General features: G+C 69.8%; 54 protein-coding genes and 1 pseudogene (1 of these 55 only partly in view). 25 read left to right on the top strand and 30 right to left on the bottom strand.

All coding sequences use genetic code 11. The annotated features are described in order from the left end of the window. The 4 genes in view from V5O40_RS02265 to V5O40_RS02250 are tightly spaced (at most 14 nt apart) and all read right to left on the bottom strand, a layout consistent with a single transcriptional unit that may run on beyond the window. A protein-coding gene (locus tag V5O40_RS02265; RefSeq protein WP_332903877.1) for a hypothetical protein crosses the window boundary here: on the bottom strand, positions 1-948 show its 5' portion. 393 nt of this gene lie to the left of the window's left edge; the window shows 948 of its 1,341 coding nt (coding positions 1-948); it begins with the start codon at positions 946-948; its stop codon lies beyond the left edge, outside the window. Further along, positions 945-1,751 (bottom strand): ABC transporter ATP-binding protein, encoded by an 807-nt coding sequence (locus tag V5O40_RS02260; protein WP_332903876.1) that lies wholly within the window; start codon positions 1,749-1,751, stop codon positions 945-947. The genes V5O40_RS02265 and V5O40_RS02260 overlap by 4 nt, the downstream gene beginning before the upstream one ends. A 14-nt stretch (positions 1,752-1,765) precedes the next feature. After that, positions 1,766-2,572 (bottom strand): zf-HC2 domain-containing protein, encoded by an 807-nt coding sequence (locus tag V5O40_RS02255; protein ID WP_332903875.1) that lies wholly within the window; start codon positions 2,570-2,572, stop codon positions 1,766-1,768. Beyond that, positions 2,569-3,108, bottom strand: a complete 540-nt coding sequence (locus V5O40_RS02250) for an RNA polymerase sigma factor (RefSeq protein WP_332903874.1) — start codon at positions 3,106-3,108, stop codon at positions 2,569-2,571. Before V5O40_RS02250 ends, V5O40_RS02255 begins: the two co-directional genes overlap by 4 nt. Before the next feature lie 342 nt (positions 3,109-3,450). Between V5O40_RS02250 and V5O40_RS02245 the strand changes: the two genes are divergently transcribed. Beyond that, positions 3,451-4,068 carry an alpha/beta hydrolase gene (locus V5O40_RS02245; RefSeq protein ID WP_332903873.1) on the top strand — a complete coding sequence of 206 codons (618 nt, stop codon included), beginning with the start codon at positions 3,451-3,453 and terminating at the stop codon, positions 4,066-4,068. Between the two features lie 137 nt (positions 4,069-4,205). Here V5O40_RS02245 and V5O40_RS02240 read toward each other — a convergent pair whose 3' ends face one another. Then, positions 4,206-4,985: an SDR family NAD(P)-dependent oxidoreductase gene (locus V5O40_RS02240; RefSeq protein WP_332903872.1), complete on the bottom strand. Its 780-nt coding sequence runs from the start codon at positions 4,983-4,985 to the stop codon at positions 4,206-4,208. A gap of 127 nt (positions 4,986-5,112) precedes the next feature. On the opposite strand from V5O40_RS02240, the gene V5O40_RS02235 reads away from it, so the two are divergent. Both V5O40_RS02235 and V5O40_RS02230 read left to right on the top strand, forming a co-directional pair. After that, positions 5,113-5,751 (top strand): TetR/AcrR family transcriptional regulator, encoded by a 639-nt coding sequence (locus V5O40_RS02235; RefSeq protein WP_332903871.1) that lies wholly within the window; start codon positions 5,113-5,115, stop codon positions 5,749-5,751. A 52-nt stretch (positions 5,752-5,803) separates the two neighbouring features. After that, positions 5,804-6,676 (top strand): oxygenase MpaB family protein, encoded by an 873-nt coding sequence (locus V5O40_RS02230; RefSeq protein ID WP_332903870.1) that lies wholly within the window; start codon positions 5,804-5,806, stop codon positions 6,674-6,676. Here the strand turns inward: V5O40_RS02230 and V5O40_RS02225 are convergent. Continuing rightward, positions 6,624-7,808, bottom strand: a complete 1,185-nt coding sequence (locus tag V5O40_RS02225; RefSeq protein WP_332903869.1) for a tetratricopeptide repeat protein — start codon at positions 7,806-7,808, stop codon at positions 6,624-6,626. The genes V5O40_RS02230 and V5O40_RS02225 overlap by 53 nt on opposite strands. Positions 7,809-8,307: 499 nt before the next feature. Between V5O40_RS02225 and V5O40_RS02220 the strand changes: the two genes are divergently transcribed. Next, a complete protein-coding gene (locus V5O40_RS02220; protein ID WP_332903868.1) occupies positions 8,308-9,039 on the top strand; it encodes a hypothetical protein in 732 nt (243 codons plus the stop codon). Between the two features lie 19 nt (positions 9,040-9,058). Further along, positions 9,059-10,003, top strand: coding sequence for a CPBP family intramembrane glutamic endopeptidase (locus V5O40_RS02215; RefSeq protein ID WP_332903867.1), 945 nt, complete (start codon positions 9,059-9,061; stop codon positions 10,001-10,003). 24 nt (positions 10,004-10,027) lie between these two features. Here the strand turns inward: V5O40_RS02215 and V5O40_RS02210 are convergent, their stop codons facing one another. Together V5O40_RS02210 and V5O40_RS02205 are read right to left on the bottom strand one after the other, a co-directional pair. Further along, positions 10,028-11,269 carry a DUF1501 domain-containing protein gene (locus V5O40_RS02210; protein WP_332903866.1) on the bottom strand — a complete coding sequence of 414 codons (1,242 nt, stop codon included), beginning with the start codon at positions 11,267-11,269 and terminating at the stop codon, positions 10,028-10,030. An 11-nt stretch (positions 11,270-11,280) separates the two neighbouring features. Continuing rightward, positions 11,281-12,582, bottom strand: a complete 1,302-nt coding sequence (locus V5O40_RS02205; protein ID WP_332903865.1) for a DUF1800 domain-containing protein — start codon at positions 12,580-12,582, stop codon at positions 11,281-11,283. A 197-nt stretch (positions 12,583-12,779) separates the two neighbouring features. On the opposite strand from V5O40_RS02205, the gene V5O40_RS02200 reads away from it, so the two are divergent. Beyond that, positions 12,780-13,370 (top strand): redoxin domain-containing protein, encoded by a 591-nt coding sequence (locus V5O40_RS02200; RefSeq protein WP_332903864.1) that lies wholly within the window; start codon positions 12,780-12,782, stop codon positions 13,368-13,370. 2 nt (positions 13,371-13,372) lie between these two features. Further along, positions 13,373-14,290 carry a cytochrome c biogenesis CcdA family protein gene (locus V5O40_RS02195; RefSeq protein ID WP_332903863.1) on the top strand — a complete coding sequence of 306 codons (918 nt, stop codon included), beginning with the start codon at positions 13,373-13,375 and terminating at the stop codon, positions 14,288-14,290. A 71-nt stretch (positions 14,291-14,361) separates the two neighbouring features. On the opposite strand, the gene V5O40_RS02190 is transcribed toward V5O40_RS02195, so the two are convergent. The 4 genes from V5O40_RS02190 to V5O40_RS02175 all read right to left on the bottom strand — a co-directional run bounded on the left by V5O40_RS02190 (position 14,362) and on the right by V5O40_RS02175 (position 18,201). Further along, positions 14,362-15,141, bottom strand: a complete 780-nt coding sequence (locus tag V5O40_RS02190) for a 1-acyl-sn-glycerol-3-phosphate acyltransferase (protein WP_332903862.1) — start codon at positions 15,139-15,141, stop codon at positions 14,362-14,364. Beyond that, positions 15,138-16,583, bottom strand: coding sequence for a dihydrolipoyl dehydrogenase family protein (locus tag V5O40_RS02185; protein ID WP_332903861.1), 1,446 nt, complete (start codon positions 16,581-16,583; stop codon positions 15,138-15,140). The genes V5O40_RS02190 and V5O40_RS02185 overlap by 4 nt, the downstream gene beginning before the upstream one ends. Before the next feature lie 99 nt (positions 16,584-16,682). After that, on the bottom strand, positions 16,683-17,297 hold the full coding sequence (locus tag V5O40_RS02180) for a class I SAM-dependent methyltransferase (RefSeq protein WP_332903860.1): 615 nt from the start codon (positions 17,295-17,297) through the stop codon (positions 16,683-16,685). Positions 17,298-17,715: 418 nt separating this feature from the next. After that, positions 17,716-18,201, bottom strand: coding sequence for a hypothetical protein (locus V5O40_RS02175; RefSeq protein WP_332903859.1), 486 nt, complete (start codon positions 18,199-18,201; stop codon positions 17,716-17,718). A gap of 174 nt (positions 18,202-18,375) precedes the next feature. Here V5O40_RS02175 and V5O40_RS02170 point away from each other — a divergent pair, with 174 nt between their 5' ends. After that, entirely contained in the window at positions 18,376-18,774 is a 399-nt protein-coding gene (locus V5O40_RS02170) for a YunG family protein (protein WP_332903858.1), read from the top strand. A gap of 120 nt (positions 18,775-18,894) precedes the next feature. Here the strand turns inward: V5O40_RS02170 and V5O40_RS02165 are convergent, their stop codons facing one another. Continuing rightward, a complete protein-coding gene (locus V5O40_RS02165) occupies positions 18,895-19,383 on the bottom strand; it encodes a DUF1877 family protein (RefSeq protein WP_332903857.1) in 489 nt (162 codons plus the stop codon). A gap of 144 nt (positions 19,384-19,527) precedes the next feature. Beyond that, positions 19,528-19,965, bottom strand: a complete 438-nt coding sequence (locus V5O40_RS02160) for a VOC family protein (RefSeq protein WP_332903856.1) — start codon at positions 19,963-19,965, stop codon at positions 19,528-19,530. A gap of 317 nt (positions 19,966-20,282) precedes the next feature. On the opposite strand from V5O40_RS02160, the gene V5O40_RS02155 reads away from it, so the two are divergent. From V5O40_RS02155 to V5O40_RS02135, 5 genes are all read left to right on the top strand, one after another. Continuing rightward, complete coding sequence (locus V5O40_RS02155) at positions 20,283-23,840, top strand: NACHT N-terminal Helical domain 1-containing protein (protein ID WP_332903855.1); 3,558 nt, start codon at positions 20,283-20,285, stop codon at positions 23,838-23,840. 78 nt (positions 23,841-23,918) lie between these two features. Beyond that, complete coding sequence (locus V5O40_RS02150) at positions 23,919-24,098, top strand: hypothetical protein (RefSeq protein WP_332903854.1); 180 nt, start codon at positions 23,919-23,921, stop codon at positions 24,096-24,098. Positions 24,099-24,125: 27 nt separating this feature from the next. Then, positions 24,126-24,509 (top strand): effector-associated constant component EACC1, encoded by a 384-nt coding sequence (locus V5O40_RS02145; protein WP_332903853.1) that lies wholly within the window; start codon positions 24,126-24,128, stop codon positions 24,507-24,509. Beyond that, the gene (locus V5O40_RS02140; protein ID WP_332903852.1) at positions 24,510-27,188 is read left to right on the top strand and encodes a caspase, EACC1-associated type; all 2,679 of its coding nucleotides are present in this window, start codon (positions 24,510-24,512) and stop codon (positions 27,186-27,188) included. It begins immediately after the preceding gene. A 200-nt stretch (positions 27,189-27,388) separates the two neighbouring features. After that, on the top strand, positions 27,389-27,775 hold the full coding sequence (locus V5O40_RS02135) for a hypothetical protein (protein WP_332903851.1): 387 nt from the start codon (positions 27,389-27,391) through the stop codon (positions 27,773-27,775). A 228-nt stretch (positions 27,776-28,003) separates the two neighbouring features. On the opposite strand, the pseudogene V5O40_RS02130 reads toward V5O40_RS02135, so the two are convergent. Further along, positions 28,004-28,243 (bottom strand): annotated as a pseudogene (locus V5O40_RS02130) (DUF7710 domain-containing protein); the annotation flags it as partial. Positions 28,244-28,544: 301 nt separating this feature from the next. Continuing rightward, positions 28,545-29,624 carry a trypsin-like serine peptidase gene (locus V5O40_RS02125; RefSeq protein WP_332903849.1) on the bottom strand — a complete coding sequence of 360 codons (1,080 nt, stop codon included), beginning with the start codon at positions 29,622-29,624 and terminating at the stop codon, positions 28,545-28,547. A 350-nt stretch (positions 29,625-29,974) separates the two neighbouring features. On the opposite strand from V5O40_RS02125, the gene V5O40_RS02120 reads away from it, so the two are divergent. Next, entirely contained in the window at positions 29,975-30,310 is a 336-nt protein-coding gene (locus V5O40_RS02120) for a hypothetical protein (protein WP_332903848.1), read from the top strand. Positions 30,311-30,864: 554 nt separating this feature from the next. On the opposite strand, the gene V5O40_RS02115 is transcribed toward V5O40_RS02120, so the two are convergent. Beyond that, positions 30,865-31,395 carry a pyridoxamine 5'-phosphate oxidase family protein gene (locus tag V5O40_RS02115; protein WP_332903847.1) on the bottom strand — a complete coding sequence of 177 codons (531 nt, stop codon included), beginning with the start codon at positions 31,393-31,395 and terminating at the stop codon, positions 30,865-30,867. A 224-nt stretch (positions 31,396-31,619) separates the two neighbouring features. Next, entirely contained in the window at positions 31,620-32,183 is a 564-nt protein-coding gene (locus tag V5O40_RS02110) for an NADAR family protein (protein WP_332903979.1), read from the bottom strand. 456 nt (positions 32,184-32,639) lie between these two features. Between V5O40_RS02110 and V5O40_RS02105 the strand changes: the two genes are divergently transcribed. Beyond that, positions 32,640-32,993: a DUF1801 domain-containing protein gene (locus V5O40_RS02105; protein WP_332903846.1), complete on the top strand. Its 354-nt coding sequence runs from the start codon at positions 32,640-32,642 to the stop codon at positions 32,991-32,993. Between the two features lie 198 nt (positions 32,994-33,191). Further along, positions 33,192-33,632, top strand: a complete 441-nt coding sequence (locus V5O40_RS02100) for a hypothetical protein (RefSeq protein WP_332903845.1) — start codon at positions 33,192-33,194, stop codon at positions 33,630-33,632. A gap of 367 nt (positions 33,633-33,999) precedes the next feature. Here the strand turns inward: V5O40_RS02100 and V5O40_RS02095 are convergent, their stop codons facing one another. Continuing rightward, complete coding sequence (locus V5O40_RS02095) at positions 34,000-34,839, bottom strand: SDR family NAD(P)-dependent oxidoreductase (protein WP_332903844.1); 840 nt, start codon at positions 34,837-34,839, stop codon at positions 34,000-34,002. Here V5O40_RS02095 and V5O40_RS02090 point away from each other — a divergent pair. Continuing rightward, entirely contained in the window at positions 34,823-35,299 is a 477-nt protein-coding gene (locus V5O40_RS02090; protein WP_332903843.1) for a winged helix-turn-helix transcriptional regulator, read from the top strand. The genes V5O40_RS02095 and V5O40_RS02090 overlap by 17 nt on opposite strands. Before the next feature lie 101 nt (positions 35,300-35,400). Here V5O40_RS02090 and V5O40_RS02085 read toward each other — a convergent pair whose 3' ends face one another. Further along, a complete protein-coding gene (locus V5O40_RS02085; protein WP_332903842.1) occupies positions 35,401-35,748 on the bottom strand; it encodes a hypothetical protein in 348 nt (115 codons plus the stop codon). 146 nt (positions 35,749-35,894) lie between these two features. On the opposite strand from V5O40_RS02085, the gene V5O40_RS02080 reads away from it, so the two are divergent. The 3 genes from V5O40_RS02080 to V5O40_RS02070 all read left to right on the top strand — a co-directional run bounded on the left by V5O40_RS02080 (position 35,895) and on the right by V5O40_RS02070 (position 37,453). Beyond that, complete coding sequence (locus V5O40_RS02080) at positions 35,895-36,407, top strand: hypothetical protein (protein WP_332903841.1); 513 nt, start codon at positions 35,895-35,897, stop codon at positions 36,405-36,407. Positions 36,408-36,598: 191 nt separating this feature from the next. Next, a complete protein-coding gene (locus tag V5O40_RS02075; protein ID WP_332903840.1) occupies positions 36,599-36,943 on the top strand; it encodes a hypothetical protein in 345 nt (114 codons plus the stop codon). 141 nt (positions 36,944-37,084) lie between these two features. Continuing rightward, entirely contained in the window at positions 37,085-37,453 is a 369-nt protein-coding gene (locus V5O40_RS02070; RefSeq protein WP_332903839.1) for a hypothetical protein, read from the top strand. A 115-nt stretch (positions 37,454-37,568) separates the two neighbouring features. On the opposite strand, the gene V5O40_RS02065 is transcribed toward V5O40_RS02070, so the two are convergent. The 9 genes from V5O40_RS02065 to V5O40_RS02025 all read right to left on the bottom strand — a co-directional run bounded on the left by V5O40_RS02065 (position 37,569) and on the right by V5O40_RS02025 (position 47,768). After that, a complete protein-coding gene (locus tag V5O40_RS02065) occupies positions 37,569-40,565 on the bottom strand; it encodes a helix-turn-helix transcriptional regulator (protein ID WP_332903838.1) in 2,997 nt (998 codons plus the stop codon). 57 nt (positions 40,566-40,622) lie between these two features. Then, positions 40,623-40,991, bottom strand: a complete 369-nt coding sequence (locus V5O40_RS02060) for a holo-ACP synthase (RefSeq protein ID WP_332903837.1) — start codon at positions 40,989-40,991, stop codon at positions 40,623-40,625. Further along, positions 40,975-42,207, bottom strand: a complete 1,233-nt coding sequence (locus V5O40_RS02055) for an acyl-CoA dehydrogenase family protein (RefSeq protein ID WP_332903836.1) — start codon at positions 42,205-42,207, stop codon at positions 40,975-40,977. Before V5O40_RS02055 ends, V5O40_RS02060 begins: the two co-directional genes overlap by 17 nt. Beyond that, positions 42,200-42,802: an acyl-CoA dehydrogenase family protein gene (locus V5O40_RS02050; RefSeq protein WP_332903835.1), complete on the bottom strand. Its 603-nt coding sequence runs from the start codon at positions 42,800-42,802 to the stop codon at positions 42,200-42,202. Before V5O40_RS02050 ends, V5O40_RS02055 begins: the two co-directional genes overlap by 8 nt. Next, entirely contained in the window at positions 42,799-43,647 is an 849-nt protein-coding gene (locus V5O40_RS02045; RefSeq protein ID WP_332903834.1) for a hypothetical protein, read from the bottom strand. Before V5O40_RS02045 ends, V5O40_RS02050 begins: the two co-directional genes overlap by 4 nt. 37 nt (positions 43,648-43,684) lie before the next feature. After that, positions 43,685-43,942 (bottom strand): acyl carrier protein, encoded by a 258-nt coding sequence (locus V5O40_RS02040; protein ID WP_332903833.1) that lies wholly within the window; start codon positions 43,940-43,942, stop codon positions 43,685-43,687. Positions 43,943-44,033: 91 nt separating this feature from the next. Further along, positions 44,034-45,413: an alanine racemase gene (locus V5O40_RS02035; RefSeq protein ID WP_332903832.1), complete on the bottom strand. Its 1,380-nt coding sequence runs from the start codon at positions 45,411-45,413 to the stop codon at positions 44,034-44,036. After that, complete coding sequence (locus tag V5O40_RS02030; protein WP_332903831.1) at positions 45,406-46,797, bottom strand: preATP grasp domain-containing protein; 1,392 nt, start codon at positions 46,795-46,797, stop codon at positions 45,406-45,408. The genes V5O40_RS02035 and V5O40_RS02030 overlap by 8 nt, the downstream gene beginning before the upstream one ends. Positions 46,798-46,808: 11 nt before the next feature. After that, the gene (locus tag V5O40_RS02025; protein WP_332903830.1) at positions 46,809-47,768 is read right to left on the bottom strand and encodes a 3-oxoacyl-[acyl-carrier-protein] synthase III C-terminal domain-containing protein; all 960 of its coding nucleotides are present in this window, start codon (positions 47,766-47,768) and stop codon (positions 46,809-46,811) included. Between the two features lie 331 nt (positions 47,769-48,099). Between V5O40_RS02025 and V5O40_RS02020 the strand changes: the two genes are divergently transcribed. The 5 genes from V5O40_RS02020 (at position 48,100) to V5O40_RS02000 (ending at position 55,027) form a co-directional block, all read left to right on the top strand. Further along, positions 48,100-49,872, top strand: coding sequence for a condensation domain-containing protein (locus V5O40_RS02020; RefSeq protein ID WP_332903829.1), 1,773 nt, complete (start codon positions 48,100-48,102; stop codon positions 49,870-49,872). Further along, complete coding sequence (locus V5O40_RS02015; RefSeq protein ID WP_332903828.1) at positions 49,869-51,608, top strand: condensation domain-containing protein; 1,740 nt, start codon at positions 49,869-49,871, stop codon at positions 51,606-51,608. The genes V5O40_RS02020 and V5O40_RS02015 overlap by 4 nt, the downstream gene beginning before the upstream one ends. 2 nt (positions 51,609-51,610) lie before the next feature. Beyond that, positions 51,611-52,618 carry an ATP-binding cassette domain-containing protein gene (locus V5O40_RS02010; RefSeq protein WP_332903978.1) on the top strand — a complete coding sequence of 336 codons (1,008 nt, stop codon included), beginning with the start codon at positions 51,611-51,613 and terminating at the stop codon, positions 52,616-52,618. After that, positions 52,602-53,363, top strand: a complete 762-nt coding sequence (locus V5O40_RS02005) for an ABC transporter permease (RefSeq protein ID WP_332903827.1) — start codon at positions 52,602-52,604, stop codon at positions 53,361-53,363. Before V5O40_RS02010 ends, V5O40_RS02005 begins: the two co-directional genes overlap by 17 nt. A gap of 203 nt (positions 53,364-53,566) precedes the next feature. After that, on the top strand, positions 53,567-55,027 hold the full coding sequence (locus tag V5O40_RS02000) for an SDR family NAD(P)-dependent oxidoreductase (protein WP_332903826.1): 1,461 nt from the start codon (positions 53,567-53,569) through the stop codon (positions 55,025-55,027). A gap of 183 nt (positions 55,028-55,210) precedes the next feature. On the opposite strand, the gene V5O40_RS01995 is transcribed toward V5O40_RS02000, so the two are convergent. Then, a complete protein-coding gene (locus V5O40_RS01995; protein ID WP_332903825.1) occupies positions 55,211-56,257 on the bottom strand; it encodes a LacI family DNA-binding transcriptional regulator in 1,047 nt (348 codons plus the stop codon). Positions 56,258-56,418: the final 161 nt, after the last annotated feature.

Raw genomic sequence — 56,418 nt, 5'->3', positions numbered from 1 at the left:
TGTTTCGTGAACCGAGGTCGGTGCCTGCGGGAGTTTCGCCGACATCGTCGTGAGCGCCTGCCGCGCCGGATCCCGCAGGTCCGCCAGCGCGCTGGCGTGGACCCGGGTGACACACACCTGCGGCCCTGGTCCGGCGGTGCAGACCAGCGCGGCGGCCGCCGCGTCGGGCACCGGCAGCCGCTGCCGGCCGTCCGGGAGTATCACCAGGGCCACCACGGCCGCCACCACGGCGGGCAGGGCCGCCGCAATCCGGGCGGTCCGGGTGGCGCAGAGGAAGCCGCCGAGCGCGCTCACCGCCAGGCCGACCAGCCACACGGTGTGGGCGACGCTGACGCTGCCCAGCACCGTCACGAAGTCACCCCAGAACCCGAACGGTGACGGAGTCAGCAGATGAACGATCTTGGGCACGTGGGCGTACCCCCGGTCGGTGATGGCGACGAGGGCCACGGTGGCACCGGCGACGGCGGTGGCGGGTGGGGTCAGGCGGAACGGGGCGAGCGCCCCGACGGTCATGCCCAGCCAGACGCCGGAAACCATCCAGAGCACGCCGACCCCGGCTATCACGATGGACTGCCCCGGCAGGTAGCTCGCGTACGCCGCGACCTGGGCCGCGCCGCCGACGTACATCAGGACGTAGCCGGTGGCCCCGGCGAGCGCCATCGCCGTGGCCGCCGGCAGCACCCGCTGCCACCGCGGACGGGCGGTCGCCGCGACCAGTTCCTCGGTGCGGCAGCGGCGGTCGCGGCCGGCCTGCCACGCGCCCAGGCCGAGCGCCATGGGCCAGAGGACGAACAGGTACTCCCGCTGCCAGAGCGCCAACAGCATCCAGCGGCCTCCCCAACCGTTCAGGGCGACGTAGAGCAGCGCGGTGCCGACCAGCGCGGCGCCCAGCGCCAGCCACGGCGCCACCGACCGATGGATCTCGATGCGCAGGATCCGGCCGGTCATACGGGGCGCTCCCCCACCGCGCGATGCCGGCGCAGCAGCTCGGTGTACCCGCGTTCGGCCGAGCTGTCGCCCACCCCCTCGCGGCCCAGTTCCACCAGATCCGCCGGGCCACCGTGGAACACCAGCCGACCCGCATCCATCAGCACCACGTTCGTGCAGGCAGCGACCACGTCCTCCACCAGGTGGGTGGAGACGACGACACAGGTGTGCTCGCCCAGCTCGCGCAGCAGCGAGCGGAAGGCCAACCGCTGCTCGGGATCGAGACCGACCGTGGGCTCGTCCAGCAGCAGGATCTCCGGATCGTTGACGATCGCCTGCGCGATGCCGGCTCGCCGCACCATTCCACCGGACAGCGTCTTCATGCGTGAGTCGCCACGCTCGGCCAGGCCGACGCGTTCCAACGCACGCTGGACCGCGTCCGGGATGTCGTGCGCCGGCACCTCCTTCAGCCAGGCGAGGTATTCGACGAACTCCCGCACCGTGAACCGGCCGTAGAACCCGAATTCCTGGGGAAGGTAGCCGATCGACCGGCGCAACGTCCGCAGGTCGGGTCGTGCGTGCACGGGGTGACCGAGTAGTTCGAGCACGCCGCCGGCCGGGCGCGACACGGTCGCGAGCGCCCGCATCAGCGTCGTCTTGCCGGCACCGTTGGGCCCGAGCAACCCGTGCACGCCGTTGCCCATCGACAGGTCGAGACCGTCGACGGCAAGGCGTCTGCCCGCTCGTACCCGGAGCTCCGCCGCCCGGATCGCCCACGCGTACGTCGTCGGCGCCAGACGGTCGGCAGTTATCCCTTTTCGCATTGCGTACCTTCTTCTCATCGGAGCTCCGCGTAACCACCGCGACGGGGCAAAAGGACGAGAGCCACCACCACGGTCAGCGCCGCCCAGGCCGGCAGGGCGGCCTCGGTCAGCAGCACCGGCAGCCGGGCGGTGACGATGCTCGGTCCGACGACCACCGTGGCCCAGAGCACCGCCAGGCCCCACGCCGCCCTCGGCAGGCCGACCACCTTGCCGAGCGCCAGCGCACCCGCCGTGAACGCCAGGCAGGGCATCAACCAACGCGCCGGGGACGCGCCGACCAGCCAACCGGCCACCGCCAGCACCGGGATCACCACCACGAGCACGACCAGGGTTCGTCGCAGCACCATCCCGAGGCCGGCCCGGGCGGTCGCGACGACCAGTTCGTGGGCCGGATCGAGCCGCCCGGTCCAGGCGGTGGCGACCCCGAGCAGCGGCGCGACCGGTGCCAGGAGCACCACCAGCGACGGCGGTGCCGCACCCCGGCCGGCGACCGCCAGGTCGAACCCGAGCGCGACCAGCACCACCAGCACCGTCGTCACGAGCCAGGGAACGAGCACCGGTGTCACCCACCGGGCGGACCGCGCGGGCATCCACCGGCGCCGGACCGTCGCCGGCTCGGCGGCGGACATCGCCGCGTCCACCTTCACCCAGACGGCGGCCAACAACGCCATCGCGTCACCGTCGCTGGCGTCCGCCAGCCGACTCCGGCAGTCGGCACACTGCTCCAGGTGCGTCTCCATCGCCCACACGACGTCCGGTGCGATGCCCGGATCACCGGCTGCGTAGCGGCCCAGTGCCCGGACCGGGATGTGTGCGTTCACGACAACGCCTCCCGCAGTGCCAGTCGCGCACGGCGGGCGCGAGTCTTCACGGTCCCCTCCGGAAGGCCGAGCATGAGCGCGGTCTCCCGGACCGAGAGTCCGTCCAACACCAGGGCGTGCAGCACCTGGCGCAACTCCGGTGCCAGCCGGCGCAGCGCATCACCCATGTCGTCGCCGATCGCGCCGGCCAGCACCACATCCTCGGCCGCCGGTGAGTCCTGCAGCGCCAACGGCAGCGGCACCGCCTGGGAATCCCTCGCGCGTCGCCGAAACCCGTCGACGAGCCGCCGCGCGGCGATCGACCACAGCCAGCCGACCGCGCTACCGGCCCTCATACCCGCGTAGGAGTCGGCGGCCCGCCACACCGCGAGATATGTCTCCTGGATGACCTCGGCGATCAGGTCGTCGTCCGCGCAGCGACGGCGGAGACGGACGAGCAACCACGGAGACGTCCGGCGGTACAGTTCGTCGAACGCCGCGCCGTCGCCACGCGCGATCCGCCGCAGCAACTCCCCTTCGTCTTCCCTCACGTCCATACAGACGCCAACCACCAAGATCAGGTTCTCGTCACGGGCACCATGCGTGGCTGCCGATCTCGGCTGCCGAGGTGGCGATTAGTACGCAAAGCGGCGTTGTATCCATTCACCCTACTTCTCGGAGAACGGTCTGCAGCGATCAACCGGTCCGGATGGACGGCGGCTGGTCCACGAGATCGAACCTTCCGTGACAGACTGCGATCATGGAAGAGACGCCGCTTCCTCCGCCCTTTCGTGCTGACCCCACCGGACCATCACGCGGAGCGGGAGGCGAACCTCGACTGGTACCGGCCGGATGGCGACACGCCGCGCCCCGCGGTGATCCTCGTTCATGGCGGCCCGATGCCGCCCGGCACAAGCCCGACCCCACGTGACTGGCCGGTCTACCGCGGCTACGGCTCTCTTCTCGCCTCCCTCGGCTCGGTCGCGGTGACCGCCGAGCATCGGCTCCAGGTGGTTGTCGGCCCGGACGGACCCTTCGCGGACTACCCCACGGCGGCCCAGGACGTCGCCGACGCGGTGGATCGGGTACGTGCTGACCCGCGCGTCGACCCGGAGCGGATCGCGCTCTGGTTCTTCTCCGGCGGAGGGCTGCTGAGCACCGACTGGCTCCGCGAGCGGCCGGCGTGGCTGCGCGCGGTCGCCCTGACGTATCCGCTGCTGGCGCCGTTGCCGGAGTGGGGCATCGATCCACGGTTCGCACCCGCTGCGGCGATCGGCGAGGCGGGACGGCCCGTACCGCCGCTTCTGCTCACCCGGGTGGGCCTGGAGCGCCAGATGTTGTCGGAGCCGGTCGCTGTGTTTCTGAGGGCGGCGGGTGACAACGGTGTACCGGTCGACGTGCTCGACGTGCCGAACGGGCAGCACGGCTTCGACATGCTCGACCACACCGACGAGTCCCGGCAGGCGGTCGAGAAGGCGGCAACCTGGATCACCGAGCGGCTCAGGGGTCAGCGGTAACCGATCCCGGCGGTGCCCCGCCGGTCCCGGTGTTGCGGCTCGTTTGCTGTTCGATCCCTGCGCTCACCGCGGCCCGTTCCACGGCATCGGTGACGGTGGTCGCGGGTCAAGCCTGCGGCGCTCACGGTGTGCGGGGTTCATGCGGCTTCCTTCGGCAGGGCGGGGCCGAGGAGCAGCCCGCCGTCGATGACATATTCGGCGCCGGTGATGAAGGCCGCGTGGGGCGAGATGAGGAACAGCAGCAGCGCGGTGATGTCGGCGGGCTGCCCGAGTCGCGGGATGGCGAACGGCTCGGGCGAGTAGAAGTCGGCGATCGGCGTGTCGCTGCCGGCCGCCGGCTCGGTGATGAAGGGGGTGGCGACGACGCCGGGGTGGATGGCGTTGACGCGGATGTTGTCGCGGCCCAGCTCAAGGGCAGCGGTCCGAGTGAGCCCCCGGACCGCCCACTTGCTGGCCACATAGGGCGCGTAGCAGGCAGTACCGCCGATGCCCATGGTGGAGGCGATGTTGACGATTGCTCCTCCACCCGCGCGCCGCAGCGCCGGTGCGGCCGTCTTGATGCCGAGGAAGGTGCCGGTGAGATTGATGTCGAGGATGCGAGCCCAGGTAGCCCGCTGGGTGGACTCGATGAGGGCCGGCGGGTTCTGCACCCCGGCGTTGTTGACCAGCACAGTGAGCGCACCGAAGGCCCTCTCGGTCTCCGCGATGGCGGCGACCCACGACTCCTCCTGGGAGACGTCGAGGTGGACGAAACGCGCCGCGCCTCCCAGTTCGGCAGCCAGGCCGGCGCCGCGCTCGGCATCGACAGCGCCGATGACGACGTTGGCGCCTTCGGCGTGCAAGGCGCGAACGTGGCTGGCTCCCTGCCCACCGGTGCCGCCGGTGACGAGCACGGTCTGATTGTCGAAGCGGGGCATCTGATCCTCCGAGTACGAGCGAGAGACGACAACCCGTAGGGCCGCGTGGTGAGTCGGTCGACTCGCCTTCCGAAGGTACGCCCCGGCGAGTGGTGAGTCAACCCACTCACCTCGCTATGATGGGCACATGACCCCAGCGCCGTCGGCCTATCACCAGCGCGTGGCACAGGAGAAGCGGGCACTCATCGTGCAGGCCGCCACTGCGCTCTTCCTCGAGTTGGGCTACGACCGGGCATCACTGGCGCGTGTCGCCGAGAGCGCCGGCGTGTCGAAAGCGACGCTGTTCAAGCAGTTTCCGACCAAGGCGGCATTGTTCGATGCCATCGTCATCGACTCGTGGGCCGAGAACGACGTCGCCGACGTACCACCCGCCGGTGACCTGGCAGCCGGCCTGACGGTGCTCGGCCGGCGCTACGCGACGCTGTTGAGCCAGCCGGAGATGACGGACCTGTTCCGCATCGTCATCGCCGAGCTGCCACGCTTTCCCGAACTGGCCAGGGCGCATTTCTCACGCGGCAAACTGCCATACTTCGAGTCCGTCCGGATCTACCTCTCGACCGAGCACGACGCGGGAGCCGCGGACATCGCTGATCCGGAGATGGCCGCTACGCAGTTCCTCGGGATGATCTCCAACTACCTGCTCTGGCCGAGTCTGGTGCTCCCGGACTGGACGGTGACCCCTGACCGCACGACCGCGGTTGTGGACGAAGCCGTCCGCACCATGGTCGCCCGGTATCGCACCGGTGCTGGCCGTTCGGGCCCGTGAGTTCGGCACCGTCCCTGCCCGCCTCGCAGTCCACTCCTGGAGACACCCGCCGATGAGAGCTCGGTACACCAACCTCGCTCGTATCCGCGCCCTCGACCCCGAGCATGACTACCTGCCCATCTACCAGACGATGCTGCGGTACGAATTCCCGTGGGACATGAGGCTCGGGCTCAACCTCGCCTTCAACAGGTCCTTCTCGATCCCGTCGATCGCCGCCCTGCACGTCGCCACGGGCGAGCTGACCGAGCGCACACAGAAGCGCATCGACGACACCGGGCTCCTCATGTACGAGATGGTGCTCAACGGCTTCGACCAGCCGCGGGGGCGGGAGGCGCTGCGGCGGGTCAACCACATCCACCGCCCGTACGACATCAGCAACGACGACTACCTCTACGTCCTCGGCTGCCTGGTGGTGATCCCCACCCGATGGCTGCAGCGGTACGGCTGGCGTCCCCCGTGCTGCCACGAACGGCAGGCCACCTACCGTTTCTACCGCGAGCTCGGCCGCCGGATGGGCATACTCAACATCCCCGGCTCCTACGAGGCGTTCGAGGCCTGGTTCGACACCCACGACGCGGCGTACCTCAAGCCCAACGACGAAGCGGCCGCCATCGAGCGAGCCACCCGCATGCTGATGCTCACCCGGATCCCCAAGCCCTTCGCCCGGCTGGGCAACTGCCTGGTCAGCGCCATGTATGACGTACCACTCCGCCGAGCGACGCGGGTCGCCGCGCCGGCGTGGCCGGTCCGGGCCGGCCTCCACTTGGCGTTGAAGACGCGCTCGCGGCTCCAGCGATGGTTCGGGGCGCCTCGGACCACGCCGTTGTTCGCCGACGGGATCAAGGCCAAGAGCTACCCCGACGGGTACGAGATCAGCCAACTTGGTCCGCAGCGTGCCCATGTGCCTGGCCGTTCCGGCGCGTGAGCGGGCGGCGGCGGTACTCGATGCTTTCGCCCATCGCCTCGCGGTGCCGGTGATCCGCGCTGTGTGCCACCCCGAGGTCGTGCAGGATATCGGCAAGCCGTTCGGCGTCGTCTGGATCGTCGGCGTGGTGACGAAGGATTCCGGCGGCCTCGGTCAGGTGCCCGGCCGCCTCCTCATCCCGATCGAGCATGTACAGCATCGTGCCCGACAGAGCGAGTGAGTCCGCCAGATTCGTCTCGTGGATCGCCGGCTCCGTCTCCACCAGGCGACGCCACACCTGCACCGCCTCCTGCGCCGCGCCGGCCGCCTCGGTGTTGAGCCCGATGCGCTTCAACACGACCGCACGGTTGTGCAGGCAACACGCCAAGAGCCGATCGTGAGTTCCGTCATTGGCGAGTCGCCGTGCGATGGCGAGCGCCTGGTCGGCATACTCCAGCGCGTCCTCTCGGCCGACCAGGCCGGCCCGCGCCGCGAATACCGCGAGGCTGTTGGCCAGGCGCGGCTGGTAGGTGTCCGGGTCGGCCGTGGCGAACGTGCGCAGCGCCGGGAGGAAGCCGAATTGAAGCGTGACCGCTGCGTCGCGATCACCCACATCCCACAACCCATCGGTGCGAGTGCGGACAACGTGGAACAGAGACTCGCGGTACTGGTCGGGATCGTCATCGGCCAGCGAGGTGTAGATCTCCGACGCCTCGCGGCGCGCCGCGTCCGCCTCGCTGTGCCGGCCCAACGCCGTCAACTGATCGGCACGAATCACCAGAGCCCAGGCGGTGCCAGCCGGGTATCCCTCGCCGAGTTCGCGATAATCGGCGACCGCCTTGTCCGCCGCGGCCGCCGCGTCCTCGAGGTGGTCGACCTGCCGATGGCACTGCGCCAGGTACGCCAGCAGTTCGGCCCGAAACGGACGCGCGTACGCCGGGTAGAACCGCACCATCAGGTCAACGATCATGAGTGCGTCATCGCCCACTTGCAGCGCCTCCGCGTACCGGCCTGCCCGCCACAGCAACTCGACGAGGTGGCACTGCGCCCGCCAGTGGGTGCGCAACGTCCGGCGAGCGCGAAGCAGCGGTACGCCGTCCATCAGCCGTACCGACTCCTCAGCGACCGGCAATGCCTCGTCGTGGCGACCCATCCGCGACAAGATGAGGCTCTGGGTATACAGCGCGACAGCGAGGCGCCCGGTCAGTCGCACGGACCTGAGCCCGGGCGGTGTGCGGTAACCCGCGACGGCAAGCTCCGCGGCCACACGAGCGTCGTCCAAACGGCCCAGGCGCTCCAGGGCCTGAGCCAACAAGTGGTGCGCGTCGGCGCGTCCCAGCCCACCCGCCTCGCCGTACCTGGCCGAGGCTTCGCGTCCGGCTGTCTCTGCCTCGGCCGCCCGCCCAGCGCGTAGCAGACACTGGCCGTGAACGGTCAGCGCTCGGGCCAGCCCGGGTGACGCTGAGGTCGGCGACCGCCGTAACAACGCCACCGCGCGATCAGCGGCCGCGACGCGTCGGGGCGGCGCGAGCTGACGAAAGAACCCGTTCCGAGCTGCCCACCACAGTAAAGTCGCAGCGCGTATCCTGATCAGCATCTGGCGCACTCCTGGTTGAGCACTACGTCGCCATGGCGATCCACGATAGACGCCGGTGGCGATCCCCCGCCGACCCCGAGCCGACGGCAGCTACCCGACCTCGCCGGACGCCTCGATTCCTGGGCGGTGCAAGAGCGTCTCGAACTGCCTGCGGCGACGGAGAGCAGTCGCGCGCATCGAGGCCGGAGACGGCCGACGGCTGAAACCCGTGCGCTGGTGGCAGCTGCCCGTCCGAGCACTGTTCTACCTGCCGTCGACCCACCCGGACGGCCGGCAGACGGTGTACGCGGTCGACCTTCCGTACCGGGCCGACACGGGCAGCGGCAAGACGAGGGCACACCTGTACCTCGACGGCAGACACCTCGCCGAGTCGAAGCTTCCGGCGGCGTTCCCGATCGAGGACGGCACCATCGAGGTGGCCGTCAGCGCCTTCGGGATCAAGCGCTGCCACCACGTCACCGACGCCGGCGCGGCACACCCACTGATCCCCGATCCGAGGACCGCCGAAGGCCGCCGTGCCCGCATGGCACGCGACCACCAGACGCTGAGTCTCTCGGTCGGTTTCCTCTCCGTGCTGGTTCTGCTCTTCGGAGCAGGACTGAACGTACTGCAACTCGCCGAGCCGATCTCGCAGATCCCCGCGATCGCCGAGCGCACCGGACATCTCGAATCGCCCGTTCACCTGCCGATCTGGCTCAACTTCACCCTCGCCGTCGGGGCCATCCTGGCAAGCACCGAACGGGCCCTGCGGCTGCGCCACGGCTTTGTCGACCAGGCCGGAAAGTGACCTCCCCGAAGGAAGTCCCATGACCTCGACCCAAGCGAACCGGCCTCGCACCCCGGACCGCAGCGAATCGCCCACGATGGCCGGAGTGGAGTACCACCGGGTGCTTGCCGGCGACAAACGCCGCGTCGGCCGCGGAATCCTCGCGATCGTCCTTCTGGCGGCAGGGCTCGTCATCTTCCCCACCGTTCTCGGCCGGGCGGCCGCGCTCATCGACGCCCCGACGGGCGCGACCCCGCCGATCCTGGGCGGCACGGACTACACACCGCTCTACCACGCCAGTTCGATGATCTCGCTCGCCTTGCTCATTCCGTGGAGCATGCTCATCCAGCGGTGGCTCTACGGCGTGCCCGGTGCGTCCCTGCACTCCGTGACATCCCGGTTCCGCTTCGGCCTGCTCGGGAGATCGCTGGTCATCTTCGGCCCGGCCTGGCTGGTCGTCAACACCCTCGGCGCCCTCCAGCCCGTCGAGGAATCCGCTTGGTCGCAGCACGACCTCATCGCGATCTTTCTCGCCACGATGTTGCTCACCCCACTCCAATCGGCGGGCGAGGAATACGGCGTACGCGGGCTGGTCTTCCGGGTCGTCGGAAGCTGGACCCGAAGCCCCCGTACCGGGTTGGTGGCCGGGGTGCTGGTCACGAGCGTGCTCTTCACAGCTCTCCACGGCGCGACCGATCCGTACCTCATCGTCTGGTACTTCGTGCTCTGGACCGGACTGGCCATCATCACCTGGCGTACCGGCGGTCTCGAGATCTCCGTCATGCTCCACGCCGTGCTCAACACGTTCACTCTCGTGCTGGCCACCGCACTGCGGGTCGACCTCGGCACTGCGACGCAGGACCGCTCGGACGGAGTCGGCTCGCCCTACCAGCTCGTCCCCACCGCCGCCATCATCGTCATCACCGCCATCGTCTGGTGGCGCACCCGCAAGACCGGACCGGTACGAGGAACCGGTCGACCCTGATGGCGCGTGGGTCGGCCGAGTGGCTCACAGGATGCCGGCCATCCGCCCGCGCCAGCCGTGCAGGACCACGGCCGGGTCGCTGTCCAGCACCGACTCGAGCAAGGTGGCGTAGACGTCGCGGAAGTCGATGGTGAACTTCAGGTCACCGCGGTCGAGGTCGGTCAGGCTGGGCGCTTCTCCGTACAGGCCGCCGCGCACCCCGGTGCCGAGGAGGAACAGGTTCGAGGCGGTGCCGTGGTCGGTGCCGTCGCAGCCGTTGGCCCGGACCCTGCGGCCGAACTCGGAGTAGACGGCGGTGACCACCTTCCGGCCCGCGTCGGTGTGCGCCATCCGGTCGGTGAACCGGGTCAGCGCCCGGTCGAGCTGCCCGAGCAGCACCTCCTGCAGTTGCCTCTCGTCGGCGTGGGTGTCGAAACCGCCGAGTGACACCGAGAACACGCGAGTGGTGACACCGGCCTCGATGCACTGGGCGACCAGGTCCAGCTGCGCGTCCAGTGGGGTTCGGGCGCCTCCGGTCGCGGTCGCCGGAGCCGTCTCCGCGTCCTGGTCGCTCTCCTCGTCCACTGCCACGTCGCGAACATCGCGGATCATCTGGTCGACGGCGCGCAGGTCGGCGAAGCAGGCCGCCGCGCGCGCCCGGGCCGCCGACTCCCCCGCCTGGTCCACCGCCAGCGCAGCCAGCGCCGAATCCGGCAGACCACGAGCGGCCGCACGCCCGCTCACCAGCACCGAGGCACCCGCCGACCGTTCGCCGGCCAGCAGCGGAGGCAGCGTCGGCTCGAAGGAGACGGCGAGCCGGGGGTCTCCGCTGGTGTGGTCCAGCCAGCGGCCCACCCACCCGGTGGCACCGGGCCGCTCGGGCTCGGCGGTGTGCCAGATGTCCATCGACCGGAAGTGGCTGCGGTCGGGCTTCGGGTAGCCGACGCCACGCACCACCGCGAGCCGACCTTCGCCGTAGAGCGTGTGCAACCCGGCCAGCGCCGGGTTCAACCCCACCTCGCCGTCGAGGTGTCTGACCTCCTCCGCCGCGTACGCCAGCTCGGGGCGGGCGTCGTGGTAGGCCGGGTCCGCGTACGGGACGACGGTGTTCAGGCCGTCGTTGCCGCCGTACAGGGTGACCAGCACCAGCGTGCGGGAGTCCGGATCCCGGTCGCCGGCGGTGGCGAACAGGTCCTCCAGCCGGTGGGTGGTGGCTCCGGCCGCCAGGGCTACCGCGCCGGCTACGCCGCTGGCCACCAGGAACCGCCGCCGGGTCAGGATGTCCACGCCGTCCTCCTTCAGCTGACCGTGTACTCGGGGCTGACCAGTCCGGCGACGATCAGTCGCCGTGGTTCACCGGCCATCGGGGCCAGGGCCCGCCGGGTGCGCTCGCTCCACCGGTCGACCACGAGCAGCCGGGCCAGCACCTCCGGTCGGTCGTCGCGCGGTGCCGCCGCGAGCCGGGACAGCACCGCCGGTGCCGTGGCACGGGCAAGGTGCTCAGCGGCACGGATCCGGGCCTGCGCCGACGACGTGGTCAGCCAGGCAGTCCCGGCCGGCCAGCCGCCGACGCTGGGCGGGCGCAGCGGCACCTGCTCCAGCGCGTTCAGGCCGCCCACGAGTTGCCGGCGACGCTGCTCCGACAGGTCCGCCGGGCGGATCCCGAGCTGCCGCATCGCGCCCACCGCCCACTCGACGGGCTGCTTGACGAGGGTCTCCCGGGTCTGTGCGAAGTCCGGCGCGGTGAAGATGCGGCGCAGCATCGCCAGTGTGTCGACATCGGTCAGACCGTCCGGGGGCGGCAGGTGCGCACCGGCGAACCGGAACCAGAGCCGGCCGGCCACGAACCGCAGCGTCTCCGGCTGGTCGGTCAGCAGCCGGGCGTAGGACCGGGCGTCGAAGGGGGCGGTGACGCCGAGGATCGTCTTCGGCCCGGTGTCGTGCCGGCGCGGCTCGAACCGCACCACCGCGGTTCGGCGGTCGACCGCCCAGCCGGTCAGTGCCCGGGCGCCCTCCCGCACGTCCGTCTCGGTGTAGCCGCCGCCGACGCCGAGAGTGAACAGCTCCATCAGCTCCCGGGCGAGGTTCTCGTTCGGAGCCTTGCGGGTGTTGCGCTGCCCGTCGAGCCACAGGATCAGGGCCGGGTCGCGCACCATCGCGTCCACCAGCGGAGGCAGCGGTCCGGGCCCGAGCCGGCGCAGGGTTTCCAACTGCCGCTGCATCAACCCGGCGGAGCGAACCTTCTGCGCGCTGGTCGCCCAGTGCCCGTGCCAGAAGAACAGCAGCTTCTCGGTCAACTGGTGCTCGGCGGCCACCATCCGTGCCAGCCACCAGTCGAGCAGCCGGGTCACCTGCTCCCGGCGCTGCCGGTTGGCCCGCTGCCGCTGCTCCCGGGGCGCGCCGCGATCGAGTTGAGCCGCCGGGTCCGGCCCGAGGACCGGCACCGGGGTGGCCGCCGCGCCACGATCCGGGCCCTCCGGCGCGAGCAGCCGATCGAGGGTACGGACGAAGCCGTCCCGTTCGGCCGCGTCCACCTCCTCGGCCGTCGGCCCGAACGTCGCCCGACGCAACAGGTGCGCCACCGCCTCCCGATCAGTCACCCGGCAGACGCTACGACGCGAAGGTACGACGACGGTAAGAACTCGGTCAGGGATGGACAAACCTGCGGTCGGCCGCGGGCCACCGGGAGCGCCGCCTCGCCGCCCAGTCGGCTCGACGACGAGCAGTTCCGCCGCGTACGCCGCCCGTAAGGATCTCGTAAGGCCGCCCGAGCCGGTTGCCGGGCTAGCATCCGGTCATGCCCGGCATCCGTACCGCCCCCGCCGTCGCCGCCCTTACCGCGGCCGTCCTCGCCCTGACCGCCTGCGGTGGCACGGAGCCACCCGCCGACCCGAAGAGCACGACCGCCGGGCCGAGCGCGGCGGCTCAGCCGACACCCTCGGATCCCGCCGCGCCGACGGCGAGCAGCGGGGCGGAAACGACGGTCCCGCAGGCGCTCTCGTTCGATGCCCGGACGATCGACGGTGAGAACTTCGCGGGTAGCAGCCTCGCCGGCAAGCCGGCGGTGTTGTGGTTCTGGGCGGCCTGGTGTAGCCGGTGCCGCGCGGTGGCCGACCAGGTCGCCGCCGTGCAGCGGGACAACGCGGGCCGGGTCAACGTGATCGGCGTTGCCGGGCTCGGCAGCGGCGACGAGGCGATGAGAAGCTTCGCGAAGCAGACCGGCATCGAGCGCTTTCCCAACCTGGCCGACGACGACGGTCAGGTATGGCGCCGTTTCGAGGTGACCAGTCAGGAGCAGTACGTGCTGCTCGACTCCGCCGGCACTGTCGTGCACTCGGGACCACTGTCGCAGCAGGACCTGCGCAAGCGGGTCGCCGGGCTGAGCTGACCATGACAGACACCCCGTACGGCCTCGCCGTCGGTGCCGGGCTGTTGGCTGCGGTCAACCCCTGTGGCTTCGCGCTGCTGCCTGCGTACCTGTCGATGCTGGTGCTGGGTGACGAGCCGTCAGCCGAACGGGACGCGCTCGCGTCCGTCGGTCGGGCGGTCGCGTTGACCGGTGCCATGACGCTCGGGTTCGTCGCGGTGTTCGGCGCGTTCGGGCTGCTCGCCGCCCCTGCGGCGGACGCAGTCGCCCGTCACCTGCCCTGGGTGTCGATCCTCATCGGGCTCGCCCTGGCGGCTGCCGGTGGCTGGCTACTGGCGGGGCGCCAGTTGCCCACCTTCGCGCCGAAACTGGCCACCGGGCCGGCGGTCCGCCGGCGCTTCGGCTCGATGGTGCTGTTCGGTGCGGCGTACGCGATCGCTTCGCTCGGATGCACCATCGGCCCGTTCCTCGCCGTCGTGGTCACCGCTTTCCGCGCCGGATCCGCCCTGTCCGGCGTCGCCCTGTTCGTGGCGTACGCCTTCGGTATGGGGCTTGCGGTGGGGGCGGCCGCGCTGGCCGTCGCGCTGGCCCGTGAGTCGCTGGTGCGCCGCGCCCGCCGGGCTTACTCCCTGCTCGGGCGGGTCGCCGGGCTGCTGCTGGTGGTCACCGGCGGGTACGTGGCCTGGTACGGCTGGTACGAGGTCCGAGCTTTCTCCGGTCGCGGTGCTGTGGACGACCCGATCATCGAAGCGGCCGGCACCGTCCAGACAGCGGTCAGCACCTGGCTGGCAGAGCTGGGTCCGTGGACGGTCGCGGTGGCGGTGCTGGTACTGCTCGCCCTGGCCGCAGGGATCACTCTGCGGCGTCGGCATCAGCTACCTGCCCGCCGGGCCGTCGCTCGCCCGGCGGGGCCTGACCGTTCGTCGGACGACCGGGCATGAGGATGGGTCCGCCACGCTGGACACGATTGCCGCGCCGGAGTCGCCACACTCGCAGGTGACGGCCGCCACCGTCATCGGCGAGCCTCGTTGGCCGAGCCGTCGAGGAGCGCCTGCACAGTGTCGCGCACCCGAGCGGCGCACCGGGCGACGTACTCGTCGTCGGCGGCGGCCTCCGGGCCGTGCCGTTCGAAGTGGATGGGCGGACCGACAGTGACGGTGATCCGGGCCGGCAGTGGCAGGTAGGGCACCGCGGGGAGAAACGTCAGGCCCCATGGCAGGCTGAGCAGCAGCGGCCACCGTGCGAGACGCAGCCACCGTCGGGTGCGCAGCAGCCGGGCCACGGCGGCGCCGTCGTACAGGACCATGGCGGTGTTGTGCGCGCCGGCTGCGGCGACCGGGACGACCGGCACGCCGCAGGCGACCGCGAGGCGCGCGTGGCCGACGCGACCGTCGAAGATCACCTGGTGTCGGTCGGTCCAGCGGCGGGCGCCGTCGGCGTCGCCGCCCGGGTAGACGAGGACCTTGTCGCCCTTCGTGAGCAACGCCACGGCGGTGGCGAAATCGGCGGGAACGGCGCCGAGTGGTCGTAGCCAGCGCCCGAGCAGCGCCAGCCCGAGGTCGTGGGTGAGCACCCACGGTGTGTCGGCCAGTCCCCGCGCGTGGTGCACGGCTGCGGCGAACAGGTAGGTGTCGCCGGTGTAGAAACCGCCGTTGTGGTTGGCGACGTACAGCGCCGGACCGGACGGGACGTGTTCGATGCCGATGACCCGAGCGCGGTGGTAGGGCACCAGGATGCGCCGGACCCGGCCGGCCGCGCGGGCGATCGCCTGCGGGTCGCGCCGCGGCTTCATGTGGTACGGGCGGCGGTGCGCAGCGCGGCCAGCAGTGGCCGGGTCAGCCGGCGGGTGGCCGGGGTCAGCAGCCGCGCCTGCAGGTGCTCACCCACGGCGTCGACAGCGGCAAGCGCATACGTCGGGTAAGGGTGCACGGTGCGGTACAGGTCGGTGAGCCGGCCGCGGCGGGCGACCATCGCGGCCAGTTCACCGATGACCTCACCCGCGGCGGGCGCCACCACGGTGGCGCCGACCAGCCGCCCCCGCGGGTCGGCGACCAGTTGCGCCCACCCGTCGGTGCGTCCGGCGGCCACCGCCCGGTCCACCTCGGTCAGGTCGAGGCGGGTGATGATGGCGCGGTCGCCCCACCGGTGGCGGGCCTGCGCGGCGCGCAGGCCGACCCGGGCGACCTCGGGGTCGGTGAAGGTCACGTACGGCATCGGCAGGTAGCGAACGTGGCTCGGCAGCCAGAACAACGCGTTGAGTGTGGCCGTGCCCGCCTGGTGGGCGGCGACATGGGTGAAGGGCAGCACGCCGGTGACGTCGCCGGCGGCGTACACACCCGGGGCGGTGGTCCGCATCCGGCTGTCCACCCGGACCGCACCCTGGTCGGTGACGGCCACGCCGGCAGCTCCCAGGCCCAGCTCGGCGGTGCGCGGCCGTCGCCCGCCCGCGACGAGGATCCGGTCGAAACCGACCGGCCCCGGCTGGTCCCCGGTCAGTAGCGCCCGCCACGGGTCGGCGGCGGCCACCTCGGTCACCTGTGTGCCGGTACGCACGTCGACGCCCTCGTCACGTAACCGGTCGGCGATCAGCTGCCCGACCTCAGGATCTTCGCGGGGCAGTAGCCGCGACGCCCGCTCCACCAGCGTCACCGCGCTGCCGAGACGGGCGAACGCCTGACCGAGTTCGCAGCCGACCGGCCCGCCGCCGAGCACCAGCAGCCGCGGCGGCAGAGCCTGCAGGTCCCAGACGGTGTCACTGGTCAGCGGGCCGGCCGCCGCCAGCCCCGGCACCGGCGGCAGCTGCGGCTGCGATCCGGTCGCCACCAGCACACACCGCGCCGTCACCTCCCGGCCGTCGGAGGCCAGCCGCACCCGCCGAGGACCGACGAAGACGGCCTCGTCCGTGATGACCTCGGCTCCGGCCGCGCGGACCCGTTCCGGTGCGTCATGCGGTGCGATCGCCTCCTGGGCCGCTCGCACGTGCGCCATCACGCCCGTCAGGTTGATGTCCGGCTCCACCGGGGTCAGGCCGACCCGGTCGGCGCGGCGCATCCGGTGCGCCAGGTCGGCCGCCTCGATCAACGTCTTGCTCGGCACACACCCGGTCCACAGGCACTCACCGCCGGTGCGGTCCCGTTCGATCAGCGCGACCCGCGCCCCGAGCCCGCCGGCGATCACGGCGGAGACCAGGCCGGCGGTACCGCCGCCGAGCACCAACAGATCCAGGTCGGTCATGAGCACCTCACCGCCGGCCGGGTGGGTCGCGGCCAATTGTCGATCACGCCGCGACGCTACCCGGCGGCGCACCGGCCAGCACCCCCGTACGGCAACTCGTCACCGACCGGTAAGCCCGGCGGCTCGCGTGCCGGAGACCACGTGCACGTGCCCACCGCGCATCACCTCGTGCGTGACGTCGGTGAAGCCGCTGTCCAGCAGCGTCCACGGGTGCCGGTGAGGGTCTGACCCGCCAACCCGGCAGGCCAGCCACGCGGCCGGCGACAGGATCCGCCAGCGACCCGCCGGCAGGGCCAGGTCGACCACCGTCATCCGTCCGCCGGGCCGCAGCAGGCCGACCGCCTGCTGCCACGCCGGTCGCCAGTCGCCGATGACGCTGAGCGCGTACATGAACAACACCGCGTCGAACGCCGCACCGGACCGCAGCGCCGCTGGCAGGCGCGCCGCGTCCGCGAGAACAAGGTCGACGTTTCGCCAACCACCACGCTCGACCCGCGAGCGCGCCTGCCCCAGCATCTGCGCGCTGGCGTCGACGCCGACCACCGTGCCGCCGGATCCCACCGCGGCCCGGGCGAGGGGGATGGTCAGTCCCGTCCCGCAGCCGACGTCCAGCACCCGTCCCCCAGGCCGCAGATCAGCCGTCGCGACGCCCGCCGCCCGACCCGCTCGATAGACAGGCCACTCCAGCGAGATCAGGTCGTACAGGCGGGCCACGTGACGATAACGACGCCGCTGACCGGTCACCGCGCCCTCGCCGGGCCCGGGCGTGCGGAGACGACGATGGCCGACCCGGTGCCCAGCCGCGCGCTCCCGACGTCAGCGGCAGGCGCGCGACGGTAGGCGAGACCTGACGTCATGCGGGTCATTTTGCCAAGAGACCCGCGTCCGCGAGCAGTTCTCGCGGCGGTGCGCCCCACTGGGAGAAGTCGTACCGCCACGTCGGCCCCATCGACACCAGAACGGACTTCACCGCCGACGAAGTGCCCGAGCAGCGGCAAGACCGTGACGGCCGCTCGGCAGGCCAGCGCGCAGACTCGCGGCACGAGCGCCACCTGATCAAGCGGTCCTGGCGACCGCGCCGCACCTGATCGCGGTTGATGAGGATGCTCAGCGAAAGGTAGCAGCGGAAGGATCAGCCGCGTGCCTGACTGACCAGCGCCTGTCTGAGCGCGTTGAGCAGACCTTGGCTGAAGGTGCCGTCCGCGTCCGGCGTAACGAGAGTGACCAGCGACAACCCAGCGGTGACCAACGTCGCCGGGTAGGGCTCGAAGCCGAGTCCTCTTCGTTCGTAGGGATCTTCATTCAGCTGAATCTCGACCGCCGGCTGGCTGGCGGACTGGTAGAGCACTGCGAACGGTCCCTCGGCTTGCTCCATGAGGGAGTACCCGAGATCGTCCCAGCGCCGCTCCATCTCCGCATCCCGCGCGACGTACACCTCACCTGCGCCAGCCGGTACCTGCGCCCGCGTCGTCTCCCACGGCAGAAAGGGCCCGACGTGGTCCCCGCCCAAAGCGACCAACATGTTCGGCCATCTGCCGTGCAGATCGTCCAGCATCACTCGAATGCCAGCGTCGACCGGCGCGGCCGTGATGAGGACCGTGTCGTATCCCGTGATCATCAGCGCTCCGCTCTGCTAAGGATCCATCCGCTGCAGCCAGCGGGATCCCGCTGGGGTGCTCTTCCATGCTGTCGAACGATCCGGCCGAGATCTTCCCTTGACTCTCGATCCGGTCGAGGGCCCACCCTTCACGGAAACGTCCTACGTATGTTTGACGAGCTTGGAGGTCCTCGGATGCTCGACCTGGAGGTACTACGCCCCATACTTCGGGCGAGCTGGGGAGCGGACACCTGCGACCCGCACGACCTGCAGGATTGGCGGCCAGACAACCCCGCTCGGGGTCAGTGCGGAGTGACTGCGCTGATCGTCCAGGAACTGCTCGGTGGAGAGCTGATCCTCGGCGAAGTCTTCGTGCGGGACGCCAAGATTGGTCACCACTACTGGAATCGGCTACCCGACGGTCAGGACGTGGATCTGACGGCGGACCAGTTCCGGCAGGAAGAGGTCATCGTCGGCGGTCAGGTGCAGCAACGGCCACCGGGCGCCCCTCGACGATGCCGTGAGCAGTACGAGATCTTGAGGCAGCGTGTGCTCGCCGAACTCGGCGGCGTACCGATAGCGACCGATCAGTAACGGACCGAGCGGCGGATCGGGCAGGGTGGGCGGCATGACGGCTCTTCCCCGACCAGCTACGGAAGTCTCCATGGGATCGGGCTCCTCAGCATCCGCTTTGGCGGCAGCTCAGTACCCAGTTCAGGTGGCGGTGAAGACCACGGCACGCCCCGCGGCCGCAGCCCGCTGGTAGAACGCCCGAACCTCGACCAGGTTGTCCCAGGTGTAGTCGAAGTCGGCGTCGTCGAGGGCACCGCGATAGTCGGGGTCGTCGATGGCGTCGAACCGCCGGCGCAGCTGGCCTCGGTCGACGTACCGCAGAGCGGCGGCCACGTCCCGGGCCTCGTCCACGGTGAGGTAGACCACGACGTACTCGTCGTGCAGCCGGCGCCCGCCGAGCACCGCATGGCCGAACGGATACTCACCACCGTCGGGTTCGAGGGTGCCGTCGGTCAGGCACCGGTGGATGGCGTCCCATGCCTTGTCGGTGTCGACCTTCAGGCCGTCCTCGGCCCACGACTCCTCGATCTCCTCGATGAGTTCGTCCACCGCGTCGCCGTCGCCGTCATCGGCGGCCGCGAGCAGCGACCGCTCCTGCTCCGGCGTGATCGCGAAGTGCACTCCCAGCACGCAGAGATCCTATGCTGATCTTCACCAGTCGTTGCGGAGGTTCAGCTCGGACCACGGCGCGAAGGACCAGCAAGGGCGACCCGCCGATCGCCGCATGAGCGTGGATGTGATCTTCCAACCTGAAGATTGAGGACCGCGGTCGTTTCAGCGGAGCTGTTCGGCCAGTCCGACGAGGATGCCCTCGGGCCCTCGGACGTAGCAGAGCCGATACCTGTCCTCGTACTGCGCCAGCTCGCCGACGAGTTCGGCGCCGTGGGCGCGCAGGCGGGTAACGACGTTCTCGATGTCGTCGACGGCGAACATGATGCGACGAATGCCCAGCGTGTTCGCCGGCGCATCCTTCGGCTCGGGGCTGATCGGCTGCGGCGTGTGGAATCTCGCCAGCTCGACTCGACCGTGGCCGTCCGGGGTACGCAGCATCGCGACGTCCTGCCGGACGTCATCGACTCCGATCACACGCTCCACCCAACGACCCTCGATCGGCCCCTTGCCCTCCAGCTCCATGCCAAGCTCGACGAAGAACGAAATGACAGCATCAAGATCGTCGACAACGATGAGGACGTTGTCCATCCGCTGGATCATGCCGGACCTCCCGGGTGTCGTATCGCGACAGTGGCCGCGCTCGCTTCCGAGACGAAGCCGCCAGGCCGTTCTCGACATCCCTTGCCACATCTTGGTCCATATCCACATTCGGCGTGCCCGGTACGCCCCCGTACGCCCCCACGTGCGTCCTTCGCCACAGCACGCTCGCACCAGCCTTCGAGCGGGTTCGCGGGCAGGCCGGCAGGAGTATCGAACAGGTGGCTTGCCGTTCATGGCCACGGCCCGATCGCCCGATTGTCCGCTCGGTGACCGGTTGATACAACGAAGAGTGTCCTTTGATCGGCGAGGGGGAGCCGGTGACCAAGCCGCGCCAGGACGGTCTCGCGACCTCGATCGTTTTTTCGGCGTTCAAGCTGCTGTTTCCGAGTTCCGCCGATCGGATCGACGCGATTCGCGACATCAGCTCCGCCATCACCGGCCTGGACGAGAACAGCCGGGCGGCCCGGGCCCTGCCCCGGCGTCTTGAGGAGGCGGCAGACCACATCGCCCTGCGCCTCGAACGGATCGAGGCGGTCGAGTTTCCGTCGCTCGACGAAGCCGAGCGTGACCTCGCGGTCGAGGGCGTCGTCGCGGCGCTGAGGGCGCTGAATCCTACGATGGAGGGCTTCGTCCGGGATGCGGTCACCGAGGAGATCCTCTACGGCCTGCTGCGCCCGACCTCCCAGGAGGCGTGGCGGCGGGCGCAGCTCGGTGACGTCGCCGTCCGGTATGGCGAGATCTTTCTCCGCGAAGCGTGCGCGTATGTCGTCGGCATGGTCCGCGACCTGCCCGGATTCGACAGTGAGGTGGCCTGGGAGACCTACATCACCACCCGCAAGCTCGACTTCATGCTCGAGGCGGCGATCGGCAACGTCGTCCTGCCCCAGTACCGCGTCGACACGCTGCCGGAGGAGAGCCGGCTGGAGGCCGCATACCGCACGGACATCATCACGGAGTACAAGTACGCCGAGTTGATCGGCCTCAATCTTCCGGCGGAGCTTCGCCGGCAGCCGGTACGCGTCGCGTACATGCGGCTGCGTTCGACGCCGCCGCGCGCGCCGTCGTCCCAGCACCAAGGAATCGCCAAGGGCGCCGATCGGGACCCTTTGAAGGTCGACGCGACGCTGGGCCGCGCGGTCAAGGCGGCCGCGGCAAGCGGCCCCGATGGCGTCCGCATCCTGCTCACCGGCATCGCGGGCTCGGGCAAGACGACGATCACCCAGTGGCTCGCGATCACCCTGGCCGAGCAGCGGCTCCCCGCGACACTGTCGCACCTGCAGGACTGCGTGCCGGTCGTCGTCCAACTGCGCCACGTCCATAGCCGCGGCGCCCTGCCGTCGTACGCGAGTATGGTCCGGGCCTCGGCGCACCGCGGCGAGGCGGAGTTCGTCAGCTGGATCCGGAAGAAGCTCGACGCCGGCCGCGCGGTCGTCATCTTCGACGGGCTCGATGAACTGGCGCCGCACGACGTCACCGAGACCATGGCGTGGATGGAGAAGGTCATCGCGACCCATCCCGCCGCCCATTACATCGTCACGTCACGGCCCGACAACATCGACTACGCGAGCTTCGCGGCACGCGGGTTCCAGCAGCTGAGCCTGCTTGAGACGACTCCGGACGAGGCCCAGGAGTGCGTACGCCGGTGGTTCAAGGCGCTGATCAGCGCGAGCTCGCCCGAGGACCGGACCAAGTATGTCGCCCGTCGCGACCAACTACTGGCCGACCTGCGCACCAACCGCAACGTCATCGACCTCAGCAAGACCCCGCTGCTGAGCGCGATGCTGAGCGCCCTGTACGCCAACCGGCTCTCCGGCGCGGCACCCGACAGCCGCGTCGACCTGTACGACCAGGTGGTCACGACCCTCGTCGACCTGCGGGAGCGGGGCAAGAAGGTGCCTCAGGGCGACTTCCAGCTGGCACCCCGGGAAAAGCTACTGCTGCTGCAGTCACTCGCCGCCTTCATGACCGTCCGGTCGAAGGCGACGATCCGCCTGCGGCCGCTGTCGCGGCTCATCGAGCTTGGCGTCGGCGAGTTCGACGCGCGGATCATCGACAACATCACCGAGCCAACCGCACTGGAGGTGCTCGACGACGAACTGAAGGGCATGGTCGCCGTCCGCATGTCCGGCGGTGAGGTGCTCGACCACTTCCTCGACCGGAGCGTGGTGTTCCAGCGCGTCGGCAGCAACGAGGGCCACTTTGTACATCGTTCGATCCAGGAGTTCCTGACCGGCCGAGCGTTCGGCTACCGCGGCGACGTCGACGGCCTCCTGCGCAACGTGGAGTCCCCGGACTGGCGCCGAGTGGTTGCCTTCGCCGCGGGCACCGCCGGGCAGCGGGACTTCGCGACCCGGCTCGTCCGGCGGCTGCTGGCGACGGCCAAGCCTGACCTCGCCTCATACCGTGAGATCCTGCTCCTGGTAGCGGAGTGCGTCACCGCCGCCGGGCAGGTCGACCCCGAGGTGGCGCTCTCGGCACGGTCGGCGGTGTCGGTGGTGCTTCCGCCGCGTTCGGTGGCGGAAGCCGATCTGCTGCCCGGCCTCGGCGAAGCGTTACTCCCGTGGCTCGACGTCCGCGACGACATGTCGGCAGCGGTAGTCGAGGCCTGCGTCTCCGCGGCAGCCCGCATCGGCGGACCGGAGTCGCTGATCACGATCGCGCGACACAGCCAGTCGCCGCGGGGGCACGAGGTCGCCCAGGTGTTCGTGGACAGTTGGGGCTACTTCGAACCCTCCCCCTACGCCGCCAAGGTTCTGCGCAACGTCGACCTCACCCAACTCCTGGTGCCGCTACGCACGGAGGACCAGGTGACCGCAGCCGCATCCGTCCCCACGCTGGTGTCGACCCGGCTGGAGACCGACCTCGGCCGCCCCGACCTGTCGTTGGTCTCGCCGCTGCGTGGCTTGCGCGATCTCGACGCCCAGCGACTGCCGAGCCTGCGGTCCGCGACCGGCATCGAACCGCTGAGCCGGCTGCGGCGGCTGAACCTCAGCCACAACCCGCACCTCGCCGATGTTTCCGCAATCGCCGAGCTGCCGGCGCTGCGCGAGCTGTACCTCATCGACTGCCCAGAAATCGTCGACCTCTCGCCCGTGGGTGGGCCGCGCGGGCTGCGGGTCCTCTGCGTCGACGGTGCTGGCGAGGTGACCGACTTCTCCATGATCGCCGGGTTGCCGGCACTCACCACGCTGTCGGTCACGGACTGCGACCTCGGGTCACTCGACATCTGCGCCGGCCTGCCGCAGCTGCGCACCCTGCGGGCACGCACCGCCAAGGGCGTCACTGACGCGGCGGCGATCGCCGCATGCATCGGGCTGCGCCGCATCGAGCTGCGTCTGGCCGATGGCGCGACGCTGCCGGACCTGCCGCCGCGCCTGACGTTGGTGCGCTTGTCGGGCCAGACGACCACAGCGGCCCTCTCCCGCCTGGCCTCGCTCCGCGACCTGCGGCACCTCGCCATCGACGGCGCGGCGGAGCTGGACTCGATAGCGCCGCTCGGCGCGCTCTCCAGCCTCGCCTACCTGCGTGTCGCCGGTGCCACCAACCTGAGGACGGCAGCCGGCCTGCGGGAGTGCCGGTCGATCGAGGAGCTGGATCTCAGCGGTGCGGGAATCTGGAACCTCGACTTCCTCGAGGGAATGCGAGAGCTCCGCCGGATCACGCTCAACCGGTGCACGTCGCTCACCGACATCTCGGGGCTCTACGGCCTGCCGAAGCTCGAGCACGTCAGCATGACCGGCGGCGTGCACGGCGTGTCGGACGATGCCGTCATGCAACTGCGGCGGGCGGCACCGATGCCGCTGTCGGTCGACCACGATCCGTTTCCGGATCTCTACGACCGGCCATACAACCCGTCTGATTACGACACGGGGTAGGGCCAGGGCAACGGCGCAGTCGGATTGGGTGGTCGGGCCACCGTCGGTGGTCTCCGTACGGGCGCCCACACCTCCGGAGTGGACGGGCTGACCGTCGACCACGTCGAGGAATATGTGGTGTCCCGGGGTTCCTGCAACGACCTGCGCGCCCAACTGAAAGCGGGCACGTTCCGACCGCTGCCGGTGCGGCAACGCAAGATCCCGTTGTCTGGGTGTGTCGGTAATCTGGCGGCTCCGGAGAACTGCCGTCTGGTGTGATCGACGTGTCGTACGTGGGAGGCTGTGGTGTCCGTGGATGGCGCATCGATCCTGCTGGTGCTTGAGGGCGACGATGACGATCGGGAGTACGTCGAGGAAGACCTCCAGTACCTGATCGCCGAGCTGCGCAATCTCCATCTCGACCAGATCGAGCGAGTGTCGGAGGGGCCGCCGCCGCCTGGCACCCGGGCGACCGGTGGTGTGGAACTGGGTGCCCTGCTGGTGGCGGTGGGTGGCAGCGGCGCGACGTTGCCCATGTTGATCGGCCTGGTGCAGGACTGGCTGGCGCGCCGGCGTTCGGGCACGATCCGGCTGAAGATCGGCTCGGATGAGCTGGAGCTGACCGGCGCGTCGGATGCGATGCGGCAGCGGGCGCTCGAGGATTTCCTGCGCCGGCACACGGACGGTTAGATGACCAATCGGGCGCTCGTCATCGCCAACAGCCGATACGAGGATGAGCATTTCGAGGATCTCCCTGCGGCGACGGCCGACGCGGCGGCGCTGGCCGAGGTGTTGGCCGATCCTTCGATCGGCGACTTCGCTGTCGATCAGCTGGTGGACGCTGAGCAGCGCGCGGTGATGCGCGCTCTGGAGGGGTTCTTCGATACCGCCCGGTCCGACGACCTGCTCTTACTGCATCTGTCGCTGCACGGCTGGAAGGACTTGCGAAACCGGCTCTACTTCGTGGTGCGCGACACCGAGCGGGATTTCCCGGGTTCCACGGCTGTCTCGGCCGAATTCGTGGCCGACCGGATGGCGCAGAGCCGCAGCCGCCGTATCGTGCTCATGCTGGACTGCTGCTACAGCGGTGCGTTCACCATCAACACCCTGCGCCGCTCCGGGTCGACGCCCGCAGTGGACGTCGCCGAACCGTTCGCGGGCAACGGGCGGATGGTGCTCACGGCGTCGACCTCCCTGCAGTACGCGCACGAGGGCGAGCAGAACATCCGGTCGAGCCGGGCCCGGTCGCAGCCGTCGGTCTTCACCTCCGCTGTAGTGCGTGGCCTGCGAGACGGGTCGGCCGACCTCGACGGCGACGGGTTGATCTCCGTCGACGAGCTGTACGAATATGTCCACGAGCAGGTCCGCCAGCGCGTGCCTGGGCAAACTCCGACGCTGAGCGTGGACAGCGCCCAAGGCGCCATCTATCTGGCCCGCAGTGCCCGCCACGCCGACACCGACCTGCTAGCGGAGATGCGCGGCGCCGTGACCGATCCCCAGTCGTGGAAACGGATCGGCAGCCTGCATCTGGTCGAGCGGCTCCTCGGCAGTGTCCGCGAGCAGAGCCGTGAGGCCGCGCGCACCGCGTTGCTTGGCCTCGTCGTCGACGTGGACCGCGAGGTGGCCCGCCGGGCCCGCGAACTGTGGCACGCGCGAGGCCTCGGTGACCTGCCCACGGCCCGGCCGACCGCCCGGCCGACGCCTCCGCGCCGGGCGGCCGGTGACATGCCCGTCGGGATCGACTTCGGCACCACCAACTCGTCTATCGCCGTTCTCGAGGGCGACGACGTACGCCTGATCCCGAACCCGGAAGGGGCGCTGACCACGCCGAGCCTGGTCGCCATCGGCGCGGACAGCCGGATCCTGGTCGGCGCGGCCGCCAAGCGACAGGCACTGGCCAACCCGGACCACACGGTGCGTTCGGTCAAGGTCAAGCTCGGCACCGACTGGAGCATCACCCGCGGCGACCTCCGGCTCACCGCCGAACAGGTAGCGCAACACATCCTCGCCCAACTTCGCGAGGACGCCGAGGCGTACCTCGGCGGGCCCTTTCACGGCGCGATCCTCACAGTTCCGGCGTACTTCCGGCGACCTCAGCGGGCCGCACTGGTCAGGGCCGCCGAAGCCGCCGGGATCAGGGTGCTCCGCATGATCACTGAGCCGACCGCCGCCGCGATGACCTTCGGGCTCAACCGCGCCGCCGACGCCACCGCGCTCATCTTCGACCTCGGCGGCGGCACCCTCGACGTGTCGCTCGTCGAGATCACCGAAGGCATCTGCGACGTCAAGGCCACATCGGGTGACAACCACCTCGGCGGCGACGACTGGGACCGGCGCCTCGCCGAACATCTGGCGCACCGCATCCACGAACGATCCGGCGTCGACGTCTCCGGCGCCCCCACCGCGCAGCACCGGCTGCTCGAAGCAGCCGAGGCCGCAAAGATCGAGCTGTCGTCCGCCGTCGTGGCCGACGTCCGGCTCCCGTACCTCACCACCGGCGCGGACGGCCCACTGCATGTGGACGAGACGGTCAGCAGGGACGAGTTCGAGGCTGTCACCCGGGATGTCCTCGAACGCTGTGCCCGCCCGGTCGAGCAGGTCATCGCGGACGCCGGGATGGCCCTGCCGGACCTCGACCACATCGTGCTGGTCGGCGGCGCCACCAGGATGCCCGCGATCGCGGGAATGTTCCGCCGGCTCACCCGCGGCAAGCAGGCCTACCGTGGCCTCATCCCCGAGGGCATCGTCACCGGCGCCGCCCTGGAGGCGGGCGTCCTGACCGGGCATCTCAAGGACGTCCTGCTCCTCGATGTCACCCCGATGACAATCGGCGTGCAGACCCAGCCCGACAGGACCACGACGGTCGTGAAGCGCAACCGCACCATTCCCACGCTCACCTCGACCGTCGTCGCGACCACCCGGACCGGCCAGACCGACATGGTCTTCCACATCGTCGAAGGCGACCATGCCGACGCGGAGCAGAACGCGAGTATCGCCCTTCTCGAACTGTCCGGCCTCACCGCCACGCCTGCCGGCACCCCGCTCGTCGAGGTGATCGTCGACATCGACGCGAACGGCACCGCACACGTCTCCGCCAAGGAGCTACGCGGCCCGCTACGAGACCTCCCTCGCAAAGCACGCGAGCTACTCCGGATCAGAGCCGACCGGAGATACCGCAACACCCCCATCCCCGCCGACTTCTACACCGGGCGGGAGGCCAGCCAGACCGCGATCGACGCCGTCGAACTGGTCGGCAGCCTCCGACGCTCCGGCCGATGGACCGACCTCCGGCACCTCATGCCAGCCCCATGGGACCCTGACACGGCCGACCCGCAACACCGGCACCGGCAGCCGCCCCTCAACTCGTAGGCGCTGCTACGGGACATGCCGAAGATCCCGCCGGTGGTGGCGACATCGGTGACCGCCCCGAGCGCACGGATGCGCTCGATCGTCCAGACCGGCAAGAGGGCCCGCGGTGGCGGACCCTTCCTGGGGACAGAGCGGCGGAGGTCGGCAGGAGCGGCCGGCCCGCTGCGTGGTTGGGTCGTCTCCGGTGGGAGACTCATGCGGTGAGCACCGGTGTTCCGCGTACGGTCAAGGCGGTCGACACCCCGGAGTTGATCCGACTCGATGCGGAGGCGATCACGTGCGGGCTGAACCGCAACCACGGTGCCGGATGGTTGGTCGAGTTCGCTGACCTCGCGGCGGTGCACTATCTGCGGCCAGTGCTGGTGCATCGGGCCGCGCACCGGCCTGAGTTCTCGCCGCACTGGCGGTGCCTGCTGTTGTTGACCGTGCGCGACGGTCAGCAGGTCGTGTCGCTACTTGATGTTCTGCCGACCTCGTTCAAGCAGCTGCCCGAGACACTGGACGCCGCCACGAAGACCGAGGCCGCACACCGGATGGAACATGGAGGCCTGCTCACGCAGGCCCAGTGGGCCAACCTCAATCCGTGACGCCGGCCGGGTCGACGCCACCACCCTGGAACTGCTGCGCGGCCTGCTCGGCGACCACACACCGATCAGCGTCGGCAGCACCTACGAGGTGAGAGGCACGGCAGCTCAAACCGTCGAGGACCTCCAGGCGTTCCTCCCGCCTGCACAACTCCCCGCCTGGGTCAACCACTTTGTTGACGATTAGCGATGTGGGCTGCCCCCAGACACAGGCGGTGTCCAAGCACGATGTCAGCGGCCGTGAGCGTCTGTCTGTTGATCGCGACCGCCGTCGGTCAGGTGGATGTGATGTGACCCGGGGCCGAAGGCGGCGACGTGGTCCGGGATGCCGTGGTGCGCTTTCGATGGCGTGAAGCGGCCTTCACTGACTGCGCCGTCGTAGGCGCCCCCGCCGGGGTACTCGGTCCGGATCCCGGTCACTTGGTGCTCGGCCGTCCAGGCAAGCCCGGCGTCCAGGGTGTCGAACATTGCGGAGGCGTAGAGAACTCTCTGATCACCGGTGCGGTCTCCCCCGCTCTACCCGCCTCCACAAAGGCCACTCACCGCGAGGATCGCCCGGCTCAGCGCAGCCGTCAACCGACTACGCGATCACCCTGCATCACACCGATGCCCCGCCATAGAAAGTGACCCCACCTCGCTTTGCGAGTAGCTCGTCCGACACGCCGCGGGCCCCCTCCAATGGCGACCAGTCGTTCGATCATTTGCCATTGGAGAAGGCCCGCTCAGGTCAAGGGCGCACTACCGGGAGGAGATATCTGTCACCGGAAAACGGTCAGCGAGGGGCGGTGAAGTTGTACAACTCCGACGCGGTGTCGTCGAAATAGGGTGACCACCACAAGGTCGGTGCCGCGTACGAGTTGAGCGTGCTGTTGACCCCGTTGAGGTAGCCCCAGTTCCCGTCCCAGTTGATCAACCACGGGCCGCCGCTGGCGCCTGCGGTCAGGTCGCAGTTGATGCGGATCCGCGCCCCGGACTGGGTCGAGTTGCCGCTGCACCTCATAAGGTTGCCGCCGTCGAACGGCGCGCCGCTCGGGTAGCCGAAGTTGTTGATGCCGACCGTGAAGCCCTGGTGCGTACGGAAGCCGTGGCCCCCGAACTGGTTCACGATGCGGACGCCGTTCCGGGTGTTCATGATGGCCACGGCCATGTCGGCCTCCCAGTTGGAGCTGTCGATCCAACTGCTCCAGGTCCACAGCTCGCGGGCCGTCCAGGTGCCGTGCGGCCGAGGGTTGGCCAGGTCATCGTCGTACGCCGGGACGAACGACCAGTTGGTGGCGAGACTGCTGCCGGGGCCGCCGTGGATGCAGTGGCCAGCCGTCCATACCGTGTTGAAGCCTACCGAGTTGATGACCGCGCCGGAGCAGACCCACGATCCGCCGTCCATGTTGAAGAAGACCTTGCCGTTGGACCGGGCGGTCGGGTGGTTGGAGCCGAGATTCGGGTTGATGGCCTGCGTGGACATGCCCGGGATACCCATCAGGCCCGCCACCGGCGGCACATCCACCGGCTTGGACCGGTTGGTCGGCGCACCAGACGAGGTCCCCCCGCTCTGGGCGAAACGCCGGGCCGCGGCCTTGTACGAGGGCGACTCCTCGATGGGCCTGGCATTGCGCATCCGCTCGGGCGTCCAGTACGCCTCGATCGCCGCGTCGGCAGTCACCTGCGCGCCGTGCCGCTGCCTGCCGGCCGCCCACGCCTCGGCACTGACGGCCGTGCCCACCTGACGAATGCTGTCACCGTCGGCGTGCGGAGCCGCCTGCGCCGGCTGGCCGACGGTCAGCAGCGGCAGGGCCAAGGCCAGGGCCAGAATGGGGTACCTTAGGCGCCGACCACCGATTGTTCCTGCTCTCATCGAACATCCCTCTTCTCGGGCCGTGTGAGATACCGGGGATTACCTCGGTCGATTTCGATTCTCGATTCTCTACGGCTGGTCATGTGGCCATACTGGACCAGGCGAGACATCATTGGACTGCCGCTGTCGAAAAGCAGACAGACGTTTGTCGATACATTTGAGATCCGTATGCATCGATCAGCACCGTAATGTCAGACCCACGATCATCCTGACCGCCGTGGACGGCACACCAAAGCCTGCCGACGCTTGTCGGCTTTGATCAAATGCCGGAGCTGGAAGCCGGAGGCCGCTGGGATCGGTGTGGTTGAATCCAGACTGTGATAACGCAGACAGGAGCAGGAACCGTAACGATGCGGCCCGGATGGTTCACCAGCAAGCGGTACGGTAGTCCAGCCGGGGTCGTCGGATCCGTCGTCGCGTTCGGCGTGCTGTTCGCCTTTGCCGGATACGCGATCATCAAGTCGAGCCAGCTGATGTCGAACAGCTGCATCGGCGACAACGGACAGATGGTCTGCCCGGTGAGCGGTCCGGACTGGGCCCGGCCCCTGCCCGGGGCGGCCGTGTTCCTGGGCCTGCTCGCCGGTCTTGCCGGTCTCCTGGCTGGCCGCCCGGTTCGCACTCCCGCCTTGATCACCGGATTCCTGCTGACCGCCGTCGGCCTGGCCGGCAGTTGGCTGATCGGGTAGCCGCTCACACTCGCGAGGAACAGGCCGACGACCACCGTGCCCAGGCGCGGCGCGAGAGCGAGGCGATCGTGACCGCTGCCCGACGGGAAGCCGAGTCGATCCTGAGCCAAGCCCACGAACAGGCGGCCGGGACTACTGGCACACACCGGGATCCGCCTCTGGCACCGCCCACCCGGCCGGCTACACCGAACGGAAATCCAAGCCCTCCCGCATGATGCGACCTGAGCCGCCGCTCGGGTCCAGTTCTCGCATGCGGTCCCGGACCTGCACGCCGAGATGCCAGCATTCGATCGTGAGCGGTCGTTTCGAAGCGAGGTGGAGCTACTCGACCACCTTGATCGACTCGTCCCGCCGGGGATCTTGGCCGGGTCGCCCGGCCGAGACCGGCGGACGTTCCCGACGAGCTGAAGCTCGTCCAGGACGTCGCGGATGCTATCGGCCTGTCCGAAGCGAACAGGCCGCCTCCCGGCTTGAACGGATCGCCCTTGGCTGAAGAGTAACGAGACCTCTGAGAAGCGGGTCTTGGACGCGCATCGGTTGGCCCGTGCTGTGGATCAGGGCTGGGAGGCCACGGTGAGCTTTGCGATGTCTGGGGCATAGACGGTCATCCAGTGCGGATGCAGCCGGTAGTAGACCACGTCGTTGTCCCAGTCGAAGAGGTCCTCGCCGTAGAAGTCCTTCAGGTACGCAAGCACGTCCGGCCAGTCCGTGGCCTGGTCGCCGTGGCGGGGGTTGAGGATCTCCACCTTGCCGTGCGTGAAGACGCCGAGGTCCTCACCGCGCATATGTGCGGCGCTGACGGCGGGCCGCGCCGCGAGATGGCGCGCCTTGGCGGCGTCGGGCGCCGTGCCGAAGTACCACTTGCCTCGCAGAAAGTGCCCGTCCACACCGCTGATCCGCGGCTCACCCTTCGCCGTCACGCTGGACAGAGCGAGGGTGCACATGCCGGTGAGGACCTGGGTGAGCTGCTCCGCGTTCAGTGTGCGCGCGGTGGTGATGATCGAGCGCAGGTGGGAGGTGGAGCCGGCGAGGGAGGCGTCAAGGAGAGCTTGGAGCCTTTCGAGATCTTCTGGGGTTTCGCGCATTGAGGTCCTTGTCTCTCCGTATCCAACTGTGCCGTGGTCGTGCCTGTCACCGGCACCAACCGATGAACCCATGCTCCACCCAAAACCTGACACCTTGCGTCATATTTCTTCAACTACCTTGCGGACGCCAGCGGACCGCACCTCAGCCGACGCGACATGAATGGCTCCCGGCTGGCGACGCGCACGCACTGCGGCAGCTCCGCGCAGCCGGCGTCCGGCAGCGGCTACCGCTCTGCCCAGAGGACCTCACGGACTTGCATGAGTGCGAAGCCGAGCAGGTTGAGGCCCTGCCACCGATTCGGATCGGCGGCAGCGGGGGCGTCGCGAGTCAGCCCGATGCCCCAGATCCGGTCCACCGGGCTCGCCTCGACCAGGACCCGTTGTCCGGTGCCACGCAGGAACACGCGCAGGTCGGCGTGCTGGCCGAACTTGGCCAGGTTGCCGACCACCACGATGTCGAAGCGGTGCGCGTCCCACGTTTGTTGATCGAAGTTGGCAACCCGGCCGCCGAGCGCCTTGGCCGCGTGCGGGTGCGGGGCGGTGAGGATCCGCTCGGCGATCGCGTCGTCGCCGAACAGGGTGGCCTTGCGCCACATCATGTAGTGCTCCGCAGTGGCGAAGACACGGCCATCTACTGTGAATGGTGCCGGCCACCACTGGCTCAGGCAACCAGCGCCGACGCTGCCGTCGCGCTCCGGCTGGTGCCCCCAGAAGTACAGGAACTTGATCCGTTCTCCGCGCGCCCGCGCGGCGAGCAGATCAGGGACGCTACGCCAGGAACCCAGCATGATCACGAGTGTGCTCGACCAGGACCGCAGCACGCCAGCGATTTCGTCTGCGGCGGGAGTGCGAGGATCTGCTCGGCTCGCCCCGGCCGTCGCGGCTTGTAAGACGCTCGGCGCGCGCCTGGCAGAGATCCGGTCGCCTCCCCTCGGTTGCTGCGAGACATGCCGCGGCCTGAAGAGGCTGACTCTTAAGGCTGACGACGTGCGGTGGTTATGAGCGGCCGAGTCGTAGAGGCAGTAGCGCCGCACGGTCTGCGGCAGATCCGGACGACCACGCCGTGGCGGATCCGTTAGCCTGACTGCGGTGGTCCGCCACCGACTGCGCTTCCACGTGACAGACCACGTGAATCATCGCGGAGAGACCTGAGCAGCTCAGGACATGTCCGGGTGGGGTGCGGCGCACTGTTGCGCCGACTTCATACCGCCGGTGCCCGACATCGGCAGACGAAAGGACATGACATGTCGTCGAAGGACGAGAAGAACCTGACGCAGGTCGCCAACAAGATCTCGACCATGGACGAGCCGACCCGTTCGACGATGCAGCGGGTGCACGACATCATCATGGCCGCGGCCCCAACCCTGAAGCCGCGCATCTGGTACGGCATGCCCGCCTACGCGAAGTCGGCGAGCACACCCGCGCTCGTCACGCTGCGCATGGACGAACGATTGAACCTCGCGATCACCGAGAAGGCAGCCTTCCGCGCGGCAGGCGGCGCGGACGGGGGACTGATGCCGGCCGCGTGGTACTTCGAAACGGTGGATGCCGTCACTGAGAGGCGCATCGCCGAGATCGTCCGCTCCGTGGTCGACTGATCGTCTGCTCCCCCGGTCCCGGAATGAGGGTGGACCACCACCTCGTCCCCGGGGCGGGCCGAGGCAACGGCATGAGCGCTCATCTCCGCACGTCCGGACGGAACCCGGGCCGGCTCAGCGGGACGCTGCGTAGCGCGCGCCTCGCGGCAGATCCGTGTGCCACCGCTGGACAGAGGCCGCGGATGTGATCATGGGGCGGTGACAGTGTTCGCGTGTCTTACCTGCGGCGTGGTGGTGACCGGCGATCTCGTGGAGACGACGCTGCCTGACGAGTCTTCGGCGCGGTCGAGTAACGACGGCGGTGAGGCGATTCCGCGGCTGCGGCCGGGTCAGTTCGCGGTCGATCCAGAACCGTTTGGCCCCCCGCACGTACCGACGGCGAACGATCCGAACGTGTTGGTGTCCAACGGGTCGCGCGGCACCATCCTGATCAACCCAGGCGACGTCCGTGGTCTTGAGCTACATCCCGATCGGCACCGGCGTAATGGCTGTTGCCGGCTTGATGGCCTTGACGGACCTAATCTCGTGTGCCCCAGATGCGGGAGTGAGATCGCGACCGAGCAGTCGGACTGCTGGGTGAGCTGGTATGACATCCGGCTGGAACCGGCCGCCGTGATGAGGTTGAACAATAAGGCTTGATGCTCAGACATCGGTCTATTTCGTGCCGGTTCTACGGCGCTGGGGCTACCGCGTCCGCATCGCGTCGGGCTCCACAGACGTCGGCGATTCTGACGGCCCACGCGAGCTGATCGAGACGAACGCCCCAGGCCATCGCACTCGGACGGCGGCAGGTCCGGACACGGGAGGCCGAGTGGCTCGGTACTCTCCTGCGGGATCTGGGCCACGCCATTGGCTGCTGGTGCTCTCCGTACTGCCGCCATCTCTAGTTCGTCGAGGGTCGCGCGCGTAGCGGCATGTGTGGATGGAGCGGTCCGTCGAGGCAGGCGCTTCAGCGTGGGCGGCGGGCTTCGTGGAATCAACTGAACGACTGCTGCTCGGTCCTTGGCTAATCATCGGTCCTGTTAATGATCAAATTGCGTAGCGTGTCGGCCAGTTGGCGGGCGGCGTTCCGGTCGAAGGCCGGGCCGGTGATGTCGATCATGCGATCTACCCGGAAGGCGGACAGCGCGGGGCGTGGTGGTGTGTCGATCCGTTCGATGATCGGCTGGATCGCTTTGTCGACTGGCGTGGCGAACACCTTTGTGATGATGCTTAACGCGGTGCGGGTTGGTTGCCTGAATGGTTCGGCGAGTCCGGTTTTCACGAACAACGGGTTGTGTAGTACGTACCGGACGGGACTATCGGAATGCTCGTCGGTGAAGGCGACGCCGAGTAGGTCGTTGGCGCGGGCGCCTTGCATGGTGGCAGCAAGGGGCCGGTACTGTCTGCGGAGTTGAAGGTCGTCCCAGTGCAGCCAGCCCCCCTTGCCGCCTGTGCCGCACAGGTTCACGATCACTGGGTGTGGTGCTCGTTCCAGCGCGGTGCGCAGCTCGTTGGCGAGCAGGAACCGGCTGAGCACGTACAGTGCGAAGGTGCGCTCGACTCCCTCGGCGGTTTCCTGACGCCTGATCTGGTAGCGGAAGGCGCCGAGTACGAGGGCGTCGATGCTCGGGTACCGCGTGCGGAGCTGATCGGCGAGCCGGATGGTCACTGTCGGCGAGCTGAGGTCGGCGGGCAGAAATGAGCACCGGTCGCTGGCGCTGAGCCGATTCGCTTCGGCGAGTAGCGCTTCACCCTTGTTCTGGTTCGTTCCGATGACGACGACTCGGTCGCCTCGGGTCAGATAGTGCTGAGCCAGCGCCTTACCGATTCCCTGGGTTCCGCCGGTGATGACCAAAGTGCGCACCAGATGCTCCTTCTATCTGCCGGGTACGCTCGATCGTCGGTGGACGGCCCGCACGGCGAAAGAGGGAACATCGATGTCTCCGCTCATCCCAGTTCCGGTCTCCGCGCAGGACCGATCCTTGTGCGCCGCAGCGGACGTACTACGGCGCATCGGAGACAAGTGGAGCGTGTTGCTGATGGCAGTGCTCGCAGAACGGCCATACGGCTTCAACGAACTCGACCGGGCCGTGGACGGGTTGAGCCGGCGGATCCTCACCCGCACCTTGCGGGCGCTGGTGCGCGATGGCCTGGTAAACCGGATACCGCGCCCCGGCCCTGCCGCACGCGTCGACTACTCGCTCAGCGACCTGGGCCGCTCATTCCTGCCCCTCATCATCGCGGTCGGCCACTGGGCGGAGGACCACGAACACGACATCCGTAACGCCCGCGCCCGCCACGACGCCGAAAACCACGCTTGTTGATAAGGGCATCCGCGTCTCGGCCGCGCGAATAGCGGCCAGCGCTGACGTCACCTTCAGTAACGAGCGCTTCGCGGCAATGAGTATCTGGTGCCCTCGGCCGGCTAGTTCAGCTGTCGTGCGCTTGCCAGAGAGCCGATCTTCTCGACGAGAGCCACAGGTATCAGAAAGGCGATGTCCCACGCCTCGTCGTCATGTCCGATCAACACCGTCGCGATCTCAGGATCTGCCTCCTCGCCGGGAGCACACCAAAAGACCCTGCCGCCGGCGCTTACTCCAGCCGCGATCGACCTACGTTGGTCCCACGCGGCGGCCCGGACGCCGCGCAGCTTGGCCAGATCCTCGAAGGCTGCCCAGACGTTCAGCTCCCAGTCGTCACCGCCTTGAAGCTTGAGTACCACCTCGTGCGGTGGACCCGCGACGCCCAGCGTCACGTCAATGACCGGTTGCATGCGGCGATCATAAGCCGCGAAGCGGCGCACCTGGACTGGCAAGAGCGGGTCCTCCCTGACCAAGTGGACGCACAGAGCGTGACGACCTCAGTGGGCGGTGAGCGCCATCAGCGGCATGAGCGGGCGTTCTGGTGGATCATCGGAGCATGGTCGGACCGACTCCGTCGATGGCGCACGTCCCCCTGCGCGAGGTACTACCGCGTGACTACCTGAACGCTGAAGGCGAGCTGCGAAGGTTGGCGAACGAACTCGACTGCCACCCGGCGGCTGCCGACCGCACGGTATGGCATTGGTATCCGGACCGGACGGAGCCCCCGCAGACCTCGACCAGAGGTTCTTACCTGCTGCTCGTGGACACGGCGATCACTTTGTACAACACCCGTGACGACTGGCTCGAACTCACGCTCGACATCGCCTGGCTGACGCCCCCGAAGCTCACCGTGGGCGCGGCGGTGGAGGTGGCGTGCTGGTGCCCGCAGGACCACAACATGCACCAAGTGCGTCAGGCGGAGTGGCACGTGGTAAACAGCCAGGAACTTGTCGAGGCGTTCGCCACCGGCACGGCGATGTTGATGGACGTCCTCGCGTCGGGCCCATTCCAACCGCATCCTTGGCGAGTCCAGGCAGGCCTCCCTGATGCGCCCGAGAACAGCCGGTAGCCGACCGTCCGCTCACCGGCTACTCATCTACTGGGGCTGCGACCGGGAGTTGAGCTGGACGCCGAGGAAAGCGGTCACCGTCTGGACCGCCCGGTCGGCGGCAGCAGCGTGCATTCGCTGGCCGGAGGTGTGACCGTGTCGAAGCCGGGCAGGTCAGCAGAGACGCTTCTACGGTCGCTAGTGTCGTGATCATGATTGATCGTCACGGTGGCGCCTGGACGCTGCACCGACGCGACGGCGGCGGGGTACTTGCTGAGCTCGTGGTGAACGGTGGCGACTTCCCGTGGTTGAACGCTCGTGTCGACCCGGGGGAAGGACTGGCGCAGTTTCGGCCGCTGTTCGCCGAGGAACTGCGGCTGCTCGACGCCATCGATGAGGATGTCGAGTCCTGGGAGCGCGCGTACGAGGCCGTCCGGAACGCCGTGACGCTTCGGTACCCGGATGGCCAGGAGGTTCCTGAGTTTCTTCTCCACCTCGACGGCGACGAGGCGTGGTGGCGGTGGAGCGACGAGCCGTTCGACGAGCAGAATGCCTAACCAGCGCCCCGCTCGACCACTACTTGATCCGTACCGCTGGCCATGAAGGTTCCTGCGGAACCACTGAGGCTCGCCGGCGCGCGCCGGGCTGTCGGGCTGTCGGGTTGTCGGGCTGTCGGGCTGTCGGCATACCATCCCGTGATGGCTTCCAAGACCCTGCTGGCACGCGGTGGACTCACCTATGTCGATCGTCGTGACTTCACCCGCGGCGATTCACCGCGCGTGGTCAAGCGGATGCGCTGGCCGTCAGTACGCCTCTGGGTCGAGGACAGCACATTGACTTTTTCGTCGCGGGCCGGCTCGGACGTGCTGCAACACACTGAGGTGACCGCATTGCCACACGGGCCGATCGTGGGCAGGCACTGGGCCCTTGCGCTCGCGGTGTCCTTCGGGACCGCAGAACGTGATCACGTTCTGCTTTTCTGGACTCCTCGTGCGCGTTCAGTCCTTCGGGAACTGGCTCGGCTCGGGTGGGATGCCGACCCGCGCGCAGACGACTTCGTAACATAGTCGAACACGTCCGAGTACACGCATCTCGACGTGACCGCGCCTGGAGTCGGTCGGCGATGTGACCACGCTGCGTCATCCGTGGCGGTTCGGCGGCGACCTGGGCTTGAACCTCGCGTCATGACGACTGTGCCGAGGCGAGCCCGCCGAGGTGGAGGCGGCGTACCAGGGCGGCCCGGTTGGTGACGCCCATCTTGGCGTACACGTGGGACAGGTGCATCTCCACGGTCTTCTGGGTGACGAACAGACGGGCTGCCACCTGCCGGTTGGTCAGCCCTTCGCTGACCAGGGCCGCCACCTGGGTTTCCCGCCGGGTCAGGGTCGGCGAGCCGCCTTGGCGGCGGGGCCGCCGGGCGCCGCCCGAGCGGCCTGCCAGCAGCCGCCGTCGCTCGGTGTTCACCTGGCGGGTGAAGAGACCGGCGCCGCAGCGGTCGAAGATCTCCTCGGCCAGCCGCAGCGTCGCGACGGCCCGATCCGGGTCGCCGTCGGCCACCAGCGCTCTCGCGGCCACGATGTGGGCCTGCGCGGCGTCCATCGGCATTCGGACCCGCGTGAGCGTCTCTGCGGCGGCTGCCGCCGCCCCGGCGGCGGCGGCGGGGTCCCGCAGCGCCAGCACCCGGGCCCTCGCGGACGCGGCCAGCGCACTGCGGCCCGGCCGACCGAGTCGCTCGGCCAACTGGTACGCGCGCTGCGCCCACTCCGCCGCTGCGTCCGGATCGCCCTCGGCCAGGGTGGCCCGGGTCAACAGCTCGTACCAGCCGACCTGCGCCCAGGGTTCGAGTTCGGGCAGTCCGGCGGACGCGGCCACGGCCAGGCACCCGGCGGTATCCCCCAGCGCGAGCAGCGTCTCGGCGTTCGCGCTCAGCGCCAGCCTGCCCGGCCAGCCGGAGGCGGGCAGGTCCAGAGTGTACGGAACCACGGCTGGTTCGACCTCTTCGGTTCCGCTCCAGACGGTCAGCAGTCGACCCATCGCCTCGGCCGCGACGTGCAGTTCGCGGAACTGTGTGCCGGACGCCAGTCGTAGCACCTCGGCGCAGTCGGCGGATGCCTCCGCCAGCCGCCCGGCGCACCGGTGGGCCAGGCTCCGGGTGCACAACAGGTGCAGCAGGGAAAAGTAGCTCCGGGCTCCGGGCGAGACATCGATGGCCCGGCTGAGGTGGTGCACCGCGGCGTCGGAGCGGTCCAGCAGGATCTCGCTCCAGCCGACCCAGAGGGCGCTCTCCGGCTCGTCACCGAGTTCGGCGTCCAGCGTGGTGTTGAGCTGTAACGCGGCCTGGTTGGTCTCGCCGCCGGCGGCGCGGTTACCCCGCAGGTGGCTCGCCGCCGCGAGCAGACCCAACGCGTGCGCCCGTACCGCCCCCGGGATGGTCGTGGCGCGGCGGGCGGCGCCCAACGCGGCTGCCGCCCACCGGCGTGCCTGCCCGGCCCGGCCGCTGGTCAGTTCCACCGCACCGAGCGCGAGTGCCAGCGCCGCCCAGTCCGCCGGTTGAGCCTCGTGGGGTCGCGTCAGACCGCTGCGTAGCAACGCCGCCGCTGCCCCGTGCCGGCCGAGTTGGCGTTCGACCTGGGCGCAGAGCAGGCTCGCCGTGGTGCGGTACGCGGACGGGCGCTTGTCGAGCAGCCGCAGGGCGTCGTGCAGTACCGCTCGGGCGGCTCTCGGGTGGCCGGCTGCGGCCAGCGCCTGGCCGAGTCGCACCGTGAGCATCACGCGGGACTCGCTGGGGTTCGTGCTGCTCGGCGAGAGCCGGATCGCGGCACCCAGCCACCGGACGGCGGTGTGCGGGGCGCGGTCGAGCACGGCGGTGGCCGCCTCGCTGAGTACCTCGACGGCGACCATGTCGCCCGGCACCGCCAACCGCAGCAGGTGTGGTGCCTGGGCGACGGCGCTGCTCCGGCGGCGACGTAGTTCCGCCAGCGCGCGGGCGTGCGCGGTCAGGCGCCAGCCGGCGTCGGTGGTGAGGTACGCCGCGTGTTGGACCACGGGATGTCGGAAGGCGAAGCACCCACTGCCGGTCACTGGGCGCAGCAGGTCGGCGGCGACGAGTTCGTCGATGGCGGCCGGCACCTGTTCGGCGGCAGTCCCGGCTACCTCGGCGAGCAGGCCGGTGTCGACCGGTTCGGGCCCGAGCACCGCTGCGGCCGAGGCCACCAGGTGGGCCGTGCGGGACAGCAGTTCGAGTTCGGCGGCCAACGCGGCCTCAACCTCGGCTGGGAGCGCTCCCAGCTCCACGTGTTCACTCGCCGGGCCGTGCGGTAGCGCGCCGGCCAGCAACGCCGACAGGTACTGCGGGTTGCCCTCCGACAGTTCGTGCAGCACGGCACGCTGACCAGCCGACAGCGGTAACTCGGTCAACTCGTCGAGGTGCGCCCGTTCCAGCGGTGTCACCCCGATGCGGGTTACCTGTCCGGCGGTGTCCAACGCCAGCCGCAGCCTGGCCGGCGACTGACGGCGGCGATGCGCGATCACCAGCAGCAACGGCGTACGCAGGGGCGCGTCGAGCAGGTGGCAGACCAGGTCGATGGTGGCCCGGTCGCCGTTGTGCAGGTCGTCGATCGTGATCAGCAGCGGCCGTTCCGCGGCCAGCGTCTCCAGCAACAGCCGTACGGCGCGCAACTGCCGGGCGCCCGCCGGCGCCCCGGCCGGCGCCAGTGAGCGGGCGCCCGGCAGGCGCAGCGACGGAAAGGTGTCGTTGAGCAGTTGCGCGTGATCGGAGCGGAGTTCGGCCAACCGGGCCTGGGAGACCTGGGGCAGGTACGGGTCCAGCGCGTCGACGATCGCCGCCATCGGCACGTCCGAACCGGGTACCGGTGCCCGGCCGGCGAGCACCTGTACTCGGTGTTCTCGTGCCACTGCGGCCACCTGGTCCAACAGCCGGCTCTTACCGATCCCCGGCTCCCCCGTCACCTCGACGATTCGTCCCGTGCCGTCGAGTAGGGCGGCCACGGCCGCGGCCAGCGCCGCGCTCTCCCGTTCCCGGCCCACCAACGGCCGGCGGTGCTCGTCGGCCACCGCCGGCGGGCCGGGCGGCAGGGACGACAACGCCCAGCCTGCCGGTCGGGACAGCTCCGACCTCCGCTGGTGCCGATGGCCGGAACGAATCGAGGACCGGGTCAATGTGTGCTCCTCAGGGACGGGTACGGCGGGGTTGCGGTGCTGGTCACCGAACAGGCGTCACCATCCGGCGGCGACCACGGCGACCAGGTCCCGCTTGTGGGTGACGGAGACGGTCACGTGGGTGATCGAGGCCGACCGCGCCGCCTGAGCGGCACTGCCCCGCAACGTGACGGTGGGCGACCCGCCGGGCTGACGCGGCAACGCGATGTCCCGGGGGGCGACCCCCTCGAACAGGCCCGTGCCCAGAACCTTGAGCACGGCTTCCTTCGCGGCGAACCGCCCCACCAGGTATTCCCGACGTCGACTGTCGCCCAGCGCCTCGGCCTGGGCCAGTTCCTCGGCCGCGAAGAAGTACCGCAGGAACCAGCCTCGGCGCAGGAGACGGTCCAGTTCGTCCAGTGCGACAAGATCAATCCCGAGCCGCACCGTCGACCGCCCGCTCCGTTGCCGGCCGCTGGGCGGCCCGGTCCCGCAGCAGTCGTTGGAAGACCGACATGGCGTGCAGGTTCGACGTCCCCTCCATCAGTTCGAACGCCCGCACGTCGCGGTAGGTCTTCTCGACCCAGGGATGCTCGATCAGGCAGGCCGGACCCAGCAGCTCGGCCACGAGCCGGGTGGCGTCCTCGGCGACCCGCGCCGCTCGCGCCTTGACCGCACCGATGCCGGCCACGTCGATGAGACCGGCGTCGATGTCGCTGGCCACCGCGTACGTCCGGTGCCGGACCGCGGCGATGCGGTCCAGGATGCTGTCGAGTCGGTGCCGGTCGCGCCGGGGCAGCGTCGGGCGGTGCGTAGCCAGGTAGTCGCAGGCGGCCTGCGCGCAACCGATCGCCATCGCCGCGATCCCCGGGCGGAACCGGTAGAGGATGTAGGTGGCGCCGTAGAGCCCTCGGCGGCTGGGTGACCGTTGCGCCCCGAGCACGTCCTCGTCGGCCACCGTGACGTCCTGGAAGCGCAGCCGGCTGATCCGCGCGCCGCGCAGGCCGACGGTGGGCAGCAGCTCGCCGCTGAACCCCGGCGCGCTGGTGTCCAGCAGCACTGCCTCGATGCCCCACGGCCCGGGTGCGCGCCGGCAGAACACCACACCGAGTTGAGCGCGTGCGCCGTTGCCGATGTAGCACTTCACCCCGTTGAGCAGCCACCCGCCGCCCGGCGCCGGGGTCAGCGTCGTCTCCAGCTCCGTCGCGGCCGAGCCCTTGCCCGGCTCGGTCAGGGCGAAGAACGTGTGGGTGGGGCTGGACGCCAGCCGACCGAAGTACCGCTTCCGCTGCTGCTCGTCGGCCAGCGCCTGGACAGCCCCGCCGGACAGCGACGGCCCGGGGCTGGCCAGGAGCACGTTGGGATCGCCGTAGGACACCTGCTCGGTGGCGACCACCTGACCGAGGACGGTGCTGCTCGCCTCCACCAGCCGCGCCGGGAACTCTCCCACCGACCGGTACTCCGGCGGCAGCATCCCCTGGACGGGAAAGCGCACCTCCGGCTCATGCAGGAACTCGGAGATGACGTCCGGATCCTGGTCCAGCCGCATCCCGATCGCGCGTAACCTGCCGCCCATCGCCGCGCAGTAGTCGGCCAGTTCCCGGGTGCGTTCGTCGAGCAGGTCCGTCCCGGCGGGCGCGGCGGCCTCGCGAAGCTCATTCATCGGCGTTCTCCGTGTCGGCGTGCAGGTAGACGTTGCCGACCACCTCGGCGAGGTGCAGGGCGCCGGCGGGTCCGTCGGCGAGGAAACCGCTGGCGCCAAGCAACCGCAGCAGGTCCCGGCCGATGTCGACCAGCCGCAGGTGACAGCGCCAACGGGCGTCCCGGTCGGCGTGCCGGCGCGCCTCGGGAACGGCCGTGTCCTCGGCCAGCCGCAGCGCGATGTCGGCCAGTTGTCCGGCCACGAGTTGCTTGGCCAGCAGCGTGGTGTTCCCTGAGGTGCGTCCTTCGAGGTGACGCAACGTGTGGGTGAGGGTGGCGTCGAGCAGCTCGCGGTGCGTCGCCAGCAGGGCCACGGCGAAGCGGTCGGCGGCCGGCCCTTCGCCGAAGGCGGACTCGGGGGTGGCCTCGGTGACGGTGAGGCCGAAGCGGGTCAGCGGCCCGGCCGGCGCGTCGGGCAGCGCTACCGTGGAGGCGAGAACATGGCCGGTGGGAGAGGCGACCAGCCGGCCGGGCGCCACCCGACCGTGCAGCGCGTCCAGGACGAGTGGGTAGGGCGTCCCCGCCGCCTGCGGCGACGCGGGGGGTGCGGGTTTCATGGTCGGGCCTCCCTGAGCTCGGGCGCGCCGGCGTTGGACAGTACGGCGAGTTGGCTGCGTCCGGTCCGCGGATCGGTGTCACAGAGGACGAGGTTGGCGTAGCGGGTGGCCCATTCCTCGTGGTGACGGGCCAGGTCCAGCCAGACGCTGGTGCAGTAGCCGCCGGGCTGGCAGCGGTGTACCGGCAGATCGACGCCGCTGAGCTGATCGTCCGCTGGCCACGGGCCGGCGACGAGCAGCGTCGGCCCCGGCGCAAGCGCGGTGCGGTGGCCGGCCAGCAGGTCACCCAGCGGTACGTCCACGCCGGCCGCCCGGCTTGCGGTGAAGCGGAAACCGGATCGGGAGCCGGTGTCGAAGTAGAGCAGGACGCCGCTGTCCAGCAGGGGAGTGTCGTGCACCAGCGGATCCCGGTACGGCAGCGTGGTCTGTTCGCAGACGAACAGGGCCAGGCTGGCCTTCCTGCCGGACCGGGTGTACGCCTCGGCGACGCGCAACGCGGTGAACGGCGCCTGCAGGCCCTGCTCGGAGACGGCGAAGCTGTGGCTGCGCCCGCCGAACAGGGCGTTGAGCCGCGTGGTGACGGTCTTGAGGGGATATCGGTCGGGCAGGCCGTAGGCCAGGATCAACAGGTCCGGCGGCCCGAACGGACTCGGGCGTCGGTCCATCAGTTCCTCGGCCAGTTCGCGGAACCCGATGTTCCGGGACTGCTTCATCAGGTCCTCGTCGACCTCGATGCCGTACGGCGCGAGCAGATCCCGGTGGTAGGCCAGCAGAGCCTCGTCGGGTTCGTAGGGGAGGCCGTCGGGGCGTACCAGCGCCGCCGCGCCGCGCAGGGTCAGGGACATGGCCACGTCCTCGGTGATGGGGCGGTGGGCGCGGGGGTCAGGAACTCACCTTCCGCGCCCGCTCCAGGAAGTCCGTCAGGGTGCCCACCGTGCGGAAGTCGTCCATGTCCAGGTTCTCGGGATCCACCTCGATGCCGATGTTGTCCTCCAGCGCCATGAGCAGTTCGAGAATGGCGGTGGAGTCCAGGTGCATGTCCTCGAAGAGCCGGGTTCCCTCGGCGAGCGGACCGAAGTCGCGCATCAGCACGTCGGTCAGCGCGGCCCGGATGTTCTCGACGATCTCGTGGCGTTCCATGTTTCTTCCTCTCGGGATACCCGGTCCGCGGACCGGGTGACGCGGGACTGCTGGGGTCGGCGGCGGTCACCCCGACGGCGGTGGGACGGGCTCAGGTCGCTGCCCGTCCGGCGGGCACCGGTGCGGACGACGGCTCCGATGGGGCAGCGGCTGACGGTGGGCCCGGCGGCGACCCGCTCGCGGCCGGCACGACGAGGTGTTGCGGCCGGAGCAGGTCCTCGACGGTGTCCGCGCGGCGGACCAGGTGCGCCACGCCGTCGAGGACGAGCACCTCCGACGGGTGACCGTGGCTGAGAAAGAGCACCGGAGACGCGCTCGGCCCGTAGGCGCCGGAGCGCTCGACACCGATCAGGTCGCCCGGGCGGACCTCGGGCAGCGGCACCTTCTTGCCGATGACGTCGTTGGGGGTGCAGAGCGGACCGGTGACGGTGTAGTCGCGCGCCGGCGGGTCGGCGGGGCGGCTCAGCGACCGGATGGGGAAGTTCCGCTTGACGAAGCTGCCGATGCCGACCGCCGCCATGTGGTGGTTGGTGCCGCCGTCGGCGACGACGAACCACTCGCCGCGCGACGCCTTGACGTAGCGTGCCCGGACCACGTAGGTCCCCGCCCAGCCGACCAGATAGCGGCCCAGTTCGGTGATGACCCGGGTGTCGGGGTGTTCGTCGCGGAATCGCGCCACGGCGCGGTTGACACCCTGGGCCACCGCCTCGATGTCGAGGGGGGACTCGTTGTCGAAGTAGGGGACGCCGAAACCGCCACCGACGTCGACGACGTCCAGCGGCAGGTCCAGCGCGGTGGCAAGCTCCGCCGCCGCAGTGAGCACGCTGCGGGTGTTGTGCGCGATGTCAGCGCCGTCGAGGATGCGGGTACCCATGTAGGCGTGCAGACCGGCCACCCGTACATGGCGCAGCGCGCGCAGGATCGAGCCGGCCCCGGCGACACGTTCCTGGTCGATGCCGAACTGCCGCGGCTTGCCTCCCATGGCCAGCCGGGAGCCCTTTGTGGCGAACGACGGGTTGACCCGCAACATGACCCGCACCGGCTCGCGGGGGGCGTCGGGCAGCGCCGCCGCCATCGCGTCGACGGTGCTGACCTCCTCGAGCGACTCGCACACGATCGCGCCGACGCGCTGCTCGATACAGGCGGCCAACTCCGCCGCCGACTTGCCGGGGCCGAGGAAGATGATGTCCCGCGCCGGCACCCCGGCCCGGCGGGCGGTCACCAGTTCGGCCAGGGACGACACCTCGGCACCGGCGCCCAGGGAGTGCAGCAACGCACAAACGCTGATGTTGGGGTTGGCCTTCAGCGAGTAGTAGATCTCGACCGACGGGTCGAGCAGATCCCGCAGCTGTCGGTACGTCTCGCGGATGACCTCACCGTCGTAGAGGTACAGCGGCGTGCCGTACCGCTCGGCCAGTTCGGCGACGGGCAGGCCCTGGACGGTATGGCCTTCGACGGCCGCTTCAGGCATGGCTCTCCTCCGCAACGGACAAGGTGGTGACGGCGGCCTGGACCGCGCGGTCAAGGTCATCGAGCTGGTCCCGGTCAGCGGCGACCAGCAGGGCGTACAGCCGGCCGTCGAACGACTCCGGTGGGCCACCGGCACCGACGGGCAGCAGCGCGTTGGCGGTGACGGTGGCGAAGCAGGTGACCAGCACCCGCTGTGTGTCCCGTGCGGTGGCCACCGTGGCCAGCGCCCGACGTACGGCGTCGAACTCCAGTGACGCGGCGAGCCGCAGGGGGTAGTGCCGGGCCAGCGCGACGGTCCCGGGCGGCTGACACAGCTCGGTGACCCCGCCCTGGTACGTCGACATGTTCAGTCGGGCATTGATCTCCAGCACCGGGTAGACCGTCTCGTCGGCGCCGACGATGGCGTCGACACCCACCACGCCGTGGTAGCCGTCGGCGTACAGCCGGTCCGCGACCGCACCGGCGGCGTACTCGATCTGCCGGTACTGCCCGTCGCTCAGCTCCGCCGGCATGAGATGGCCCTGGTGCACACCCTGCGCGGTCAGCGCCTGCTTGACGAAGTCGAGTTCGGCCCGCCCGTCCCGTGCGATGGTGATCTGGTAGTTGAGGTCGCACCGCTTGGGCAGCCATTCCTCGACCACCACGTGTATCCGGTCGTCGCCGGTGCGCGCGGCCCGACGGTCCACCATGCGCAGCAACTGGGCCGCCCGCCCGGGGTTCTCCAGCACCAGCAGTCCCTTGCCGGAGACGCCGTAGGCGTCCTTGACGACGAGTGGTTCGCCCGACTCCAGCCGGAGCCGGTGGTGGGTCAGCACCTCGGCCAGTTCCTGCCGGGTCTCGCAGCAGACGCCGGGTACCGGTCGCAGGCCGGCCGCCTCGGCCAGCCGCCGACTGTAGATCTTGCTGTTGACCCGCTCGACCACCGCGGCGGCCGGGGTGGCCAGGGTGAGGCCACCGCGCCGGGCCAACTCCTCCTCGTCGGCGGTGGTACCCATCGGCAGGAGGTGGGCACCGGCCGCGCCGAGCTGGCGCAGCCGATCGAGCAGGACCGGCGAGTCCAGCGCGTTCGCGGTGGTGGAGCGCTCGGGCCGGCAGTTCTCGGGTACCAGCATGGTGGGCAACGCCAGGCCCTGCCGCGCCAGGTAGTCCCGGTAATCCGGGTCGAGTGGGCGGCTGAGCAGAATCGCGTCGCCGGCGCCGGCGAGCAGCACGCCCAGCTCCTCCATCGCGGCCACCACCGGGCTGGTGGCACCCGACGGTACGGGCAGTCCCACGTGGTTGCGGGCCCATCGGGCTTCGGCCTCGAAGTTGCACAGCAGCACCAGCGGCGTATCGGCCGAGCCCGTCAGGGCGCGCTTGAGCTTGCGTAGGTATCCGGTGGACATGTTCGGCTCCCTCAGCACTCGACGACCATGGCGGAATAGGTGGCGCCCAGGCCGACGGCGGTGACCAGGTAACGGCCTCCCGCGACCAACGCGCCACGGCCGGCGAGTGTCGCGAGGTTGAGGAAGGGGTCCGCGCAGGAGCAGTGCGAGTACTCGCCGACGTTGTCCAGGAAGACCCGCTCCCGGTCCAGCCCCAGGGTGGCGCAGATGGTGATCCAGGAGGAGATGTTGACGTTGTGCGGGATGACCATGGTGATGTCGTCCAGGTCCAGCGCGGCGTCGTCCAGCGCCTCCCGGATCACCTCGGCCAGGTGCGTGTGGTACGTGCTGCCGAAGCGGTGCAGTGCCTCCCCGGCGAGTTGGTACCCGTCGAAGAACTCGCCCACCGTGCGGGAGGCGTACGACAGCACCCGGGTGCCCGCACCGCCGAGTCCGATCAGGCACGCGGAGGACGCCTCGCCGATGATCGAGGTGTTCCAGAGCACCTGGATCGCCCTGGTGAACGGCTGTTCGCCGGTGAGCACCAGCGCGAGGGCGGAGGGATCCCCGTCGGCGCGCAACAGCTCGCCGGCGATCTCGACGGCGAGCAGGCCACTGGCGCAGGCGTGTTGGGTCACCGCGAACGCCTCGGCGTCGGTGAGGCCGAGGCGTTCACGCAGCGTGTCGGCCGCGACCAGGGTGGTCGGGGTGAGGTCCTGCGCGGTGTGCGCGAAGATCAGGTAACGGATGCGGTCGCGCTCCTCGACGGTGGACAGCAGGGCCTGGGCCGGCGGGCAGACCAGGTCGAAGAGCCCGAGGTCGGGGTCGATGCGCATCCGGTCCAGCCCGCGGATGCGGCGGAACAGCCGGGTCTGGTAGCGGTTCAGGCCCAGCCCTGCCGCGATCTCCTCCACGGTGACCGAGCGCTCCGGTGCGTACGCCTCCATCCGGCGCAGCACCACATCGGACCGGGCCGGTGCCAGCGTGGTCATGGGGCAATCCTCCGGTCATTTATTGATCGTCAGACGCCACTACGTTAGGAGCCGACCACAGGGCGTGCAATGGGGGAATCCCCAGTATCCCGAGGACCCCGAGAAGACCGGATAAAAGAGACGTTGCCGATTGTAATCCAGAGCAGACAATTCAGTCGCTTTGCCGACCGTTCATCGCCAAACCCCTGGCAATTCGTACCGAACGGGACGTACGGACGCCTTCGTGCCCCATGCCCGGCCAACAATGGGGTTTTCCCGACTACCTACGGCAGAGCCGCGCGGGCGAGGGTGGGCGACAAGTCACGCCGATCGCCGACGAACGGGAGACCCGATGTCCAGTCCCACGCTGGCCGACCGGATGAAGATCGCATTCGAGGGTCTCCGGGCCGGCGAAGGACCTCTCACCTGCGGCCAGACCAACACCTGGCAGTGGATGCGAACAGACGTGTCCAATCCGATGGCCACTCTGCAGTGGAAGCTGCCACTGCCGGCCGACACCCCCGTCGCGGACGTGGTGGAGGCCTTCGCCATCCTGCTCGCCCGGCACGAGTCGCTGCGTACCACCTTTCACGAGCGTGACGGAGAGATGCGTCAACGGGTCCTGCGTAGCGGGGTCGTCGCGGCCGAACTTCACCAGGTGGACGCATCCGCCGACACGGAACTGACATCCCAGCGGATGATCGACCAACTCCGCCAGAAACCGTTCGACCTGGTCAATGAATTACCGGTACGCCTGGCGATCGCGCTGGCCGAGGATAAAGCACTAGCAGCGGTTACCGTCTATTCACACATGGCGGTTGATTATGGAAGTATGGCCATTCTTGGTCGGGAGTTCGCCGAGCTGATCGGCGCCGCCGGCAACCGGTCCGTCGGGGCCGCTCGGCACCAGCCGCTCGACCAGGCGGCGGAGGAGGCCGCACCCCGCGGGCGGCGGCGAACCGCGGCGGCCCTCCGGTACTGGACCCAACACCTGCGCCAGATACCGCAGTGCCTGATGGCGTTGCCGCCGATCGGCGACGGCGACGGCCCGGCCAGCGCCGCCCTGCGCTCCTCATCCGCCACCGCCGCCCTCGACCGGATCGCCGCCCGGACACAGGCCAGTCCGGCCGCCGCCGTGCTGGCCGCGTTCTCCGCCGTGGTGTCGGTACGAGTCGACCAGTCCCGCTGCGTGTTCGCCTCACTGTCGAGCAACCGGTTCACCTCCCGGCTGCGCGACTACGTCGGCACACTGGCCCAGGACGGCCTCGTGGTGGTCGACGTGGCCGGACCGACCTTCGACGACCTGGTACGGCGGACCAGCGCGGCCATGCTGCGAGCCAACCGCAGCAGCATCTTCGACGTGACCGACCTGGTCACCCATGCCGTCCAGATCAACGACGAGCAGGGCATGGACTTCAGCCGCGACTGCGTCTTCAACAACATCAGCGCCCACCTGCCCTCGGGTACCGACGAGACGACCAATGTCCAGTTGCCCCCGCTGGATCCCCCCGATCTGCGCTGGTCGCCCACGGCGGGGGCCGCCGAGCACAGCACTCTCACCTGGATGCCGGCGCCACCCTTTCCCAACCGCCTGGTGCTCCAGCTGATCGCCGCCCAGCCGGCCCTGGTGGTCGGCCTGAGTACCGGAGACACCCGGCACGTCCCCCAGGCCGAGATCGCCGGCCTGCTGCGGGGGATGGAAGGCGTCCTCGTCGCCGCCGGTGCCGGACCGCTGCGCCTGGCGGACGTGCCTGACCTCAGCGGACTGACCCCGGTGCCCCGCGACAGCGACTGGGTGCGGGTGGGGGTCAGCTGGGTGCAGCTCAGTGAGGTTCAGGCCCTGCTGCGCGAGGCACTCGGCACCCCGGCGTACGCGACGGCCGAACCGGAAGGTGACGGGCACCGGCTGACCGCCCACCTGCTCGCCACCGACGGCGTCCGGACCCCGCGCCAGGCGCACACGGCGTGCATGGCCCACCTCGGTGGCCGGTACGCCGTGTGCGCCCCGCACCACTACGTCCTGCACGACTCGGCTCCGACCGACCTCACCGACCTGGCGGCCTGGCGTTCCCGGCCAGTGCTGGCCCGCGGTGACGGCCGCGCATCCACGGAGGACCACCGATGACCGCCCTGAGCGAGACCGTCCGTACCATCCGCCTGCGCGTCGACGGCGACCGCGAGGCGCAGGGCCCGCTGACCCTCGGTCAGGCGAACGCGCTGCAATGGATCTCTGCGCTCACCGACGACCACTTCCTCGGCCTGGTGCAGTGGATCTTCAAGGTGCCGGCGGGGACCACACTCGATCGCGCCTGCGCCGCCCTGAGCGCGCTGGTCCGCCGGTACGAGTCGCTGCGCACCACCTACCACGACGGGCCGGACGGTCCGGTGCAGCGCGTGGCGCGTACCGTCGACCTGCCGATCGAGATACACCAACGGCCGGCCCAGCCCGACGGCACGACGCTGTCCCGGGAGCTGATCGCCCAGCTGCGTGCGCGCCCGTTCGACCTCTCCGAAGATCTGCCGCTGCGCCTCGCCGTGGCGGTCGAGGGCGACCTGGTGCACGCGGTGGTCGCGGTCTACTCACACATGGCCGCCGACTACGTGAGCATGACAGTGCTGGGTGAACGCTTCACCGGGCTGCTCACCGGGACCGTGACCGACGAGGACGCACCACCGCACCAGCCGCTGGACCGGGCCGATCGGGAACGTTCACCGAAGGGTCTGCGGCAGGCGGACGCGGCGCTGCGGTACTGGTCCGGAATCCTGCGGCGGCGCCCCCGCTGCGTACTCCCCCGGCCGACCGCAGGTGTCGAGCCGTCGACGACGCCCACGCCGCGCAGCGCGGACCTGCACTCGTCACGGGTAGCCGCCGCGCTGGACCGGATCACCGCCCGCACCGGCGCGAGCCGGGCCATGGCGGTGCTCGCCGCGCTCGCCGCCGTGCTCACCCTCCGCACCGGCCAGCGGCACGTGGTGCTCTACTCCCCCGCCGCCAACCGGCTCGGCGTGCCGCTGCGCGACTATGTCGGCACCGTGTCCCAGGACGGCCTGATCAGCCTCGACGTCGACCAGCCCGACTACGACGCGCTGGTGCGGCACGCCGGGACCGCGTTGCTGCGGGCCAACCGGAACAGTGTCTTCGACGCCGAGGCGCTGCAACGCGCGCACGACCGCATCGCGCACGAGCGCGGCATGCCGATGGTCCGTGACGGCGTCTTCAACAACATCTCCGGCAACGCCCCGCCGGATCTGCCGACGGTAGCCACCACGGAGACCTTCATCGACTGGTGGACGCCGACCGGCTTCACCAATCTGCTGCTGTTCCACCTGGTCCGGACCGAGCAGGCGCTGATCCTGGAACTGATCACCGGGGACAACCGGTACCTTCCCGACGCGGAGATGGAGGCGCTGCTGCTCGGCACCGAACGGGTGCTCGCCGTGGCGGCCACCGGCAACGTCGCCCTGGACGACCTCGGCGCCCTCGCCGGCATCGACCCGATCCCCCGCGACGGCGACTGGCACTTCGTCGACCACAGCTGGATCCAGCTCAGCGAGGTCAACCGGGTACTGCGAGCAGCCGTGCCCGGGCCGGCCCGAGCCTTCGTGACCGGCGCAGGACCCGAGGGGGCGGCCATCGTCGCCCACCTGGCCGCCGTAGCCGAGATCACCGACCCCGCGCGGGCACACCTGGCCTGCCTACGACAGCTTGTCGACTCACCCACGGCGATCACCCCACACCGATACGTCCTGCACCGGGGCGCACCCGCCGATCCGGCTGATCCGCGGGCGTGGCGGGAACTGGCGGTGCTGGCCGAGGGCGACGGCCGGGCCGCGGGCCCGGGAAGCGAGGCAGGGACATGAGCATCATCGAAGCGAACGAGTTGACCCGCACGTTCCGGTCCGGCCGGCAGAGCGTCGCGGCGGTCCGAGGCGTCAACCTGCGGGTCGAGGCCGGCGAGATCGTCGGCTTCCTCGGCCCCAACGGCGCCGGCAAGACCACCACCCTGCGGATGCTGACCACGCTGCTCCGCCCGACCAGTGGCACGGCCCGGATCGCCGGCGCGGACCTGGCCGCGGCTCCCCGCGAGGTACGCCGCCGAATCGGGTACGTCGCCCAGTACGGTGGTACCGACCCCAACGCCCTGGTGGACGAGGAACTGTTCCTGCAGGCGCGCCTCTACCGGATCCCGGTCGCACCCGCCCGGCGCCGGGTGGCCGACCTACTCGAACAGTTGGACCTCGGCGGGCTGGGTAAGCGGCCGGTCGGCTCGCTCTCCGGCGGCCAGCGCCGCCGCCTGGACATCGCGCTCGGCCTGGTCCACGATCCGCAGGTCGTCTTCCTCGACGAACCCACCGCCGGTCTGGACCCGCACAGCCGCAACAACCTGTGGGAGCACACCCGCCGGCTCCGCGAGGACCACGGCACCACCGTCTTCCTGACCACCCACTACCTTGACGAGGCCGACGCGCTCTGCGACCGGATCTTCGTGATCGACCACGGGCGAATCGTCGCCGAGGACACCCCCGCGAACCTGAAGCGCCAGCTGGCCGCGGACGTGCTGACCGTGGAGGTGGTCGGCGATCCGGCCGCCAGCCAACGGCTGCTGGCCGGGCTGCCGGGCGTCCGGCAGGCCGCGGTGACGAGCACGGGCGGTATCCAGGTCACCCTGGCCGACGCCGAACAGGGGATCACCGACGTGATCACCGCCCTGTCCGGCGCGGGCATCGGCGTCCGTGCCCTGCAACTGGCGCGGGCCAGTCTGGACGACGTCTTCCTCAGCCTCACCGGCCGCGCACTGCGCGACGACCCGCAAGACCAACAGTCCCCCATCCCGACCACCGAGGGGGCGGACCATGTCCCTGCTCGTTGACATCCTGCTGGTGTTCCAGCGCCACCTACGCATCTCCCTGCGCAACCCGCTGTGGATCGTCATCGGGCTCTCTCAGCCGGTGGCCTTCCTGGTGCTCTACGGCCCGCTGATGACGAGCACCCTGTCGATCACCGGCGTCGCACCGGAGCGCGCCTGGCAGACGTACGTGCCGGGGGTGCTCGTGCAACTCTGCCTCTTCGGCTCCGCCTTCGTCGGGTTCGGAGTGATCGCCGAATGGCGCGCAGGGGTGATCGAGCGGCTGCGGGTCACTCCGGTGAGCCGGGTGGCGTTGCTGCTCGGCCGGGTGCTGCGTGACGTCGCGCTGCTGGTGGTGCAGGCGGTGCTGCTGGTCGTGGTGGCGTTGCCGTTGGGCCTGCGCGCGTCGGTGCCGGGTGTGCTGGTGGCGCTCGGCGTGGTCACGCTTCTCTCGCTCGGCCTGGCCTGTCTGTCCTGCGCTCTCGCGCTGACCGTCAGGAGCGAGGACACTCTGGGCCCCACCCTCAACACCGGCCTGATGCCGCTGCTGCTGCTGTCCGGGGTGCTGCTACCGATGTCCTTCGCTCCGCGCTGGCTGGACCTGGTCTCCCGGCTCACCCCGTTCCGGTACATCGTGGATGGCATGCGCAGCGCGTTCCAGGGTGAGGTGTTCAGCGCGACCGTACTGTCGACAGTTCTGGTCGCCCTGTCGATCAGCGTGCTGTCGGTGCTGCTGGGCGTACGCACCTACCTGCGGCAGAGCGCCTGACCCGATCCGGCTCGCTGCCCGCCGGCTGGCCGTATTCGAGGGCGACGAGGATCGGAGCGGTCGAGGTGTGATCTCTACGGGTCTTCGGACTGGTCAACAGGTGCGGGATGCGTCCGAGGCCGCGCGGTGCGTACAGTTCCGGGTCGGACTTGGGGTGGGGCCGGATAGATCCGGCGTAGGGAACGGGACGAGACAGCGACAGCATGAAGGCGGACAGAATTACCGAAACCGGTCAATACCGCATTGACCCGGCCCGACTGGAGACCTGTCTCAGCGTCTTCGAGGCGTTGGAGGACCTGCCTCCCGATCATCCCGACGTGGTGCGGGTGCAGCGGGCCACCGCGAAGCTCTACAAAATGATCAAGCAGCGGCGACGTGAGGAACGGCGGGATGCCATCGCGGCGGCCGACCGCGCGGTGACGGCGGCCACCGCCACCGGCGCCCCGGGCCGGATCGACGACGAGACCCAGGGCAACCCGCTCGCCTCCCCCACCGTAGGTGCCACGGCCGGCGTCCTGCACAAACCGCGCGGCTGCTACATCTGCAAGCAGCGCTACCGCGATGTGGACGCCTTCTACCATCAGCTCTGCCCGCCCTGCGCCGCACTGAACCGGGAGCGCCGCGACGCCCGCACCGACCTGACCGGCCGGCGCGCGCTGCTCACCGGCGGCCGGGCGAAGATCGGCATGTACATTGCGCTGCGGCTGCTGCGCGACGGCGCGCACACCACGGTGACCACCCGGTTTCCCCACGACGCGGTCCGCCGGTTCGCCGCGATGCCCGACAGCGGGGAGTGGCTCCACCGCCTGCGGATCGTCGGGATCGACCTGCGCGACCCCGCCCAGGTGATCGCCCTCGCCGACTCGGTCAGCGACCAGGGACCACTCGACATCCTGATCAACAACGCGGCGCAGACCGTTCGCCGCACGCCTGCGGCGTACGCGCACCTCATCGCCGCGGAGGCGGCGGCCCTGCCGGACGGCCCACTGCCGGAGATGATCACATTCGCCAAACCGGCCGGCCAGGGCGACCCGGCGGGCAGCCTCATCGCCCCACTGAACTCGCCCACCATCACCCCGCACGCGCTCACCGCGCTGGCGCTGACCAGCGGCTCCGCCGCACCCGAACGGATCGCGACAGCCAGCGCCATCGACGCCGGGGGTCTGGTGCCGGACCTCGACCCGGTCAACAGCTGGGTGCAGCGGGTGCACGAGGTGAACCCGGTCGAACTGCTCGAAGTGCAACTGTGCAACGTGACCGCGCCGTTCGTACTGATCAGCCGACTGCGACCGGCGATGGCCGCAGCGACCGCCCGCCGCAAGTACGTGGTGAACGTGTCGGCGATGGAGGGCCAGTTCGCCCGCGGCTACAAGGGACCGGGGCACCCGCACACCAACATGGCCAAGGCCGCGCTGAACATGCTGACCCGCACCAGCGCCCAGGAGATGCAGTCCGACGGCATCCTCATGACCAGCGTCGACACCGGCTGGATCACCGACGAGCGGCCACACCCGACGAAGATGCGGCTGGCGGACGCCGGCTTCCACGCCCCGCTGGACCTCGTCGACGGCGCGGCCCGGGTCTACGACCCGATCGTCCGCGGTGAACAGGGCGAAGACCTGTACGGCTGCTTCCTCAAGGACTACACACCCTGCGCCTGGTAATCGGTCGCTGCCCCGCCGAATACCTCATTCAGGCAGGTACGGGAGGGAGAAGACTTGCCCCAGCCGGCTGAGCAGACATCGGCGTTCACCGTCCGAAGTGGCTCCGAGCCAGGTGCGACAGTCGCAGCAGTACGCCGACGGGCGCCGTCGTAGCAACCGCGCAACCGGTCTGGCAGGACGGCCTCAGCGCAGCGTCGACTGCCTCGGGATCAATTCGAAGTCGACCACCATTCTCCGGGGCGCCGGCTGTTCCTCTCGCGGCACACCGTCGAACTGGAGTTGGATCCGCTCTTCCAGCAGGGCGACTGCCTGGTGTGCGATCACGTCGCGTCCGGGGTCGATGGTGCTCAGCGGAGGTCGGGAGTAGTTCGCTTCGTCGATGTTGTCGAAGCCGATCAGCAGGACGTCCTCCGGAACCCGTAGGCCGCGGTCCTGAAAGGTGGCGAGCGCACCCAGCGCGAGCGTGTCGGCGAACGCCACAACCGCGTCGGGCTTGACGCCGCTGTCCAGGATGCGAGCGATCGTCGTGGCGCCGGTGGAGTGGAAATAGTCGGGTACACCGATGATCACGCGTGGGTCGACGTCGAACCCTCGTGACTGGAGGGCGTCCCGGAAGCCCTGGAACCGCAGCGTTCCACTGCTCGGCGAAGGGTCGTCCTTGACTCCCAGGGGAACTACCGTGGTCGCACCCCGGCCCAGGACGTGCTCGGTCGCCGCACGTGCTCCCTCGACGTTGCTCATCGTGACGTGGTCGAGGCTGCCATCGAACACCCGCTCGCCCAGGAGCACGAGGGGGAAGTCGACGTCGAACAGCGGGAGGTCTTTCTGGCCCAGCGCGAGCGGGGAGTACAGCACGCCGTCGAAGCGTGACCGGTAGCTGCCGTCCAGTACCCGCAACTCGCGGTCGCGCTCGGCGTTGGTCTGCTCGATGAAGACGGTCAGGCCTCGCCTGGATGCCTCTCGCATGACGGCGTCCGCAAGTTCGGCGAAGTACACAACGCGCAGCGACGGCAGCACCAGAGCGATCGCCCCGGTCCGGCCCCGGCTCAGGTTCCGCGCCGACACATTGACGTGGTAGCCCAGCTCACGGATCGCGTCGTCCACCCGCTCGCGGGTTTCCGGACGCACGTACTGATAGCCGTTGAGGATGTTGGACACCGTCTTGATCGACACCCCGGCGAGTCGGGCGACGTCGCGCATCGTCGCCGACCTGTTGGTCTTGCGCGCCACAGCCCCTCCCCACCGCTCGCCGATTCGCGGGCCAGCGTATAAGACTGCACCATTCACAACCCCGGGACGCAGCGGCCGGGGGGGCCCCGGCCGGGCGCGGCCGGCGCCGGCGGGGGGGGGGGGGGTTGGGGGGGGGGGGGGGGGGGGGGGGGGGGCGGGCG

Source organism: Micromonospora palythoicola, from assembly GCF_036689795.1.
Lineage (GTDB): Bacteria > Actinomycetota > Actinomycetes > Mycobacteriales > Micromonosporaceae > Micromonospora > Micromonospora palythoicola.
Note: the sequence above shows the minus strand (reverse complement) of the source record. Positions and strands in the feature narration are given on the sequence as shown.

Bases quoted from the DNA above. Each gene is read 5' to 3' on its own strand.
- V5O40_RS02260 (WP_332903876.1), bottom strand. From the start codon at position 1,751: ATGCGAAAAGGGATAACTGCCGACCGTCTGGCGCCGACGACGTACGCG.
- V5O40_RS02250 (WP_332903874.1), bottom strand. From the start codon at position 3,108: ATGGACGTGAGGGAAGACGAAGGGGAGTTGCTGCGGCGGATCGCGCGT.
- V5O40_RS02245 (WP_332903873.1), top strand. From the start codon at position 3,451: ATGCCGCCCGGCACAAGCCCGACCCCACGTGACTGGCCGGTCTACCGC.
- V5O40_RS02240 (WP_332903872.1), bottom strand. From the start codon at position 4,985: ATGCCCCGCTTCGACAATCAGACCGTGCTCGTCACCGGCGGCACCGGT.
- V5O40_RS02235 (WP_332903871.1), top strand. From the start codon at position 5,113: ATGACCCCAGCGCCGTCGGCCTATCACCAGCGCGTGGCACAGGAGAAG.
- V5O40_RS02230 (WP_332903870.1), top strand. From the start codon at position 5,804: ATGAGAGCTCGGTACACCAACCTCGCTCGTATCCGCGCCCTCGACCCC.
- V5O40_RS02225 (WP_332903869.1), bottom strand. From the start codon at position 7,808: ATGGGTCGCCACGACGAGGCATTGCCGGTCGCTGAGGAGTCGGTACGG.
- V5O40_RS02215 (WP_332903867.1), top strand. From the start codon at position 9,059: ATGACCTCGACCCAAGCGAACCGGCCTCGCACCCCGGACCGCAGCGAA.
- V5O40_RS02200 (WP_332903864.1), top strand. From the start codon at position 12,780: ATGCCCGGCATCCGTACCGCCCCCGCCGTCGCCGCCCTTACCGCGGCC.
- V5O40_RS02195 (WP_332903863.1), top strand. From the start codon at position 13,373: ATGACAGACACCCCGTACGGCCTCGCCGTCGGTGCCGGGCTGTTGGCT.
- V5O40_RS02190 (WP_332903862.1), bottom strand. From the start codon at position 15,141: ATGAAGCCGCGGCGCGACCCGCAGGCGATCGCCCGCGCGGCCGGCCGG.
- V5O40_RS02185 (WP_332903861.1), bottom strand. From the start codon at position 16,583: ATGACCGACCTGGATCTGTTGGTGCTCGGCGGCGGTACCGCCGGCCTG.
- V5O40_RS02175 (WP_332903859.1), bottom strand. From the start codon at position 18,201: ATGATCACGGGATACGACACGGTCCTCATCACGGCCGCGCCGGTCGAC.
- V5O40_RS02170 (WP_332903858.1), top strand. From the start codon at position 18,376: ATGCTCGACCTGGAGGTACTACGCCCCATACTTCGGGCGAGCTGGGGA.
- V5O40_RS02160 (WP_332903856.1), bottom strand. From the start codon at position 19,965: ATGATCCAGCGGATGGACAACGTCCTCATCGTTGTCGACGATCTTGAT.
- V5O40_RS02140 (WP_332903852.1), top strand. From the start codon at position 24,510: ATGACCAATCGGGCGCTCGTCATCGCCAACAGCCGATACGAGGATGAG.
- V5O40_RS02125 (WP_332903849.1), bottom strand. From the start codon at position 29,624: ATGAGAGCAGGAACAATCGGTGGTCGGCGCCTAAGGTACCCCATTCTG.
- V5O40_RS02120 (WP_332903848.1), top strand. From the start codon at position 29,975: ATGCGGCCCGGATGGTTCACCAGCAAGCGGTACGGTAGTCCAGCCGGG.
- V5O40_RS02115 (WP_332903847.1), bottom strand. From the start codon at position 31,395: ATGCGCGAAACCCCAGAAGATCTCGAAAGGCTCCAAGCTCTCCTTGAC.
- V5O40_RS02110 (WP_332903979.1), bottom strand. From the start codon at position 32,183: ATGCTGGGTTCCTGGCGTAGCGTCCCTGATCTGCTCGCCGCGCGGGCG.
- V5O40_RS02105 (WP_332903846.1), top strand. From the start codon at position 32,640: ATGTCGTCGAAGGACGAGAAGAACCTGACGCAGGTCGCCAACAAGATC.
- V5O40_RS02090 (WP_332903843.1), top strand. From the start codon at position 34,823: ATGACCAAAGTGCGCACCAGATGCTCCTTCTATCTGCCGGGTACGCTC.
- V5O40_RS02085 (WP_332903842.1), bottom strand. From the start codon at position 35,748: ATGCAACCGGTCATTGACGTGACGCTGGGCGTCGCGGGTCCACCGCAC.
- V5O40_RS02080 (WP_332903841.1), top strand. From the start codon at position 35,895: ATGGTCGGACCGACTCCGTCGATGGCGCACGTCCCCCTGCGCGAGGTA.
- V5O40_RS02075 (WP_332903840.1), top strand. From the start codon at position 36,599: ATGATTGATCGTCACGGTGGCGCCTGGACGCTGCACCGACGCGACGGC.
- V5O40_RS02070 (WP_332903839.1), top strand. From the start codon at position 37,085: ATGGCTTCCAAGACCCTGCTGGCACGCGGTGGACTCACCTATGTCGAT.
- V5O40_RS02055 (WP_332903836.1), bottom strand. From the start codon at position 42,207: ATGAATGAGCTTCGCGAGGCCGCCGCGCCCGCCGGGACGGACCTGCTC.
- V5O40_RS02050 (WP_332903835.1), bottom strand. From the start codon at position 42,802: ATGAAACCCGCACCCCCCGCGTCGCCGCAGGCGGCGGGGACGCCCTAC.
- V5O40_RS02045 (WP_332903834.1), bottom strand. From the start codon at position 43,647: ATGTCCCTGACCCTGCGCGGCGCGGCGGCGCTGGTACGCCCCGACGGC.
- V5O40_RS02040 (WP_332903833.1), bottom strand. From the start codon at position 43,942: ATGGAACGCCACGAGATCGTCGAGAACATCCGGGCCGCGCTGACCGAC.
- V5O40_RS02035 (WP_332903832.1), bottom strand. From the start codon at position 45,413: ATGCCTGAAGCGGCCGTCGAAGGCCATACCGTCCAGGGCCTGCCCGTC.
- V5O40_RS02030 (WP_332903831.1), bottom strand. From the start codon at position 46,797: ATGTCCACCGGATACCTACGCAAGCTCAAGCGCGCCCTGACGGGCTCG.
- V5O40_RS02025 (WP_332903830.1), bottom strand. From the start codon at position 47,768: ATGACCACGCTGGCACCGGCCCGGTCCGATGTGGTGCTGCGCCGGATG.
- V5O40_RS02020 (WP_332903829.1), top strand. From the start codon at position 48,100: ATGTCCAGTCCCACGCTGGCCGACCGGATGAAGATCGCATTCGAGGGT.
- V5O40_RS02015 (WP_332903828.1), top strand. From the start codon at position 49,869: ATGACCGCCCTGAGCGAGACCGTCCGTACCATCCGCCTGCGCGTCGAC.
- V5O40_RS02005 (WP_332903827.1), top strand. From the start codon at position 52,602: ATGTCCCTGCTCGTTGACATCCTGCTGGTGTTCCAGCGCCACCTACGC.
- V5O40_RS02000 (WP_332903826.1), top strand. From the start codon at position 53,567: ATGAAGGCGGACAGAATTACCGAAACCGGTCAATACCGCATTGACCCG.